This is a genomic window from Pseudomonas sp. HLG18 (assembly GCF_051903985.1).
Taxonomy (GTDB): domain Bacteria; phylum Pseudomonadota; class Gammaproteobacteria; order Pseudomonadales; family Pseudomonadaceae; genus Aquipseudomonas; species Aquipseudomonas fluorescens_BT.
The window spans coordinates 4,380,313-4,437,983 of record NZ_CP195831.1; the positions used below are offsets into that span (position 1 = coordinate 4,380,313).

Below are 57,671 nucleotides of genomic sequence, written 5' to 3' on the forward strand. Positions count from 1 at the left end.
CAACTCATCCAGCGAACAATCGAAAAACGCCTCCACCGGTTTACCGAGCAAACCACCACGAATGTGTCCCAGCAGATTCAATGCACTCTGATTGACCGCACTGATCCGCCCTTCCCCGTCAAACGCCAGCAGCCCTTCGCTGAACAGCCCGACGGATTCGGCCTGGAGATGGAAACGCAGCAACCATTGATTATCGAAACAGCGCAGGAAATAGCAGCTCTCGATCATCTTCGCCGACAGATTGACCAGCGCCATGGTGTGGAACTGGCTCTGGCGCGAAACGTCCGGCCGCGCCGAGGACACGTCGAGCACCGCCAGCAACTCGCCGTGGGGGTCGAACACCGGGCTCGCCGAGCAAGTCAGGCCGGTGTGGCGCCCGCGAAAGTGTTCGTCCTGATGGATGGTCAAAGCCTGACGTTCAACCAGGCAAGTGCCGATACCGTTGGTGCCTTCGCAGGCCTCGCTCCAGTCGGAACCCAGCCAGAGGCCGGCGCGTTCGAAGATCTTGCGTTCGGCGGGAGCCGTGACGCAGTTGAGGATCACCCCGCGCGCATCGGTCAGCAGCACCGCGTGTCCGGCGCCGGAGAGTTGTTGATGCAGGCTGCTCATTTCGTTGCCGGCGATCTGCAACACCTGCTGCAGCCGTTCGCGGCTTTCGAGGACGCGTCCGTGCTCGAGCACGGTCGGCGCCATGGTCAGGGCCGGGTCGAGGTGATAGTCCTCAAGACAACGCAGCCACGAGCGGGCAATCGACGGGTCGGCACCGGGGCCATGCAGGTGCGGCTTGCCCTGGGTGACGGTAAGAACCTGTTGGGCATGGCGACTCAAATGGTTGTCGTGCATTTCTTATTATTCTCCCCGAGGCTCATCGGCCCATGCGTGAAGTGGTGCCCAGCATCCTCCAGCCCACCGGTCTTTGCAATGCTGGCAAGACCGCCCGGTCACGGGTTGTGCCAGAAGCGGTACAAACTGTCACTCAAGCTGTACCGATACCGTCACAGACGCTTGCCACTTGTCCGACACAAACCTCGCAAGGCCTTGATTTGCCTGACCTGCACGGCAGTGGCCCGCCCTTTGCTCTACGCTTATGGCAAGCGCTCATGCGCGTTTCTCTAATAAGTACAAAGCCAAGGAGAACATCATGCGTTACGCCCACCCCGGTACTGAAGGCGCCAAAGTCTCGTTCAAGAGCAAGTACGGTAACTACATCGGCGGCGAGTTCGTCGCGCCTGTCAAAGGTCAGTACTTCACCAATACCTCGCCAGTGAATGGCCAGCCGATTGCCGAATTCCCGCGCTCCACGGCCGAAGACATCGAAAAGGCGCTGGACGCCGCCCACGCCGCTGCCGATGCCTGGGGCTCGACCTCCGCCCAGGCCCGCTCGCTGATCCTGCTGAAAATCGCCGACCGCATCGAACAGAACCTCGAAACCCTGGCGATCACCGAAACCTGGGACAACGGCAAAGCCATCCGCGAAACCCTCAACGCCGACATCCCGCTGGCCGCCGACCACTTCCGCTATTTCGCCGGGAGCCTGCGCGCTCAGGAAGGCAGCGCTGCCGAGATCGATGGCAACACCGTCGCTTATCACATCCATGAACCGCTGGGCGTGGTCGGCCAGATCATCCCGTGGAACTTCCCGATCCTGATGGCCGCGTGGAAACTCGCCCCGGCCCTGGCCGCCGGCAACTGCGTGGTGCTCAAACCTGCCGAGCAGACCCCGCTGGGTATCAGTGTGCTGCTGGAGCTGATCGGCGACCTGCTGCCGCCGGGCGTGCTCAACGTGGTGCAAGGGTTCGGCAAGGAAGCCGGCGAAGCCCTGGCCACCAGCAAGCGCATCGCCAAGATCGCGTTCACCGGCTCGACGCCGGTCGGCTCGCACATCATGAAGTGCGCCGCCGAAAACATCATTCCGTCCACCGTGGAACTGGGCGGCAAGTCGCCTAACATCTTCTTCGAAGACATCATGCAGGCCGAGCCAAGCTTCATTGAAAAAGCCGCCGAAGGCCTGGTGCTGGCGTTCTTCAACCAGGGCGAAGTCTGCACCTGCCCGTCCCGCGCACTGGTTCAGGAGTCGATCTATCCGCAGTTCATGGAAGCGGTGATGAAGAAGGTCAGCCAGATCAAACGTGGCGACCCGCTCGACACCGACACCATGGTCGGCGCCCAGGCGTCCGAACAGCAATTCGACAAGATCCTTTCGTACCTGGAAATCGCCAAGAGCGAAGGTGCCGAGCTGCTGACCGGCGGCAAGGTGGAAAAACTCGAGGGCAGCCTGGCGACCGGGTATTACATCCAGCCGACCCTGCTCAAGGGCACCAACAAGATGCGTGTGTTCCAGGAAGAAATCTTCGGCCCGGTGGTGAGCATCACCACCTTCAAGGACGAAGCCGAAGCCCTGGCCATCGCCAACGACACCGAGTTCGGCCTCGGCGCCGGCCTCTGGACCCGCGACATCAACCGCGCCTATCGCATGGGCCGCGCCATCAAGGCCGGTCGTGTGTGGACCAACTGCTACCACCTGTACCCGGCGCATGCCGCGTTCGGCGGGTACAAGAAGTCCGGCGTCGGCCGTGAAACCCACAAGATGATGCTCGACCACTACCAGCAGACCAAAAACCTGCTGGTGAGCTACGACATCAATCCGCTGGGCTTCTTCTAAAAAACCGGGCGACACCGAACTATCGGTGTCGCCCTTTTAATTGCTATCGCTGGCAAGCCAGCTCCCACAGGGATCTGCGCAAATCCGAACACCACAGAAATCTGTGGGAGCTGGCTTGCCAGCGATGGCGTCCTTAATGACACAACACGAAGCCTGGCCGCTCTGGCACGGGCCTTGCGTACCCGTCATTCAGGATTTGCCTGAACACCGCCGCTGCGTGAACAGCATCCATCCACTCAAACCCTGCACCCGAAAGTCCAACAGATCGAACAATAAAAAAGACAGAGAGGACTTATGACTTCCACCACACAGCTCAAACCCACACTCGGCACCCTGCATCTGTGGGGCATCGCCGTCGGCCTGGTGATTTCCGGCGAATACTTCGGCTGGAGTTACGGCTGGGGCACGGCGGGAACCCTGGGTTTCCTGGTCACGGCCCTGATGGTTGCGACCATGTACACCTGCTTCATCTTCAGTTTCACCGAACTGACCACCGCGATTCCCCACGCGGGCGGGCCGTTTGCCTACAGCCGCCGGGCCTTTGGCGAGAAAGGCGGGTTGATCGCCGGGATCGCCACGCTGATCGAATTCGTGTTCGCCCCGCCGGCCATCGCCATGGCCATCGGCGCCTATCTCAATGTGCAATACCCGGAGCTTGATCCGAAAGTCGCGGCGGTCGGCGCGTATTTCGTGTTCATGACCCTGAATATCCTCGGCGTCAGCATCGCCGCGACGTTTGAGTTGGTGGTCACCGTGCTGGCCGTTGCTGAATTGCTGGTGTTCATGGGCGTCGTTGCACCGGGCTTCAGCTTCAGCAATTTCGTGCTCAATGGCTGGTCGGGCTCCAGCGAGTTCAGCCTCGGCTCGATTCCCGGGATCTTCGCCGCCATTCCCTTCGCGATCTGGTTTTTCCTCGCCATCGAAGGCGCAGCCATGGCGGCCGAGGAAGCCAAGGACCCGAAACGCACGATTCCCAAGGCTTATGTCAGCGGCATCCTGACCCTGGTGTTCCTGGCCATCGGCGTGATGGTGATGGCCGGCGGTGTCGGCGACTGGCGACAACTGGCGAACATCAACGATCCGCTGCCCCAGGCAATGAAAGCGGTAGTCGGCAACAACTCGACGTGGATGCACATGCTGGTGTGGATCGGTCTGTTCGGGCTGGTGGCGAGTTTCCACGGGATCATTCTGGGCTACTCACGGCAGTTCTTTGCCCTGGCCCGGGCCGGTTACCTGCCGAAAAGTCTGGCCAAACTCTCGCGTTTCCAGACCCCTCACCGGGCGATCCTGGCCGGTGGCGTGATCGGCATTGCTGCGATCTACAGCGACGGCCTGGTCAATCTGCAAGGCATGACCCTCACGGCAGCGATGATCACCATGTCGGTGTTCGGCGCCATCGTGATGTACATCATCAGCATGCTCAGCCTGTTCAAACTGCGCAAAACCGAGCCAAACCTTGAGCGTACCTTCCGCGCCCCGGGTTATCCGATCGTGCCGGGGATCGCGTTGTTTCTGGCGCTGGTGTGCCTGGTGGCGATGGCGTGGTTCAACACGCTGATCGGTTGTGTGTTCCTCGGGTTCATGGCCGCCGGTTACCTGTACTTCCATCTGACCGCCAAGCAACGCTCCGAAGCACCGGCAGACGCTATGCTCGAAGGTATCTAGTTGCACCGGCACCGGGCGTTTCGCCCGGTGCCCGCTATATAGAAGTGCATAAAGATCCAATGTGGGATCGAGTTATCCACAGAATCAAGAGGACACCGCCCCATGGCCGCATTTGCCCATACCGTCGGCGCCCAGACCTATCGCTTCGACAGCCTCAAGGACGTAATGGCCAAGGCCAGCCCGGCGCGCTCCGGGGATTTCCTCGCTGGCGTCGCTGCGCTCAACGATGGCGAGCGTGTCGCCGCGCAAATGGCGCTGGCCGACATCCCGCTTACGCATTTCCTGCAGGAAGCGCTGATTCCTTACGAGTCCGATGAAGTCACCCGGCTGATCATCGACAGCCACGACAAACAGGCTTTCGCCGTGGTCAGCCACCTTACCGTCGGTGGTTTTCGCGACTGGCTGCTCAGCGAAGCGGCCGACGAGTCCAGCCTGCGCGCCCTCGCCCCCGGCCTGACGCCGGAAATGGTCGCCGCCGTGTCGAAGATCATGCGCGTGCAGGATCTGGTGCTGGTAGCGCAGAAGATCCGCGTCGTCACGAAGTTTCGCGGCACCCTTGGCCTGCGCGGACGGTTATCCACAAGGCTGCAACCCAATCACCCGACCGACGAGCCGTCCGGCATCGCCGCGAGCATTCTTGACGGTCTGCTGTACGGCAACGGCGACGCCATGATCGGCATCAACCCGGCCACCGACAGCATCGCCTCGATCTGCGCGATGCTGGAAATGCTCGACGCAATCATCCAGCGCTACGACATTCCGACCCAGGCCTGTGTGCTGACCCACGTCACCACGTCTATAGAAGCCATAAACCGTGGAGTACCGTTGGATCTGGTGTTCCAGTCGATTGCCGGCACCGAAGCGGCCAACGCCAGTTTCGGCATCAATCTGAACATCTTGCAGGAAGGTTATGAAGCGGGCCTGAGCCTCAATCGCGGCACACTCGGGCAGAACCTGATGTATTTCGAGACCGGCCAGGGCAGCGCACTGTCGGCCAACGCCCACCACGGCGTCGATCAACAGACCTGCGAGACCCGGGCCTATGCCGTGGCGCGGCATTTCAAGCCGTTTCTGGTGAACACCGTCGTAGGCTTCATCGGCCCGGAATACCTCTACAACGGCAAACAGATCATCCGCGCCGGCCTCGAAGACCACTTCTGCGGCAAGTTGCTCGGCGTGCCGATGGGTTGCGACATCTGCTACACCAACCACGCCGAAGCCGACCAGGATGACATGGACACCCTGCTGACCCTGTTGGGCGTGGCGGGGATCAACTTCATCATGGGCATCCCCGGCTCCGACGACATCATGCTCAACTACCAGACCACCTCGTTCCACGACGCCCTCTACGCCCGCCAGACCCTGGGCCTGAAACCGGCGCCGGAGTTCGAACAGTGGCTGGCGAACATGGGTATCTTCACCCAGGCGGACGGCAAGGTCCGCTTCGGCAACAACCTGCCGCCGGCGTTTCGCCAGGCGTTGGCGCAACTGGGATGAGTCAGATGGAAAAACCGCCCGTCGATCCACAAAACCCGTGGCTGGAGCTGCGTCGCCTGACCCCGGCGCGCATTGCCCTTGGCCGCACCGGCACCAGCCTGCCGACCCATGCGCAACTGGATTTCCAGTACGCCCACGCCCAGGCGCGGGACGCGGTGCATTTGCCGTTCGATCATGCCGGGCTCCGCGCCCAACTGACCGGGCGCCAGCGCGACAGCCTGCTGCTGCACAGCGCGGCGGTGGATCGCAACAGTTACCTGCAACGCCCGGATCTGGGGCGCAAGTTGAGCGATCAATCGGCGCAAGCCCTGCGCGAATACGCGCTGGCGCATCCGGGCGGGGTGGATCTGGTGATCGTGGTGGCTGATGGTCTCTCGGCGCTGGCGGTGCATCGGCATACCCTGCCGTTTCTCACCCGTCTGGAAGAACAAATGAGCGCCGACGAATGGTCGACAGCGCCGGTAGTGCTGGTGGAACAGGGCCGAGTGGCGATTGGCGATGAAATCGGCCAGTTGCTGGGCGCGAAAATGGTCGTGATGCTGATTGGAGAGCGTCCGGGCCTCAGCTCACCGGACAGCCTGGGTTTATATTTCACCTACAATCCAAAGGTCGGCCTCACGGATGCTTACCGCAACTGCATCTCCAATGTGCGGCTGGAAGGGCTCAGTTACGGCATGGCGGCGCATCGCTTGCTGTACCTGATGCGCGAAGCCTGTCGGCGACAGCTGTCAGGCGTTAATCTGAAGGACGAGGCGCAGGTTCAGACGCTGGAATCGGAAGCCGGTGCAGACATGAAGAGTAATTTCCTGCTCGATCCGCCCCCCGCCTGAACCGTTTCCGCATTGCGTTTCTGCGCCGGTTTCAGGCAGGATCGATGCACGGCCGCCCGGGTTTCCCATCGCCGTCAGAGCAGTTGAAGACAGCCACTTGAAGACGAGACCTATCATGCGGATTATTCAAGCGACCCTCGAACACCTGGACCTGCTGGCCCCGCTGTTCGTCAAATATCGCGAGTTCTACGGTTCCCTGCCCTATCCGGACTCGTCCCGGGCATTCCTCGAAAAACGCCTGCGGCGCAAGGAATCGGTGATTTACCTGGCCTTGGCCGATGACGACGACAAGAAGCTGATGGGTTTCTGCCAGCTCTACCCGAGCTTTTCCTCACTGTCGCTCAAGCGGGTGTGGATCCTCAATGACATCTACGTCGCCGAAGATGCCCGCCGTCAACTGGTCGCCGACAACCTGATCCGCACCGCCAAGCGCATGGCCAAGGAAACCCAGGCTGTGCGCATGCGCGTTTCCACCAGCAGCGACAACGAAGTGGCGCAAAAAACCTACGAATCCATCGGATTCAAGGAAGACACCGAGTTCAAGAACTACGTGCTGCCGATCAGCGACGAACTCTGATTTTTTCTAACAGTGTGGATGCAGGCCTTTGTGAAGAAGGTGCAACACCCTCGCCACAAAGGCCTGCACCTCACTCCGCCCTCGAAACGCCCCGCTACAAAACCAACGCGCTTTTCACCTGTCAGATCGTATAATCCTGTGCTTTCCGGCTTGTAAGAAAAACTACAACCGCTTGTAGGCTTACACCGAATCATCCGCACAGGCCTGCCGAGTCGGGCCATCACCACAGGTGCCCACATGGATTTCAACCCGATCGATATCATCCTGCATCTCGACGTCTACCTCGACATGCTGGTGAACAACTATGGGACCTGGATCTACGCCATCCTGTTTCTGGTCATTTTTTGCGAAACCGGCCTGGTGGTCACACCGTTCCTGCCGGGTGATTCGTTGCTGTTCATCGCCGGGGCGGTCGCTGCAGGCGGCGGCATGGACCCGGTACTGCTGGCCGGTCTGTTGATGCTGGCGGCAATCCTCGGAGACAGCACCAACTACGTGATCGGACGAACCGCCGGCGAGAAGCTGTTCAGCAATCCGAATTCGAAGATCTTCCGTCGCGACTATCTGCAACAGACCCACGACTTCTATGACAAGCACGGCGGCAAAACCGTGACCCTGGCGCGCTTCCTGCCGATCATCCGCACCTTTGCCCCGTTCGTCGCCGGTGTCGCAAAGATGCCTTACCCGCGCTTCTTCGGCTTCAGCGTGTTCGGTACCGTCCTGTGGGTCGGCGGTCTCGTAACGCTGGGTTACTTCTTCGGCAACGTGCCGTTCATCAAGAAGAACCTGTCGCTGCTGGTGGTCGGCATCATCCTGCTGTCGCTGGTGCCGATGATCATTGGCATGCTGCGCAGCCGACTCGGCGGCGCCAAAGCCCAATCGCACTAATTCGATGTGGTCACTGAGCGCCTGGCGACGCCGGCGCACTCTGGCGAAGCATCCGATTGCCGATGACATGTGGCAGCGGGTGCGTCACCACTTGAGTTTCCTTGACGGCATCAGCGCCGCGGAAGATCAGTGGCTGCGCGAAGCCTGCGTACTGTTTCTCGAAGACAAGCACCTGACTGCCCTGCCCGGCGTCGAGCTGCATCAGGAGCAACGCCTGCTGCTCGCCGCTCAGGCGCAATTGCCGCTGCTGCACCTTGGCGATTTGAACTGGTATCAGGGCTTCCACGAAATCATTCTGTACCCCGACGACTTCCTCAGCCCCCAGCGTCATCGCGATGCCAGTGGCGTCGAGCATGAGTGGGACGGCGAACACAGCGGTGAAGCCTGGCAACAAGGGCCGATCATCCTTGCCTGGCCCGGAGTGATGGCCAGTGGTGGCTGGGAAGGTTACAACCTGGTGATCCACGAACTGGCGCACAAACTCGACATGCTCAACGGTGACGCCAACGGCCTGCCACCGCTGCACGCCGACATGCGTGTAAAAGACTGGGCCCAAGTGATGCAGGCGGCGTACGACGACCTCAATCGCCAGCTCGACCGCCATCCCGACGCCGAAACCGCCATCGACCCGTATGCCGCCGAGAACCCGGCCGAGTTCTTCGCCGTCACCAGCGAGTACTTTTTCAGCGCCCCGGATCTGCTGCAGGAGGCTTATCCACAGGTGTATGCGCAGCTGCAGCTTTTCTACCGACAGGATCCCCTGGCACGACTGAAGCAACTTCAGGCCACGGACCCGGTCTATCAGGCACACGAGTAAGGCCTGGACGACCTTCGGTGCATGGCATCGCGGGTGGAATATGCCTATAATCGCCGCCACTTTTTGGTCAATCCGGCCAAGTGTTTTGGTCTACTAACGGGGGCAACGCCCAATGAGCTACAGCAAGATTCCGGCTGGCAAAGACCTGCCGAACGACATCTACGTCGCGATCGAGATCCCGGCCAACCACGCGCCGATCAAATACGAAATCGACAAAGACAGCGATTGCCTGTTCGTTGACCGTTTCATGGCCACCCCGATGTTCTACCCGGCCAACTACGGTTACATCCCGAACACCCTGGCTGACGACGGTGATCCCCTGGACGTGCTGGTCGTAACCCCTTACCCGGTTGCTCCAGGTTCGGTGATCCGCGCGCGTCCGGTCGGCATCCTGAACATGACCGACGACGGCGGCGGCGATGCCAAAGTCATCGCAGTTCCACACGACAAGCTGTCGCAGCTGTACGTGGACGTGAAGGAATACACCGACCTGCCAGCCCTGCTGATCCAGCAGATCGAGCACTTCTTCGCGAACTACAAAGATCTCGAAAAAGGCAAATGGGTGAAAATCGAAGGCTGGGACGGCGCTGACGCTGCCCGTGCCGCGATCACCAAGTCGGTTGCCGCCTACAAAGGCTAAGCCTCGCGACCTGCGACACGCTTGAAGAAAACCCCGGTTGATCCGGGGTTTTTTGTGCCTGGGCGGCAAGGGCCTAAACAGCTTGTTTATGGCGGCCTACAGAAAAGTTTTAGCGTGTGTAATTTCCCACAAGAACGCCTTACATCTCGTCGCAAAATTTGCCTCGATTTTGAACGCAAGGTTTATTCAAACCGCTCTGGGCCGGCCTTAGACTCGTGTTTATGAGAAAGAACACTAGTGGTCCAAGATTCAAGGCACTCCTGGAAGCTGCGAACATCACCACCACGGGATTCGCAAAGTTCTGGGGCACGGAAGCCCAAAACGTTCATAACTGGTACACCCGGGGCGTACCCGCGTACCGCATGGAAGAGGTCTCACGCCTGCTGTCCGTCAACAGCCAATGGCTGAAGACCGGCGAAGGCCCGAAAGAAGCCCCGCGGTTGCACGCAGATCCGGGTCAGACGTTCGATACCCAAGCCATCAGTGGCGTCTACACGGTGCTCGAATCCAACGACATCGCACTGCCGCTCTACAAGGAAGCGCCCACGACTGCCGGCTCCGGCAAGACCCACGTCATCAAGGACCCGGAGCAAACCGTCCGCCTGCCCCGCAGCCACCTCGAAACCCTGAACATCCACCCCACCGACGCCATCTGCACCCACATGATCGGCAACAGCATGGCGGAGAAAATCGAAGACGGCTCCACCCTCGCCATCGACCGCAGCCTCACCCAGGTGGTGGACGGCGAAATCTACGCCATCGAACACGACGGCATGCTGCGCATAAAATACCTGCACCGCATGCCCGGCAACGCATTGCGTCTGCGCAGCCACAACAGCGCCGAATACCCGGACGAGATCTTCCGCGCGGCGCAGATCGAGGAGCAGAGGATTCATGTGCTGGGGTGGGTATTCTGGTGGTCGACACTGAACAAGCGGCGGCCGGTGGTGCCGTTTCTCTGACCCTCCATCACTCTGTGCCCCTGCACAGAACCGGGTGGGAGCGGGCTTGGTCCGGGCGGCGATCCGACGAAGAGGCCCGGATACACGGTACAAATTCCTGCGTCCTGCCGCACAAATCGCTCTATTACGCACTTGAGACTGGGCATCCCCAACAAAACTCAGTATCCTGCGCCCCACATTCGCGCATCGACCCGCCAAGCGGCCCAGATGACGCCTGACGCGGCAGACCACTGTCTGACCAAGTCCCACAGCCGGACGCAAGATCCGGATGTACGTTTTGAAGGCTGGCGCGGTTTACCAAAAATAAACCAAGCCAGTCCCCGAGAAGCCGGCCACAAGCCGGCTTTTTAATGCCTGTTGGAAAAGTGATTTTCGAGAGGCGTTCAGCCAATTGCTGATCAACACCAAATTGTGCGACAGGTACTTGCACAATTGTTCAGTGAAAAAGCTCTTGGCAACTTCGATGCTCAATACACTACAAGGACGTTCAAGATTGTTCCCATCTGCCCTGAATTCACGCCTGAAATCCGTCGGACTGGTTTCGACCATATGCCTCAGCCTGACAGCTTGCGTGGGAGTAGGAATCTCCCTCCCGGAAAAAGTCACACTGAAAACCGACGCCTACAGAGCACAAAGTTACCGCTCATTCACCCCGCAGATCACCCGAACAGCAAGATCAACTCTCACCCGCGAATGGTGCGGGATCACTGTCTGGGCGCTGGTGATCCCGGTGCCGTTGAAACTGCCGGTGTGCAATTCGTACTACGAGCAATCCTTTGGCAGCGACGAATTCGGCAGGGAAGTCGTCCTCCTCAACACGCAACAAACCGTGCCCTCCCCGCTCTACGCCTGCGGCCCACTCATGGTGCTGGGACCAATCGTTCACGGTTACGAAGGCAATGCCCTGTGCGGTGTTTTTCCTAAATGAACAGATGATTCATGGATAACTAAACGACTTCACCAACGTCAACTCCCCCACCGCCCGCATCGGCACCAGAAACGTCTCCATCTTCTCGCTCGGCGTCCCTTCCTCGGTAATCACCGTCACCTGTGCGGTAGTCAACGGCTGCACCGCCTCTTCCCCACCCTCGTCATCCCCGCGATAGCCACCGCCGAAGTAGTTCACATAGACCAGATACTGCCCCTTGATCGGCGCCGGCATGGCGAAGATCTCCGGGCCGTAGCCGGTGGTCACGTCGACGTCCAAAGCCGCACCATTGGGGGCGACTCGGTCGCCGTACCAGATGTGCGCGCCGTCAGGCGTGATCAGGTGCAGGTCAAGGTCGGTGCCGTCGCTGTCCCAGGACAGCAGCACGCGCAGTTTGGCCGGGGTGGCGCCGCCGCTGGCGTTGAGGAATTGGGTGCGATGGCGTTGCTGGCCGTCCGGGCTGCGGACTTCGACGCTGTTGCTGCCGTTGGGAAACGAGAACGGGCGGTCGAAGCGGCCGCTGTCGTCGATTTTCAGCGGCATGCTGACGCCGTTGACGATCAGGCGGCCGGGCTCTTTGTTTTTCGGGGTGGCTTTGATTTCGCCACTGATGCGGGCGGTGTTGGCCTGACCGAGCGGGGTGTTCACCGAGGAGGCCGGGTAGTTGACGGTCTGGCGGAAACTTTCACCCTCGCCTTCGGCCGCGCCGGTGCGCCAGCCGCCGACCGGGGTGTCGAGTTTGACGCCGTCAGCGGCAATCACCGGCGAAGCAGCGGCAAATACGCAGAGCAACAGCAAGACCTGTGGATAACGGAGTGTCATGGTCTATTCCAGCAAAAGGTGACGGGCGAGCCCTTCGATATAGGTTTCATCCTGGCCGTTGGGGTGTGCTTCAAAGGCCAGGTGCAGGTATTCGTGAGTCAGGTCGAGGCGATCCTGCAAGGACAGCACGCCGCGCACATAGATGCGCTGGCGTTCGCGGTCGACGAAGGGGCGGCCGAAGGCGAGTTTGCACACGGCGAACGTGCTGACTTCGTTGTAGCCGGTTTCGCTTTCCAGCCTCGGACGCCAGCCACGCCGCTGTTTTTGCAGCCAGTCCTGCGTGGCAGGCAGCGCTTCGCAGGACGCCACCGGGTTGTCCCAGCGACTGAGGCTGGCGCGTGGATAGGCGTGCAGCAGAATCGCGTCGTAACGCTGGCCGGCATGGGCTTGTTCGACGGCTTGTTGCCAGGCGAGTTTGTCGGGCCCGGGTTGATCGGAGTGATAGGTGACGGTGCTGCCGGCCAGCACCAGATCCGCCGTCCAGGCGGCGATGCTGCGCGATTCGGCGGAAGCAGGACGCGGGGCAACACGCTGGCGGGTGCTGCTGTCATCAATGCTCAAACATTCGCCATTGCGCGTGGCGTTTTGCAGCAGATACGTGCGGATCGCCACGGCCAATGCTTTAGCCGCTTCGGCAGGTTCCGGTTTGGCTTCACGCTCCAGCACTCGGGCGACGTACTCTTCACGATCGAGCCGAGCCACAAGTTTGTCGTTGAGCAGAAACAACTCGCCGTCGCTGTGGATATCCAGCGCATTGCCGTTGGCGAATTCGACGCGGTAATCGCCCTGCAACGGGCCCGAAGTCACCGCCCGATCACCGGCCAGAACCCGGGTAACGGGATAACGCGAAAACAGACCCACCTCGACACATCGCCCGGCGTCCGCCGGCCAGGAAGCAGGCAACACCGTCGCCAACGCCGAACCGTAATGCCGCAACACCATCTGACTGGTACCCCGACCACCCGCCCAGATCGGCGAGCCGTCCGCCGTCCAGCCAGCGAATCCGCCCTGGCGTGATTGAGGGTCCTGATCGCCGAGCCAGCTCCAGGTTTTCACCCGCAGGCGGCCGCCGAGTTCACCGACGACATTGCCGTCCGCCGCGTTCAGCACTACGTCGAGCAGCACACGACGCATCTGATCCTGGGCCGGCAGCCACGCCAAAACCTTCAGCAAGTCAGCCACGGAAACCCGAGTAGCCGGTTGCACCGATGGCAAATCCAGCAACCACGACGGCGCCTGTCGCGCCTGCCAATAGGTTCTCCAATCGCCAGCGGTTATGCCCAACCGCACCGGCTCAAAATACAATCCGCACGATTTCACCAGCGCCTGATCACGCTCGATCTTGCCGCCCGCTGCGCAGCAATAAACCTCTTCCTTCGACTGCCCGCGACATTTATAAGCCGGCTCGCGAGCGCCGGTATCCACCAGCCACGCGTAAACGAACACCTTCCACAGACTGCCCAGCGGCGTATCCAGAGACGAAGGCAGCGGCTCGCGAGCGGTCAGTTGCGTGGTGTTCAGCGATAGCAGTTCGCCCTTGTAGGCCACGCGCAGCGGTTCGTCCTGCGCCGTCGCCAGCGCAGGAATCACACACATCAGCAGCCATACCAGCGGCCGGGTCATGTCAGTTGACCGTGACCTGACCGAGGGCCGCTTTCGCTTCCTGAGCCTGATGCTGCGGCGCGTAGACCTGAGTGAAGCGCACTGGCGGCAGGTTGAACTGACCCTTCTGCGAGAAGCGCACCAGATGGCGCAGACGCAATTCACCGCTCAGCGCATCCACCGGCACCGCGTAGGCCAGTTGGCCCGGTTCGAACCGCGCCTTCTCCAGCGCGGTCGGCTCGGTGCCGTCCTTGCCCTGCAACTTGATGCCCCACGTAGTTCGCTCGACATCCGCGCCCGGCGGCAGCGGCACTTCGAGCATGCCGTAGCGCAGCGGTTTCGGTGCCTTGCTGGTGAGGATCACTTCGTCCAGGTACAGGCTGTCGCTGGACAGTGGTTTAGTACCGACCGGCTCCAGTTTGAAGGTAAAGGCTTCGTCACCCGGTACCAGACGCGACAGGCGCCGAGTGATGGTCACGGCCATCGGATCGACCGCCGGCTGCTGGGTCTGGAAGCTCAGCGCCGCTCGCAGCGGACGCTCCTGAGTGCCCGACACCGTCAACACGCTCGGTACTGGCGCAGCCCCCTGCCACGACCAGTACATCTCGCCGGTCGCGCCGTAGTTTTTCTTCCAGCCTTCGCCGGGTGCCAGCGCGATGGTCGGCGACGCCTGGGCGATACTGCGTTGCAGCCAGGTCAGCGCCAACGCACGTTCAAGGGTCGATTGCTGCGGCAACAGGCGTTGCAACAACGCCGTCGCACGCGCCTGATCGAACGGTTGCAGCGACAGGTTCAGCGCTTCGGCAAACGGCTGCGAGCTGACGGCCAAGCGCTGTTGCGCAGCACCCAGCTGACGATTGAACGCGTCCGGCAAAGCAACTTTCGACTGTGTGGCCAGCGATGCGGTCAAGACCCGCGCCGCCGCCAGACCGAGCGCCGAATCCGGGTCGCTCATCACCAGACTGTCTTCGCCGTCGTCCATCAGGGTTTCGGCATTGCCTTCACCAGCCTTCGCCAGATCGTCCATCAAGCCGCTGAGCAGCGTGTTGACCGGCAAGTGCATCTGTTTGGCGAACGACAGAATCAGCGCCCGTTGCAGCAAAGGTGTATTCGGCGCCTGCTTGGCGTAGACCTCCAGCACCCGCTGCCAATGCTCCGGCGGCAGAGTCAGATCCAGCACCTGGCTGGCGTTCCAGTCGGCGTAGTAGGCGTAAGCGGTGAGGAACGCATCCGGCTCGCCGTCGAAGCCCCACCAGGTGAAGCTCGCCGACGGCCCGGCCATTTGCACCAGCCGCAGACGGCTGTTCTGCATGATCAGACGCAAGCGGTCGCGGATCTGCAGGCTCGACGCCAGCGACGGATAAGCGATGCTCAGCGGCAGCAAGCGGCTGGCGGTCTGCTCGACGCCGCCGTACGGATAGCTCAGCAGATCGTCGAGGGCCGAACGGAACAGCGCTTGCGGGCTGTCATCCAGACGCAGGCGAATGTCGGTGGCGTCCGCCGGCAGGCTCAGCGGTGTATCGCCGCTGGCCACGTCGAGGCTCTGGGTCTGCGTCACTTGCCAGCCTTCACCGGTGGCGGTCAGGCGCACCGCGAGGGCGTCGGCGGTCTTGCCGTCCTGCACCAGCTCGGCGGTCCATTCGCCGGTGGCCAACGCGAAGGCCGGCAGCGGCAGGTAGTTGATGCCGTTGTTGAGGGTCACCGGCAGACGCTGTTCGGCGCCGGCGTAGTGCGTCACCAGCTCGGCCTTGACCGGTTTCTCGGCCTGGCTGAAGGCGAACACGCCAAGTTGCGGCTGGTCACCCTTGCGGAATTTGCTCGGCCCGCTCCACTTCAGGTACAGCGGTTTTTCCGAGCGCACGAACTGCTTCTTCTGCCCGACCTGACCGTCATCGGCAATCGCCCGCGCGGTGATGCGCCAGCGGGTCAGCGAGTCCGGCATCTTGAAGGTGAAACGGGTCTTGCCGTTGGCGTCGGTCAGCAATTCCGGCTGCCATGCAGCGGTGTCGACGTCTTCGCGACGCGGCCGCTCCAGCACTTTCACCCCACGCTCGCTGCGGTTGGCCTTGCCCGGTGCGCCGGGGCTGCCCGGCAATGCCACGTCGTAGCTGATGAACGACAGGCTGGCGCTGGTGCGCACATTGTTACGGCGTGGGTGGTAGAAGAACTGATCGATGGTCGGCGCGACTTCCGGTTGCAGCGCATAGACCATTTCATCCACGACGCTGACCGTCAGGTGCGCCGGCACAGCCTTGCCGGCGAACTGCGTGGTCAGGTCGACCGTCACGGTATCGCCCGGCTGATACGTCTCTTTGTCGGTCTTGATCGCCACATCGATCTGCGGCGCGACGACCTTGATCCCGGCGTTCTGGAAGCTGTACTGACCGCCCCTGGTGTAGAGCACCGAGAACGTCAGGTTCGGCGCGAAGTTGTCCTTCACCGGGATGCGTGCGCGGTATTGGGTGTCGCTGAGTTTCTCAAGCTTCAGCCAGTCGCCGCCCTTGGCCAGCAGCGCAGTGGCTTCGACCTTGTCGCGCTCCAGCGACAGCAGCGCATCGCTGACTGGCTCCGGGAATGTGATCAGCGCCAGTGCTTCGTCGCCGGCCTTGTACTCGGGTTTGTCGAGGACAATTTCCACGGTGCCCGGCACTGCCTTGACGCCGTCGCCGGTGACCGAATGACCGGTCGCACCGAGCACTCGACCGTGCTGATCCTTCAACGACAGGTTGTAGGTCCCCGGACGATCGAACGCCACGCTGAAGCCTTTGTCTTTCGCCGCCAGTTTGCCCTCGCCGGTGGTCTGGTCTTCCAGACGCACCCAGCTGTAGCTGCTCGGCACCACGGCCTGCGCCTGTTGGCTGCCACCCTCGTTGGCGTAGCTGAACGCGACCTTGTCACCGACCGCGCTGAAACGCTGCGGCGCGGTCAGACGGAAGCTGGCAGCGCCGCGGTCGATGAGGATTTCCTTGGTGGTCTTGACCCGATACGCCGCGCCATCGCTGGCAAACACGGTGAGCATGTAGCGACTCGGTTTGTCGGCGGCCGGCAGGTCGAGGCTCGCGTTGCCCTTGCTGTCGGTGGTCAGTTCGGTGCTGGTCAGCTCCACCGGGAATTGCCCGAGGTATTGCAGCTCGTTGTCGACCATCGACAGTTGCTGGGCACGCAGGCTCAGGGTCAGCTTGGCGTTGGCCACCGGCTTGCCGTCCGGGTACAGCAGCACCAGGCTGCCTTTCACCGGCTCGCCGGTGCGGTAATCCTGCTTGGCCAGGTTCAGCGAGATTTCAAAGTGCGGCTTGATGTACTCCGCCACCCGGAAGGCGCTGCTGTAGGCCTGATCCTTGTAATTGAAACGCAGCTCGTAACCGCCGGCCACCGCGTTGTCCGGCAACTGGAAACGGCCCTGGGTGCCGGCCTTGGAATCGAGTTTCAGATCAAGACGCTGCAACTCGGTGCCGGTGGCATCGAGCACGCTGACATTGACGTCCGCCGCGCCCGGCAACACCGAATCCCGCGCGTTCTTGAATTCGCGGCCAACGATTTTCAGCGACACCCAATCACCCGGGCGATACAGCGGCCGATCGGTGAAGGCGTAGAGTTTGGTGTCGTAGATTTCGCTGTCGTAATAGAAGTTTTCCGAGACGAACACCCCGCCCTCTTCGTCCTCGCCTATGACGAACGAACGCTCCGGGCTGACGTGTTTCAGGCGCAGCAGACCGTCGGTATCGGTGGCGCCGCTGCTCATTACGCCGAGGCCGTCGGTCCACAGCACATTGACCTTCGGCACCGAGCTGCCTTCGTGTTTGCGCGCGGCCCACACCAGCAATTCATCACCGGCAATCTTGCTTACCGCGACGGTGTTGGAAACGAAAACCATGGTGGTCGCACGGTATTTGCCGATCAGCGCTTCAACCAGGTACAGACCCGGTTTCAGATTGCCCAGCGGGATGTAGACGTTGCCCGGCGCAACGCTGACGAACTCGCTGGAAGAGCCGGCCAAATTCACACCTGCAGGTGGCTGGATCGGTTTGGCCTGCCACAGCGGATAACGGAACTGGCTGACCACCGGCAGGCCCGGAATCAGGGCGAACTGCGGTTGCGCGTCGTACGGCGTCGGCGCGGCGATGGCATTGCCCATCTTCAGCTCCGGCACTTCCTCGGTGACTTGCTGACGCGACTCGTAGGAGAACGCACGCTGCATCACCCGACGGGATTTGCGGTACCAGTTGTCCCACAGATACGCGAGGGTGTTCGACAGGCCTTCGCCCTTGAACTGGCCGTCGCTGACGACACGGTGCAGGTTCTTCTGGCGCTTGAGGAAGTCCAGCGGCTTGTCGATCTTGTACACGCGGATGTCGGCGCCGCCGTACGGTTCCATGCGGAAACGACGGTAATCACGGCCCGGCGCTTCAAGGCGAACCACCGCCTGTTCGTCGCTGGCGAAACTGCTGTCGGCCAGCAGGAAAAAGCTCTCACCGGACACCGGTGTGTAGCCGCTTGGCTCCACGGTGTCTTCGGCATTCACGGCCGAAAGCGGCAGGACTGACAGCAACAGAAAAGGCAGTAAACGCAGCATGCGGGCACCGGTCATTGGGAGAGAAAGTTCAGTCGATAGACGCCGATGAAGTTGGGGTTGGCTGCGTCGGGTATCCATCGGGTGTCCTTCCATGTCATGAGTTGCTGCAGGCTTGCCGAACGCATGCCGTTGTCGGTTGGGGTGGTCGTGCCGGTGTGATAGGCGATGTAGCGGCCCATCCAGATCATCAGGTGCTGGTCGTCGCCCTGATCGAAAAACATCAGATCGCCGGGCCGTGCCTGGGACACGTCGCGGCCGATCAGATGGCTGTTGAACTGAATCAGTTTGATCGCGTTGACGTAGGGCCCGACCTTGCCGCCGCCCTGCTGCCATTGCTGGGCGAGCTTGCGCTGGTCGGCGCTCAGGTCCAGCTCCGGCGGCAGATAGCGATTGGACACGCCATTGCTGCGCAGCCATTTGTCGTCATGGACTTTCAGCGCTTCGTTGGCGGCGAAACGCACCAGGCCGGCGCAATCCTGCTGATACCAGCGCGGGCTCGGGCCTTTGCTCAATTGTTCCTGGGCGATGCGCACGAACCAGGCGCGAAACACCTGAGACTGCTGCGGATCGAGGGCCGGAGCCTCAACGGCTCGGGCGCCGGCGCTGAGCAACAGCGCCAGCAAGCCGAGGCTGCGAATCAGTCCGGTCACAGCGCTTTCCACTCCAGCGGCAGCCATTGCCAGTGTCCGTCAGGCTCGCTGCCTTCCGGCAAAGTCAGGGCGTATTTGCCCATGCCGCCGAGGGTGCGCAGTTTCGGGATCAGGTAGGTCTGCGCGGCGTTGTAGAACACCGGTTCCATGTCCTGCGGTAGGCTGTCGAGGGTTTCCTGCTGGATCAGTTGCGCCATCGAATCCGGGCCGAAGTAGATCGGCATCAGCACGTCTTTGGGCAACACATCGGCCATCGGCGGGAAGCGCTTGTCGAGGGTGCCGAGGGCCTTGTCGACCAGTTTGTCGTCGAGGGAAAACAGCAGCGTCGAACCATGGCGTGCCAGGCTGACTTTCATGAAGGCACGGCCGGTGATCGCGTCCGGATTCTCGGCATCCTTTGCCGCATACGGACCGAAATTGGAACTGACCTGACGCTGCCAGAGATGGCTCTGGCCTTCCTGTTTCTCGACCACCGGGAACGCGTGCTCTTCGACGTTGCCTTCATAGGCGCCGACCATCGAATCGAACAGCGTGCCGATATCCGCGTCGAGTTTGCCGTTGTCTTCGTCGTTCAGAGTGGCCACCAGCAAGGGCGTGTACAGCCGCGAATCGGCGTACCAGCACAGGCCCGCCGCGCCGGCCACGTGTTCGGTGAGTTTCTGCGCCACCGCTTCTTCGGCGCCGAGTTTCACCAGCAACGGTTTCTGCGGCTCGGCAGCGACCGGCAGAGTCACGCAGGCACTGGCGCCCAGCGGCATGGCTTGCCAGACCGGTTTGAAATCGAAGTCCGGCTGGTTCTCCAGCTCATCCATGGCCAGGAAGCTGTGCCAGCCCTTGTCGTCCATGTCGAAACGCAGACCGGCGAAATTCGGGATGAAACGCTGGTAACCCATGGCCAGGACGCTGGAATTGACTGACAGACGCTGCTTGGTTTCAGGTGTCTTGGCCGTGAGCCCGAATGCCTCGGGGAACAGTTTTTCGCCGTTGAGCAAAGCCGCCAGCGCTTGCGGCGAAACGTGGCCGGATTCCTCGGAAGCGCCACTTTCCGGGTCGTAGAACTTGCTCGGGTTGGACAACACCACCAGTTTGTCGCCACGGGAAGCAAACAACAGGGATTTGCTGGCGTTGTAGGTCAGCTGATACAGCGGCACTTCGTCGCCACCGACTTTCAGGGTGCTGAGCACGCTCAGTTGCGAATCATCCAGGGCGACTTTCGCCAGCGGCTCCAGCACCTTGGCCAGACCGCCGCGATCCATCACCAGCAGGAAATCCTTCAGCCGACCATCGGCGCCGCGCCACAACGCTACGTCTGCCGGTTGATCGAAGAGTTGCTCGATCAGGCTGTCCTGCAGCTTCAAGTCATGCTCGTAGATGATCCGCCGCAGACTGCCGATCAACCCGAGGCGGTCGGCGTGGGTTTCGTAATAGAAGACGAAATCCTCGGTGAGCGTGGCCTTGAGGAACGGCACCGTCAGCAGGTCCTTGGGCAACTGGCTCAGGGAGCGGGTCTCCAGCAGCGCATCCGGGCGGCTCAGACCGAGTTTGTCGCTGGCCAGTGCCGCCGCCGGTAGCTTGGGCTTGTGCATCAGCCAGCCGAGCCCGCCCGCCACGCCGGCCACCAGGCACAGCCCGGCCACCAGCAACGGCCAGCGCCGGGAAGGTTTGGCGGTGGGTGCGGCGGTCGCCGGGGTCTCAGTGTTTTCGCTCATCTTCTCGCTCATGTTCCCAAAGCTCGGCAGTTCATCCGTGGTGCGGGATGCTTAATAGTTGAAAGTCTTGACCAGCAGCAGATCACCGATGGCCCGCAGGGGCACGATGAACGTTTCGCGTTTTTCGTCGACAGTGTTTTCGTTGAGCACCAGCGTGATCTGCGAGGTGATGACCTCGTTCTGGTTGCTGGTCTCCTCGAAGTTATAGCCGCCGTTACCGAAGTTGCCCCAATAGTTGACGTAAACCAGATAGGTGCCATGCAGCGGCGCGGTCATGGTGAACATTTCCGGGCCGGGACCATCGACACCGTCCGGATCGAGCCCGCCGCCGTTGCTCATCGCCGGTCGCGCCCAGAAGGCGTGCTGGCCGTCAGGCGTAATGACATGCAGGTCGAGTTCGGCTTTAGGGTCATCCCAGCCGAGCACCACGCGGATCCGCGCCGGCGTGCGCAGGTTATTGGCTTCGTAGAATTGAACGCGCTTGAGCGACTGGCCGTCGGCACTGATCACCTCGACGCTGTTGGAACCGGCGCCGAACGCGTACGGCCGGGCGAAACGGCCCTGGTCGTCGGTGTACAGATTCAGTGGATTGCCATTCACCGCCAGGCTGTGGGGCGGGCGCAGATGCCCGATTGCCTTGAGCTGGCCCTCGATCATCGTGCGATTGCGCTGGATGCCGCGATCAATCGGCGGTGTGGGATAGGCGACCTGCGGGTTTTCCGTGCGATCGAGCAGCCCGTGATAGCGCCAGCCGCCCACCGGCTCCGACAGCTCCGCGCTCGGCGCCGCCAGCAGCGCGGGCGCGCAGGCCAAGCCGATCAGCAGCAAAAGAAGTGAACGCATGTGATGCCTCCTGCCATGCCTGACGAAACCTTGCACCCGATCCTCGGCGCTTCACAGTGGGCGATACTGCGTTTCGTCTGAAAGACCCGTGACTGTCGGGTCGTAGAAGGCGCGAAGGTTAGCGATTCGGCAGTTTTTTAACAATCGGATACATCTGGATTTGCGGTGGGAATCACGGCGCCCAGTGGACGATGAGCCGAATAGGCGTCATATTCGGCTCACGAAATGAGCCGAATAGCGTTTCTATTCGGCTCACGCACTCAGGAATGGCATTGCATGGCAACTCATTGGATCTGGCAACAGCCCGATTGGCCCGACTTCAACTGGCAGGCAGAGCGTCTCACTGCACTGTTGCGCGAATGCGTTCAGGCGCAGGGACAATTGATGGGCATGGCGGGATCAGTGGGCAATTCACTGAGCGCTCAGACTGAGCTGGACGCGTTGCTGCAAAACATCGTGACCTCCTCGGCCATCGAGGGGGAACAGTTGAATGTTGAATCCGTGCGCTCCTCATTGGCACGACGTCTGGGGCTGGAATCGCCTGATGGCGACCACGTCAGCAAGCGCAGCGAGGGGCTGGCACAGCTGATGCTCGATGCCACTCAGCGCTTTGCCGAACCGCTGACGCTGGAACGATTGCTGGAATGGCATTCATGGCTGTTTCCAGAACAGGAGAGTGGTTTCCTTTCGCGAGCAATCAATGTCGGCACATTACGCGGCGATGAGCCAATGCAGGTGGTTTCCGGACGAATCGAGCGTCCGACCGTGCATTTCGAAGCGCCACCGCGACAGGGCCTCGAGCGGCAACTCGACAGTTTTCTTAAATGGTTCGACGCCAGTCAGCATCAGGCGGGCCTCGATCCTTTACTGCGAGCCGGTATCGCACACTTCTGGTTCGTCACCCTGCACCCATTCGACGACGGCAATGGGCGCCTGACTCGCACCCTCACCGATCTGGCACTGGCTCAGGGCGAAGCGCAGGCCATTCGTTTTTATGCGATGTCCGCCAGCATCCTCGATGATCGAGCGGGCTATTACCGGATTCTCGAATCCAGCCAGAAAGCCATGCTGGACATTACCGACTGGCTCGCATGGTTCCTGCAAACCCTGCTGCGCAGTCTGCAACAGGCCATCGCGCGGATTGAAAGTGTGTTGGGAAAATCACGCTTCTGGCAGGCGCACCGGGAATCCGGGCTGTCGGCGGAGCAGATCAAAGTGCTCAATCGCTTGCTCGACGGTGGTGAGCGCGGTTTCGAGCACGGTATCAGTGCAGCGCAATACCAGAGTGTGGCCAAGGTCTCCAAAGCCACGGCCACCCGACATCTGGCGGAGCTGCTGGAAAAGGGTTGCCTGCAACGTCTTCCGGGCGGCGGACGCAGCACTCGGTATCAGATTCAATATCCGGGCGAATCGACCGACTGACACCCTTGTCCGTCGGCCCGCTCATTTGCCCATACCCCCCCTATCTGCTAGTGTCGCGCCGGTTTAACGTCAACCGGAATTAGCCGCCATGGCCCGCAAAAAAGCTGCACTGGATTTCGAACAGTCCCTCGCCGACCTGCAAACACTGGTCGAGCGTCTGGAGAACGGTGAATTGTCGCTGGAAGACTCGCTGACCGCTTTCGAGCAGGGCATCGGCCTGACCCGTGACTGCCAGGCGGCGCTGGCCCAGGCCGAGCAAAAGGTCCAGGTGTTGCTGGAGCGCGATGGCGAACTCGCCGAGGAACCCTTCGACGCGGATCAGCCAGAATGATTGCAGCGTATTCGGCCACCAGCCAGGCGCGGGTCAACGCGGCACTGGAAACCCTGTTCAATGCCCCGCTGCCGGAACTGGCGCGCCTCTATGAAGCCATGCGCTATAGCGTGATGAACGGCGGCAAACGCGTGCGCCCGCTGCTGGCCTACGCCGCATGCGAAGCCCTCGGCGGCAAGGCCGGGCAGGCCAACGGTGCAGCCTGCGCAGTTGAGCTGATCCACGCTTACTCGCTGGTACACGACGATTTGCCGGCGATGGACGACGACGATTTGCGTCGCGGCCAGCCGACTACTCACAAGAAATTCGACGAAGCCTGCGCGATTCTGGCCGGCGACGGCTTGCAGAGCCTGGCCTTTAGCGCCCTGCTCGACCCGCGCCTGAGCGACCTGAGTGCGGACATCCGCCTGCAACAGGTCACGGCGCTGGCGCACGCGGCGGGCCCGGCCGGCATGGTCGGCGGTCAGGCCATCGACCTCGGTTCGGTCGGCCTCAAGCTCGATCAGAAAGCCCTCGAACAGATGCACCGGCACAAGACCGGCGCGCTGATCGAGGTCAGCGTCAAGCTCGGCGCCCTGGCCAGCGGCCGCGCCGAGAGGGATGAACTCAAGGCTCTGCAAAGTTATGCACAGGCCATTGGCCTGGCATTCCAGGTGCAGGACGACATCCTCGACGTCGAAAGCGATACCGAAACCCTCGGCAAACGCCAGGGCGCCGACATCGCCCGCGACAAGCCGACCTACCCGGCCCTGCTCGGCCTCGACGCCGCCAAGGCCTATGCCCTGGAACTGCGCGATCAGGCCCTGCACGCGCTGCGACCGTTTGACGCGGCCGCCGAGCCATTGCGCGATCTGGCCCGGTATATCGTCGACCGGCGCAACTAAAGGCTAATCAGCCAAAAAAGACCAACGCGTGGGCAGGGGACGATGCATCAGGTAAACTGCCGCATCTTTTATACCTATAACGATTCGCCTGATGCCCACGACGTTTCATGAGATTCCCCGCAAGCGCCCGACCACGCCCCTGCTCGACCGCGCTAACACGCCGGACGGCCTGCGCCGGTTAGGCGAAGCCGAGCTGGAAACCCTGGCTGATGAGTTGCGCCTGGAATTGCTCTACACGGTCGGCCAGACCGGCGGGCATTTCGGTGCCGGCCTGGGCGTCATCGAGCTGACCATCGCGTTGCACTACGTCTTCGACACCCCGGACGACCGGCTGGTGTGGGACGTCGGTCATCAGGCCTATCCGCACAAGATCCTCACCGGTCGTCGCGAGCGCATGGAAACCCTGCGCCAGAAGGACGGCATCGCCGCTTTCCCGCGCCGCTCCGAGAGCGAGTACGACACCTTTGGCGTCGGCCACTCCAGCACCTCGATCAGTGCCGCGCTGGGCATGGCCATCGCCGCCCGCCTGCAGAACAGTGATCGCAAGGCGATTGCCGTGATCGGTGACGGCGCGCTGACCGCCGGCATGGCCTTCGAGGCGCTGAACCATGCGCCGGAAGTGGACGCCAACATGCTGGTGATCCTCAACGACAACGACATGTCGATCTCGCGCAACGTCGGCGGTCTGTCGAACTATCTGGCGAAGATCCTTTCCAGCCGCACCTACGCGAGCATGCGCGAAGGCAGCAAAAAAGTGCTGTCGCGCCTGCCTGGCGCCTGGGAAATTGCCCGTCGTACCGAAGAATATGCCAAAGGCATGCTGGTTCCCGGCACCCTGTTCGAAGAGCTGGGCTGGAACTACATCGGCCCGATCGACGGCCACGACCTGCCGACCCTGATCGCCACCCTGCGCAACATGCGCGATCTGAAAGGTCCGCAGTTCCTGCACATCGTCACCAAGAAAGGCAAAGGCTTCGCCCCGGCGGAAGTCGACCCGATCGGTTACCACGCCATCACCAAGCTGGAGCCGCTGGACGCCCCGGCCGCCGCGCCGAAGAAGGCCGGTGGGCCGAAGTACTCCGGCGTATTCGGTGAATGGCTGTGCGACATGGCCGCTGCCGACCCGCGCCTGGTGGGCATCACCCCGGCGATGAAGGAAGGTTCGGATCTGGTGGCGTTCAGCGAACGCTTCCCGCTGCGCTATTTCGACGTGGCGATTGCCGAGCAGCACGCCGTGACCCTTGCGGCCGGCATGGCCTGCGAAGGCGCCAAACCGGTGGTGGCGATCTACTCGACGTTCCTGCAGCGCGGTTACGACCAGTTGGTGCATGACGTCGCGGTGCAGAACCTCGACGTGCTGTTCGCCATCGACCGCGCCGGTCTGGTGGGCGAAGACGGCCCGACCCACGCCGGGAGCTTCGACCTGTCTTACCTGCGCTGCATCCCGGGCATGGTCATCATGACCCCGAGCGATGAAAACGAACTGCGCAAGATGCTCACCACCGGTCACCTGTACAACGGCCCGGCGGCGGTGCGTTACCCGCGCGGCACCGGCCCGAACGCAACCATCGAGAAAAACCTCGAACCGATCGAGATCGGCAAGGGTGTGATTCGTCGTCAGGGCGGCAAGGTCGCCCTGCTGGTGTTCGGCGTGCAGCTGGCCGAAGCGCTGATTGTCGCTGAAACGCTGGACGCCACCGTGGTCGACATGCGTTTCGTCAAACCGATGGACGAAGCGTTGGTGCGTGAAGTGGCCGCCAGCCACGACCTGCTGGTGACCATCGAGGAGAACGCGATCATGGGCGGCGCCGGCGGCGCGGTCAGCGAATTCCTCGCCCGTGAAAACATCCTCAAATCAGTGCTGCACCTGGGCTTGCCGGACGTTTACGTCGAGCACGCCAAGCCGGCGCAGATGCTGGCCGAGTGCGGGCTGGATGCGGCCGGGATCGAAGCGGCGGTGCGTGAGCGCCTGGACCTGCTTAACCGCTGACTCGCTGGATAAACGCAAAACCCCATGTGGGAGCGGGCTTGCTCGCGAAGGCGTCGGACCAGTCGACAATGAGTTGACTGACACACCGCCTTCGCGAGCAAGCCCGCTCCCACATTTGATTTGTGTACACCTGAAAGACCTACGGAATGCCGATGAACCTCTCGCGCCTCGCCCTGCCCTTCTTGCTGCTGCCCTCCACCAACGCCCTCGCCGACACCTTCGAACGTGACCAGGCCCTGAAGCTGCCGGACATGCTGATCAGCGCCAACCGCCAGGTCGAAGCACGCAACGACAGCAGCGCCGCCAACACCGTGTTCACCCGCGAAGACATCGAACGCCTGCAACCGCGCAGCGTCACCGACCTGCTGCAACGGGTACCGGGCGTGCAAGTGGCGCAAACCGGCGGACGCGGCAGTCTGCCGGGAATCTACATTCGCGGCACACAGTCGGCGCAAAGTCTGGTGCTGGTGGACGGCCAGCGCATCGGCAACTCCACCTCCGGCGACAGCAACCTGCAACACCTGAACATCGAGCAGATCGAGCGGGTCGAGGTTTTGCGCGGTTCGCGTTCGGTGATCTACGGCAGTGATGCCATTGGCGGGGTGATTCAGATCTTCACCCGGCGCGGCGGCGAACAAGGTTTGCAGCCTCGAATGCACGTGGGTTTCGGCAGCAACCAGACCTGGGAGCGAAGTGTCGGCCTGTCCGGTGGCGATGAGAAAACCCGCTTCAACCTCGGCGCGAGTCTCGATGAAACCGCCGGGATCGACCGCACCCACGAGTCTTACCCCAGCGACAGCGATCATGATGCCTACCGCAACAAATCCATCAGCCTGAGCCTCAGCCATGCGCTGACCGATGACATCGAAGTCGGCGCCAACCTGCTGGATAACCGTGGCAAAAGCGAGTTCGACAACCCGTTCGGCCGCTTCGACCCGGTGACCTTCGACCCCCTCCAGCAGCAGCCTTACAGCGATTTCACCGTCAGCAGTTTCAGCAGCTACATTGATGCGCGGATCAACGAGCGCTGGAAGTCGCGCCTGGAACTCGGCCACAGCGAAAACCGCGAGAAGTCCTTCGACAAGCTCAGCGACGAACGCTCGGTGTTCAACACCTACCGCGACTCGGTGACCTGGCAGAACGACCTGACGCTGGATGCGCGCAACAGCCTGATCCTTGGCGGCGACTGGTACGAAGACCGGATCAACAGCAGCACCGCGTTCGATGAAGACAGCCGCTGGAATCGCGCCGCGTTCATCCAGCATCGCTTCCAGGCCGACAGTTTCTCCACCGAACTGGGCCTGCGTCGCGACGACAACCAGCAGTTCGGCGGCCAGAACAGCTGGAGCGGCACGCTGACGTTGCCGGTCAATCCGGACAACGATCTGCTGCTCAGCTACAGCGAAGGCTTCCGTGCGCCGACCTTCAACGATCTGTACTACCCGGACTTCAGCAACCCCGACCTGAAACCGGAAACTTCGAAAAGCTACGAGCTGCAATGGCGCAGCCAGTTGAGCGACAGTAGCCGTCTCGAAGCCTCGCTGTATCGGACCGATCTGGAAGACGCGATCATCTTCGGCAGCAACTCACGCCCGGAAAACGTCGCTTCGGCGCGGATCAACGGCTTCGAAGCCGCCCTGAAACAGGAGCTGCTGGGCTGGCAAAGCAATCTCGGCGTGGCAATCATCGATCCCCGCGACCGCGACACCGGCCACACCCTGGCGCGGCGTGCCCGGCGCACCTTGAGCTGGGATCTGGATCGGCAATTCGATCGCCTCGGCCTCGGCGCCAGTTGGCAGGCCGTCAGCAGCAGCTATGACGACCTGAACAATCAACAACCATTGGGTGGTTATGCGCTGCTCGGACTGCGCAGCAGCTGGGCGCTGAACCGTGAGATCAAGCTGGACTTCAAAGTGGATAACCTGCTGGACAAGGGTTACAGCCGTGCGCTGTACAGCCATGACGGCAGTCAGTATGGCTATCGCGAGGAAGGTCGGGCATTCATGTTCGGCGTGACCTGGACGCCGCAACTCTGATCCAGAATTTGCGCTGCATTGACTGGCCTCTTCGCGAGCAAGCCCGCTCCCACAGGGGGAACGCATTCCAAATGTGGGAGCGGGCTTGCTCGCGAAGAATTCACCTCGGTCTCAGCGGTCTGGCGCGATCAACTGGCAGAGCTTGGCGGTCGCCTCGATCATCTGCCCGCTCGGGCGTTCCAGACCTTTGTCGGTGACCAGCAGCAACTGCCTGTGCTTGACCGCTGCCACCTGCGGCCAGGTATTCCACGCCTCCAGTTGCGACTGATCGCTGGCCAGAATCACTTCGGGATCACGCTGTAAAACCGCTTCGATGCTCACCTGCGGCGCCGGCAGGCTCAGGTCGCCGAACACATTGCGTGCGCCGCACACTTCAAGCGCATCGCTGATGATCTGCCCGCCGCCGACGGTGTACAACGGCTTGTCCCAGACCTGATAGAACACCCGCAGCGGCGCTTCACGGCGGTAGCGCTGGCGCAGCTCGTCGAGGTTTTGCCGCAATTCTCTGGCCCGCTCAGTCCCACGCTCAGGACGACCAAGCTGTGTCGCGATGGCCTCAATCTGCGCGGTCAGCTGTTCGAGACTGTGGGGTTCGGCAACGAAGGTCGGGATGTTCAAACGCTTGAGCTGATCGCGCTGGGCCGGGCCGACACTGCCGGGCCATAACAGCAACAAGTCAGGCTTGAGGCTGAGCAGCCGCTCCATGTCGAGCTGGCCATAACGGCCCACAGAAGGGAGATCCTTGATCGCAGGTGGCCGGTCACCGGCATCCAGCACGCCCACCAGCAAGTCGGCCGAATTCAGCTCCACGACAATTTCAGACAGGGATGGCGCGAGGCTGACCACTCGCAGGGCGGCCAGGGTTTCGCTGCTGACGGCCAGCAGCAGAACCGCCAGCCAGAGACGGCGCATCAACCGAGTTGACGCGGGATACGGTAGAGGTAGAACAGCACCGCCGTGGACAGCGCCAGCAGCATCAGCGGCACCGCTTCGAGGCCGACGAACACTGCCAGTGCGCCGATCCATGCCGGTAATCCCGCCGCCAGAAACGCCGTGCGCCGACGAGCCGCGAGAGCGATCCAGGCAGCGGGTTCATCCGGCGTATCGAGTGCTTTTTGTGTGGCGATCAGCGCATGTTTGTAGCGGCCGAAAAACTTCAGACTGACAAACATCGAGGCCACACCGGCAATGAACAACGGCATCGCCAACACCGGCATGATCGCTTCGCTCTCGCCGAACACGGCGTTAAGCACGAACAGCGGCACCAATGCCAGCGCCAGGTATTTCCACCAGGCGACCGACAGGCGGCGGCGCACCTGACCGCGGGTCACGCCCGGTCTACCTCGCCCTGATGTTCGTTGCCCATCATGTGGTCGAGCTTGCTGGCCTTGGTCGCCAGATAGAGTTTGTTGTGCGGGTTATGACCGGTGTGCAGCGGCACGCGCTCGGTGACGACGATGCCCATGTCGGTCAAGGCTTTGACCTTGCGCGGGTTGTTGGTCATCAGGCGCAGGGACTTCACGCCCAGATGCTCCAGCATCGGCAGGCACATGGCGTAGTCACGCTGGTCGGCGGCAAAGCCCAGACGCTCGTTGGCTTCAACGGTATCGGCACCGCCGTCCTGCAATTCGTAGGCGCGGATCTTGTTCAAAAGACCGATGCCACGACCTTCCTGACGCAGGTACAGCAACACGCCACGGCCTTCACGGGCGATCGCCTTGAGGGCGGCCTCCAGTTGCGAGCCGCAGTCGCAACGCTGGCTGAACAAGGCATCGCCGGTCAGGCATTCGGAGTGCAAACGGCCGAGTACCGGGGCACCGTCGGCAATCTCACCCAGGCTCAGCACGACGTGCTCGCGGCCAGTGGCTTCATCGAGAAAACCGTGCATGGTGAATTGCGCAAAAGGCGTTGGCAGCTTGGAAGCGGCGACAAAAACGACAGGCACCGGTGTGCTCCTGATCTAAAAAGTCCGAGATTCGCTGGGCGGCATTGTAACAGCAGGTTCCTGCAGACGCTTAGGCTGAATTATCGGCCATAACGATCAAAAAGTTTGATGGCAGACCTGCCTTCATTGCCCTCGTTCGAACGGATACGGCTGTTTCCAGCGTTCGAAGATGGGCTTCAATTCGCCGCTTTTCACCAGTTGATCCATGCGCTGGTCGTAGATCGACATCAGTGCACGGGCCTGAGGGGTGTCGGCGAAACCAAGGTAAAGGGGCAACTCCGCCAGATGCGAGTAACGGTATTGCGAAGGATCGGCAGCATTTCTCACCACCGCTTCGATTTCCGTCAGCGCGTCGATGTAGTAATCCGCCCGCCCCTGCTTGAGCATCGACAGGATTCCCGTACGACGTTCGATCTGGTTGTAGCGCTTGACGTTCGGCAGGTAGGTCTCATAACGATAACCTCGCACCCAGGCCAGCCGGTACTTGTCGAGGGTGGCCTCGGTCGGTGCCGGATTACTGGCCAGGCCCAGTGCGTAGATGTGATCGGAATCGAAGTTCCAGCGCGGATACAGCACTTGTTCGGCTTCCCCGCGATAGGAACCGACCAGCGCGTCGACTTCCTTCAACTGCACCAGCCCCACCGAGCGGGTGTACGGCACGGTGCGGATGTCCAGCGTCACGCCGGCAGGTTCGAACACCTTGCGCAGAACGTCCCAGCCCAGGCCGTGGCCGTCGGCTGCGGTGTAGTCTTCCCAGTCTTCGCTGGCCAGATGAATGACCGTCGGCGGCGCCTCCTGTGCCAGGGCCGTCGCACCGAGCAGAGTGAAAACCAGAATCGCCAACCAGCGTCGAGCCATCCCTGTGTCCCTCATCCACACCTAGAAATCAGGCGAAAACCCACACCAGTCCCTGCATCGCCAGCCAGGCGAACACGCCCGCCAGCACGTCGTCGAGCATGATGCCGACACCGCCATGTACATGCCGGTCGATCCAGCGGATCGGCCACGGCTTGAGGATGTCGAAAAAGCGGAACATCAAAAACCCGGCGAGCAACCAGTACCAGCCTTCCGGTACCAGCCACAGGGTGATCCACATTCCGACCATCTCGTCCCAGACGATGCCTTCATGGTCATGCACCCGCAGATCGTCGGCCACCTTGCCGCACAGCCAGAAGCCGAACAGCATGGTGATCCCGAGCATCAGCCAGTAACCCCAGTCGGGCAACATCTGCCACAACGGAATAAAGGGTAGCGCAACTAACGAGCCCCACGTGCCCGGTGCTTTCGGCAAGGTGCCCGAACCGAAGCCGAACGCAATGAAATGCCAGGGATTGCGCCAGACCGACGGCGGAACGAATTCGCCGGGAACCTGTTTCGGGTGATCTGTCACGGTGACTCCTGAAAATGTTGATAACCCCGGATTTGCGGGGTGATGTCGTGCCCTTCGCGGTCCAGCAGCACCACGCCCTGCCCCTCTGCCACGCGCCCGATCACATGGACCGGCCAGCCGTCGGCCAGCAACGTCGGTAACTCGACGGACGGCAGGGTGAAGGCCAGCACGTAATCATCACCACCGCTCAACGCCGCACGCTCGGCGCCGCGCTGACCGAGAAACGCCACCAGCGCCTCCGACAACGGGACACGCTCGCGCTCGACTTCGAGGCGAACCTTCGAAGCCAGTGCGATATGGCCGCAATCGGCGAGCAGGCCATCGGAAATGTCCAGCGCCGAAGTGGCCTTACCCCGCAAGGCCTGACCGAGAGCAAGTTGCGGCTGCGGCGACCAGTAATGTTCGAGCAGCGGCTGGGCGATGTGCGGCTCGGCGTCACGCTGCCCCAGCACCAGCGGCAAGGCCCCGGCGGCATTGCCCAGCTCACCGCCGACACACAGCAGATCGCCGGGCTGCGCGCCGCTGCGGGTCAGGGCCTGGCCGGCCGGGACGCGGCCGAACACGGTGACGGTCAGGCTCAACGGCCCGCGAGTCGTGTCACCACCGATCAGCGCCACGCCGCAGCTCTGCGCCATGCGGTTCAAACCGCGGGCATAGGCTTGCAGCCAATCGGCAGTCACCGTCGGCAAGGTCAGGGCAAGGGTAAAGGCGACGGGCGTGGCGCCCATGGCAGCGAGGTCGCTGACCGCCACGGCCAGCGAGCGCTGACCGAGCAGAAACGGATCACAGGGATCGGCGAAATGCACGCCGGCCACCAGCGTATCGGTGGAAACTGCCAGCTGTTCCCCGGAAGGAACAGCAAGCAAGGCGCAGTCATCGCCGATCCCCAGTGCAACGCCCTCGCCGCCCTGCGCACAAGGCGCGGCGGCGAAGAAATTGCGGATCAGCTCAAACTCGCCCATGGCTGAGAAAAAGTATTCAAGCGCGGATCAGCGCTTGAACGCCTTCACTTCAGCTTCACGCAGGCGCGGGGCCAACTTGTCGAGCACGCCGTTGACGAACTTGTGGCCGTCGGTGGAACCGAAGACCTTGGCCAGTTCGATACCTTCGTTGATCACAACGCGGTACGGCACGTCGACGCGCTTGAGCAGTTCCCAGGTGGACAGGCGCAGAACCGCCAGTTCAACCGGGTCCAGCTCTTCGATCGCCAGGTCCAGGCAAGGCGTGAGCGCGGTGTCGATTTCGGTACGGTTGGCCGGAACCCCATGGAGGATTTCACGGAAGTAAGCACCGTCGACATCGGTGAAATCGTTATCGACCCGGAACTGCGCTTCGATCTCGTTCAGCGAAGCCTTGGCCATGTGCCATTGATACAGGGCCTGAGTCGCGAGCTGACGGGCTTCGCGGCGCTTGGCGCTTTTCGATGGCTTGCCGGCATCCGCAGGTTTCGGATCGCGCGGGTTGAAACGATCGCTATCGTCGCTAATCACTTGGCCTCCAACTGCGCCAGCAGGCTGACCATTTCCAGAGCGGACAGGGCAGCTTCAGCACCTTTGTTGCCGGCCTTGGTGCCGGAACGTTCGATGGCTTGCTCGATGGAATCAACGGTCAGGACGCCGAAAGCGACCGGTACGCCGAACTCCATGGACACCTGGGCCAGGCCCTTGGTGCACTCGCCAGCCACGTATTCGAAGTGCGGAGTGCCGCCACGAATGACCGCGCCCAGGGCGATGATTGCTGCGAACTCGCCTTTCTGGGCGACTTTCTGCGCAACCAGCGGGATTTCGAAGGCGCCAGGTGCGCGGATGATGGTGATGTCGCTTTCGCTCACGCCGTGGCGAACCAGGGCATCAACTGCACCGCTGACCAGGCTTTCAACCACGAAGCTGTTGAAACGGCCCACTACCAAAGCGTAGCGGCCTTTAGGGGCGATGAAGGTACCTTCGATGGTCTTCAGGGTCATTCGTCAGATCTCTTAAAGAGCCGGGACGCGTCTGTTTCGCGTCCCTCAGTGATTTATTTGCCGCGAATTCGGAGCCGGAAACAACCGGTCATTATTCGGAGGGCACGTATTCTACAACTTCCAGATCGAAACCGGATATCGCATTGAACTTCATCGGCGCCGACATCAGGCGCATTTTGCGCACGCCGAGGTCGCGCAGGATCTGCGAACCGGCACCGACGATGCTGTAGGTGGTCGGTTTTTTCGGCGCGGCCTGATCGCCGGTTTCGCGGATGTGCGCCAGCAGCACGTCGCCATCCAGTGGGTGACCGAGCAACAGCACTACACCGCTGCCGGCCTCGGCGACCGCAGCCATGGCGGCGCGCAGGCTCCAGCGGCCCGGTTGTTTGACCATCAACAGGTCGCGCAACGGGTCCATGTTGTGCACGCGAACCAGGGTCGGCTCTTCGGCGCAAACGGTGCCCAGGGTCAGTGCCATGTGCACGTCGCCTTCCACGGAATCACGATAGGTCACCAGGTTGAATTGGCCCAGTTCGCTGTCCAGTGGCTGCTCGGCAATCCGCTGAACGGTACGTTCGTGAATCATCCGGTAGTGAATCAGGTCGGCGATGGTGCCGATCTTGATGTTGTGTTCAGCGGCGAAGGCTTCCAGTTCGGCGCGACGGGACATGGTGCCGTCGTCGTTCATCACTTCGCAAATCACGCCGCTCGGCTCGAAACCGGCCATGCGCGCCAGGTCGCAGGCGGCTTCGGTGTGGCCGGCGCGGGCCAGGGTGCCGCCGGCCTGGGCCATCAACGGGAAGATGTGGCCCGGGCTGACGATGTCTTCGGCCTTGGCGTCTTTCGCGGCCGCCGCTTGCACGGTGCGTGCGCGGTCGGCGGCGGAGATGCCGGTGGTCACGCCTTCGGCCGCTTCGATCGAGACGGTGAACTTGGTGCCGAAACCGGAACCGTTGCGCGGTGCCATCAGCGGCAGCTTCAGGGTTTCGCAGCGCTCACGGCTCATCGGCATGCAAATCAGGCCACGGGCGTGCTTGGCCATGAAGTTGATGTGCTCGGCCTTGCAGCATTCGGCGGCCATGATCAGGTCGCCTTCGTTCTCGCGGTCTTCGTCATCCATGAGGATGACCATCTTGCCTTGGCGGATGTCTTCTACCAGTTCTTCGATGCTATTGAGCGCCACAAGGCACCCCCTTCAGTCAGGATTTGAGGTAGCCGTTGGCGGCCAGAAAGCTTTCGGTGATGCCACCGGACGTCGACTCAGCAGCCTTGTCGCCCAACAGCAGGCGCTCGAGATAACGCGCCAGCAAGTCGACTTCCAGGTTCACCCGGCGACCTGGCTTGTAGGACGCCATGATGGTTTCGCTCAGGGTGTGCGGAATGATCGTCAGCAGGAATTCGGCGCCATCGACCGCGTTCACGGTCAGGCTGGTGCCGTCGACGGTGATCGAGCCTTTGTGGGCGATGTACTTGGCCAGCTCTTTTGGCGCGCGGATGCGAAATTCCACGGCGCGGGCATTGTCGCTGCGCGAAACCACTTCGCCGACACCGTCGACGTGACCGCTGACCAGATGGCCGCCGAGACGGGTGGTCGGGGTCAGGGCTTTTTCCAGGTTGACCGGGCTGCCGCTTTTCAGATCATTCATGGCGGTGCAGTCGAGGGTTTCGCGACTGACGTCGGCGGCAAAGCCGTCGCCCGGCAGTTCCACGGCGGTCAGGCACACGCCGTTGACCGCGATGCTGTCGCCGAGTTTGACGTCGCTCAGGTCGAGCTTGCCGGTTTCGACATGCACCCGCACATCACCGCCCTTTGGGGTCAGTGCGCGGATACTGCCGATGGATTCGATGATGCCGGTAAACATGGGGTTCTCCTTGAGAACGAAGCCAGCGCTAACGCGATGGCCGGGAATTATACGCTCGCCGATGAGACAGGGATTGCAGTGACTCGCCAGTCATCGCCAACCGCGCGAATTTCAGTGATTTTCAGCTCCGGCGCATCCTTCATACAGGCCAGCGACCAGTCCAGCAGCGGACGCGCCGTGGAGCCGAGGAACTTGCCGGCGATGAAGATCACGAACTCGTCCACCAGACCAAGCTGGGCAAACGCGCCGGCCAGTCGCGGACCGGCCTCGACCAGCACTTCGTTGACGCCACGGTTGGCCAGTTCGATCAGCAACTGGTGCAGATCGACCTGACCGTCATCGCCCGGCACGATCAGGCATTCCGGGCCGTGGGCGTACTGTTCTTCGATGGCCACGCAGGTGGCGACCAGCGCCGGGCCGGCCTTGAAGAACGGCGCATCCAGCGGCACTCGCAGACGCCCGTCGATCAGCACCCGCAGCGGCGGACGGCTCAGGGCCAGCGCGGTCTGTTCGGCATCCAGCCCCAGCTCTTCGCCGCGAACGGTCAGGCGTGCACCATCGGCCAGCACCGTGTCGGCGCCGGTCAGCACCACGCTGGCCTGGGCGCGCAACCGCTGCACCGCCGAACGCGCGGCAGGGCCGGTGATCCATTGGCTCTCGCCGCTTTCCATCGCCGTGCGGCCGTCGAGGCTCATGGCCAGCTTGACCCGCACGAACGGCAAGCCGTGTTCCATGCGTTTCAGAAAACCTTGATTGAGCTTGCGCGCCTCAGTTTCCAGCACACCGCTTTCAGTGGCGATGCCGGCATCGGCCAGACGCTGCAAACCGCGCCCGGCGACCTGCGGATTGGGATCGCGCATCGCCGCGACCACCCGGCCAACACCGGCATTCACCAGCGCATCGGCGCAGGGCGGTGTACGGCCGTGGTGGCTGCAAGGTTCGAGGGTCACGTAAGCCGTGGCGCCCCGGGCCAATTCACCGGCGGCGCGCAGGGCGTGGACTTCGGCATGGGGTTCGCCGGCACGTTCATGCCAGCCTTCACCGACAATCTGCCCGTCACGCACAATCACGCAGCCAACCCGTGGATTGGGATGAGTCGTGTAGTGCCCCTTGCGCGCCAGCTCCAGGGCCCGGGCCATGAAGTGGGCGTCGAGGATGGCCTGCTCGGCGGCGGTGGTCATTCTTTCACCGGTTCGCGGGCGAGGCGATCGATCTCTTCGCGAAATTCGTTGAGGTCCTGGAAGCGGCGGTACACGGAGGCGAAACGGATGTAGGCCACTTCATCGAGCTTTTGCAGCTCGGCCATCACCAGTTCGCCGACCACGAGGGATTTGACCTCACGCTCGCCGGTGGCGCGCAGCTTGTGTTTGATATGGACCAGCGAAGATTCGAGACGCTCGACGCTCACCGGACGTTTCTCCAGGGCACGCTGCATGCCGGCGCGGAGCTTTTCTTCGTCGAACGGTTGGCGGCTGCCGTCGGTTTTGATCAGGCGCGGCAACACCAGTTCGGCCGTCTCGAACGTCGTGAAACGTTCGCCGCAGGCCAGGCATTCACGCCGGCGGCGCACCTGTTCGCCCTCGGCGACCAGACGCGAGTCGATGACCTTGGTGTCGTTGGCACCGCAGAAGGGACAGTGCATGGTGGCTGGCAACAAAAAAAGGGAGGGCCATGGTAGCGCATCCCGGTGGCAAGACAAGCCATAGGCTTTGCGGTATACAGACTGCCATGATCGTTTGATCCATGGATTTCATTTTGACGGAGCCACCAATGTCGTTACGACCGCTCGTTTTGCTCAGTGTTTTCAGCCTGCTGGTGGCCTGCGGCAGCGACGCACCCAAGCCGCAGCCGCCAACGCCGGGCCCGGCGCCGCAACAGGCGCAGAAAAAGGCCAAAGAAGCTGCCGACCTCGGCCCGCTGCCTGCGTATCAACGTGAACTGAGCGGCACCCTGCAAGGCGTGCCGACGGGCGCCGAAGTCGAACTGGCGCTGCTGGTGATCGACGAGAAAGGTCGCCCGCAACAATTGCTCGCCAGCTCCAGCCTGATCGGCAACAACCAGGTTCTGCCGTTTCGCCTGCGCTTCAACCCTGATGCGTTCCCGGCCGGGGCGCGGGTCGAACTGCGTGGCCGCGCCACACAGTCCGGCCAGTTGATCCTGCATCTGCCATCGCAGACCATCAGCCAGCCGACCACCCAGGCCCTGGGCCAAATGCAATTTGTCAAAGCGCCATGAATGCACCGCTGGACCTGCAACAGGCGTTGGGCGAGTTGCTCGGCGACGCCCGACTGGTGACCTGCCCGCTGCCGGACACTGATTTGAAGCTGTGGCTGATCGACGGCGACAACATGGCCCGGGAGTTCAGCCCGGAGGAAACCCGGCGAATCCTGCACGAGCCGCCGTACTGGAGTTTCTGCTGGGCCAGCGGCCTGGCGGTGGCGAGGTATCTGGCGGAGTTTCCTGAGTGGGTTCGAGGCAAACGCGTGCTGGATTTCGGCGCCGGTTCCGGGATTGCCGGCATCGCGGCGGTGAAGGCCGGGGCGCTGGAGGTGGTGGCCTGCGACCTCGACCCACTGGCGATTGCCGCCTGCCGGGCCAACGCTGAACTCAATGACGTGCAGATGAGCTATTCCACGGACTTCTTCGCCGAGGCCGATCGCTTCGATCTGATCCTGGTGGCCGACGTACTCTATGACCGGGAAAACCTGCCGCTGCTCGATGCGTTTCTCAGTCGTGGCCGCGAAGCGCTGGTGGCGGATTCGCGGGTTCGGGATTTCCGTCATCCGTTGTACCGGCGCATCGAAATGCTCGAAGCCATGACCCTGCCGGATCTGGCCGAGCCCGAAGAGTTTCGCCATGTCAGCCTCTACCACGCGGCCCGCGCCTGACCGTATAGTTGCCCCATTCACGCTTTTACGAGAGACCCCATGAGTCAGCAAACGCCGTACATCTTCGACGCCACGACGGCCGACTTCGACCAGTCGGTGATCGAGGCTTCCTTTCAAAAACCGGTGCTGGTGGATTTCTGGGCCGAATGGTGTGCGCCGTGCAAGGCGTTGATGCCGATGCTGCAAGGGATCGCCGAGAGCTATCAGGGCGAGCTGCTGCTGGCCAAGGTCAATTGCGATATCGAGCAGGACATCGTTGCCCGCTTCGGCATCCGCAGCCTGCCGACCGTGGTGCTGTTCAAGGACGGTCAACCGGTGGACGGTTTTGCCGGGGCCCAGCCGGAATCCGCCGTGCGCGCCCTGCTCGAACCTCACGTAAAAATGCCACCACCGGCAGCGGCTGATCCGTTCGAGCAAGCCCAGGCGCTGTTCGATGACGGCCGTTACGCCGATGCCGAAGCCGCGCTGGTGGTGATGCTCAACGAAGACAACACCAACGCCAAGGCGCTGATTCTCTACGCCCGATGCCTGACCGAACGCGGCGAGCTGGGCGAAGCGCAAACCGTGCTCGACGCGGTCAAGAGCGACGAACACAAGGCTGCACTGGCGGGCGCCAAGGCGCAGATCAAGTTCCTCGGCCTGGCCCGTGACCTGCCGGATGCCGCCGACCTGAAAAGCCGTCTGGCGCAGAACCCGCAGGACGATGAGGCGGTGTATCAACTGGCGATCCAGCAACTGGCCCGTCAGCAATACGAAGCAGCACTCGACGCGTTGCTCAAGCTGTTCATCCGCAACCGCAGCTACGGCGAAGGCCTGCCGCACAAGACCTTGCTGCAAGTGTTCGAACTGCTGGGCAACGATCACCCGCTGGTGACTGCCTACCGGCGCAAGGTGTTTGCCGCGCTGTACTAAGCGCTTACTCGATCCAGCTGTAGAGCGGCGTATCCCCGCCGCTCAGCACTTTCACATCGGCCGAATGACGCAGGCGCACCAGCAGGCGCTTGCCCGCCGCCGCGCTGCCGGTCAGCCCTTCGAGCTGATCCAGCAACTCCGGCCCGCTGAGTTTTCCGGCCTTGCGCAACAGATCCCTGGCGACCTGCCACAACGCGTCATCCTGATTGACCGGTTTCGCCACAGGCGCCGCTGCGGCTGTCTGCGGCTGGTTGGCCTGCACGCCGAACTGCGAACCGAGCCGCGCCCAATCGCTTTCATCCAGTTCCAGGGTCAAATCCACCGGCAATTCGCCGACGGTTCCGCGTATCCGCAACATAAGCTTTTCTCCCGCACATTTCTGACCTGCATGCTCCCATGGGACTTGTGTAACGCCAAGCAGGCGGGCAAACTCTGCGCACTTTCGTTATAAGATTACATAACAAACTCTTCACTTTACTTCCCGGAGTTCGCCATGCGTCGTCTGCTGCTCGCTTTGCCGTTTGCCCTGTTGCCGCTGGCCATCGCCCAGGCTGCCGATGAACATGACCACGATCATGAACACGGCAGCCTCGGTGCCCACGAACATGGCGTCGGTCGCCTGAACGCCGCGCTCGATGGCCAGACACTCGAACTGGAGCTGGAAAGCCCGGCGATGAACCTGGTCGGCTTCGAACACGTCGCCACCAGTGATGCCGACAAGGCCAAGGTCGCCGCCGCCCGCGCACAGCTGGAAAAACCATTGGCGCTGTTCAGCCTGCCGGCCGCCGCCGGTTGCAAAGTCGTCAGTCAGAAACTGGAAAGCCCACTGTTCGGCGACAAGCCGGATGCCGACGATCACGACGATGATGACCACGACGAAGACGCCAAAGGCGGCGACGCCCATCACCACGATCACAGCGAAATCCACGCCCACTATCAGTTCACCTGCGCAGCGCCGGGTGCGTTGAATACGCTGGATCTGGCCAATATTTTCAATACCTTCCCGGCCACCCAGAAAATTCAGGTACAACTGATCGGACCGAGCGGCCAGCAAGGCACCGAAGTGACGGCCAAGGCCGCCGCCCTGAAATTCTGATCACGAACGGCGCCATGACCCAAGCACTCATCGAACTGTCCGACCTGGGCTTCAACTGGCCCGGTCACCCGCCGCTGCTGGACATCCCGGCGTTTCGACTGGAACCGGGTGAAACCCTGTTCCTCAAGGGCCCCAGCGGCAGCGGCAAGACCACGCTGCTCGGGCTGCTCGGCGGGGTGCAGAAACCCGGTCGCGGCAGCATTCGCCTGCTCGGCCAGGAACTGACCGAACTGGGTGCCGGCGCCCGTGATCGCTTTCGCGTCGATCACACCGGCTACATTTTCCAGCAGTTCAACCTGCTGCCGTTTCTCTCGGTGCGCGAGAACGTCGAGCTGCCCTGCCACTTTTCAAAGCTGCGAGCTGAACGTGCCAAGCAACGTCACGGCAGCGTCGATCAGGCAGCGGCTACGCTGCTCGCCCACCTGGGTTTGAAGGACGAAGGCATTCTCGGCCGTCGCGCCGATTCGCTGTCGATCGGTCAGCAGCAACGGGTCGCCGCTGCGCGTGCATTGATCGGTCAACCGGAACTGGTGATCGCCGACGAACCGACTTCGGCACTGGATTACGACGCCCGGGAAAACTTCATTCGCCTGTTGTTCGCCGAGTGCCGTGAGGCCGGTTCGAGCCTGTTGTTCGTCAGCCACGACCAGAGTCTGGCGCCGCTGTTCGACCGTCATCTGTCCCTGGCCGAACTCAATCGCGCCGCCACGCCTGCCGAGGTCTGAGATGTATCTGTTCCGTCTGGCCATGGCCAGCCTCGCCAACCGCCGTTTCACCGCCCTGCTCACCGCGTTCGCCATCGCCCTCTCCGTCTGCCTGCTGCTGGCGGTTGAGCGGGTGCGCACCGAAGCCAAGGCCAGTTTCGCCAGCACCATCAGCGGCACCGACCTGATCGTCGGCGCCCGTTCCGGTTCGGTGAACCTGTTGCTGTATTCGGTGTTTCGCATCGGCAACGCCACCAACAACATCCGTTGGGACAGCTTCGAGCACTTCGCCAGCAACCCGAAAGTGAAGTGGGCGATTCCGATGTCCCTCGGTGATTCCCATCGCGGCTACCGGGTGATGGGCACCACCGAAGCCTATTTCGAGCATTACCAGTACGGTCGCCAGCAGCACCTGGAACTGGCGGACGGCCGCGCCTTCGCCACCGATCCGTTCGAAGTGGTGCTCGGTGCCGAAGTGGCCGAAGCGTTGCATTACAAGCTCGGCGACAAACTGGTGCTCGCCCACGGCGTGGCGGCGATCAGTCTGGTCAAGCACGACGACAAACCGTTCACCGTGGTCGGCATTCTCAAGCGCACCGGCACGCCGGTAGACCGCACCTTGCACATCAGCCTCGGCGGCATGGAGGCGATCCACATCGACTGGCACAACGGTGTGCCGGCCCGTGGCAACGGACGGATCAGCGCCGATCAGGCACGCAACATGGACCTGACGCCGCAAGCGATCACCGCGTTCATGCTCGGCCTCAACAGCAAGATTTCGACCTTTGCCCTGCAACGGGAGATCAACGAATTCCGTGGCGAGCCGATGCTGGCAATCCTGCCGGGCGTGGCCTTGCAGGAGCTGTGGAGCCTGATGAGCACCGCCGAAAAAGCGTTGTTCGTGGTGTCGTTGTTCGTGGTGCTCACCGGATTGATCGGCATGCTCACAGCGATTCTCACCAGCCTCAACGAGCGTCGCCGCGAAATGGCGATTCTGCGTTCGGTCGGTGCGCGGCCGTGGCACATCGCAAGCCTGCTGGTGCTGGAAGCCTTCGCCCTGGCGCTGACCGGAGTCATCGCCGGGCTGGCGTTGCTGTACCTCGGCATTGCCGCCGCTCAGGGTTATGTGCAGGCCAATTACGGGTTGTATCTGCCGCTGGCGTGGCCAAGCGAGTATGAATGGACGCTGCTCGGTGGCATTCTGGCGGCCGCGCTGCTGATGGGCAGCGTGCCGGCCTGGCGCGCGTATCGCCAATCCCTGGCCGATGGCCTGTCGATCCGTTTATGAGGATGTTCACCATGCCCCGCGCTGTACTCGCGCTGCTGTTGCTCGTCGCTCTGCCCGCCTGGGCAGCAGCGCCGAAAGACCTGACCTGGTCGGAGATGATCCCGCCGGACGCGGCGCCCGAAGTGCCGAACATGACGCCGCTGCATGACCTCTCGAAGATGAGCGATGCGCTGTCCGCCGAGTCGGCACCAGCGGCCAAGCAAGACCTGCCCAACGCCCCGGTGGTGCAAAGCCTCGACGGCCAGAACATCCGTCTGCCGGGCTACATCGTGCCGCTGGAAGTCAGCGAGGAAGGCCGCACCACGGACTTCCTGCTGGTGCCGTACTTCGGCGCCTGCATCCACGTGCCGCCACCGCCGTCGAACCAGATCGTGCACGTGAAAAGCGAAGTCGGCGTGAAACTCGACGAGCTGTATCAGCCGTACTGGGTCGAGGGGCCGTTGCAGGTCAAGCCGTCCACCAGCGAACTGGCCGATGCCGGGTATCAGATGGAGGCGGACAAGATTTACGTCTACGAACTGCCGGAGTAAATCCGGTAATCAGTTATAGCCCGCCCAATCGGCTTCGCGAGCAAAGGTTCCACAAAAAAAACACCTATCACTGTTTCATTGAGCTGAGTCAAAAGACCGTATCAGACGGATTCGTACCATAGGACATCAAACATTTTTAACGTCCTTTGGGAGCTTCCATGAACAAGTCCTTGCTCAGCGCTTCGCTGTTTGCCCTCGCGCTCGCAGCCCCGCTCGCCCACGCCCACGAAGCCGGCGACATCATCGTTCGTGCCGGTGCGATCACCGTCAACCCGAAGGCCGACAGCTCCAGCGTCAAGGTCGATCAGGGTCCGCTGAGCGGCACCAACCTGGGCGGCAAGGCAACCATGAGCAGCGACACCCAACTGGGTCTGAACTTCGCCTACATGCTGACCAACAACATCGGCATCGAGCTGTTGGCCGCCTCGCCGTTCGAGCATGACGTGAAGCTCAAGGGCACAGCCCTGCCGGCTGCCAACGGCAAACTCGGCACCCTCAAACACCTGCCGCCAACCCTGAGCGTCGTCTACTACCCGCTGGACGCGAAGTCGCCGTTCCAGCCGTACATCGGCGGTGGCATCAACTACACCTGGATCTACGACGAGCACGTCGGCAGCGAAGCCCAGTCCAACGGCTTCAGCAACTTCAAGGCGAAAAACTCCTGGGGCCTGGCCTGGCAGGTCGGCGCCGACTACATGCTGACCGACAACATCATGCTCAACGCCCAGGTGCGCTACATCGACATCGACACCCGCGCCACCGTCGAGAACAACGCCGTGGCCCCGGGCACTCGCGCAAAAGTGAACGTCGACGTCGATCCATTTGTGTACATGGTCGGTCTGGGCTACAAGTTCTAAGCGAGCAATCAAAGAACGTTCACGTGGTGGTGAATGAGGCTTGGTGGCGGGCAGACTCAGAACTGACGGCGATGTTACGCCATCGACCGGGGAGCAAGCTCCCTCGCTACAGGAAACCGGTTTGAAACCCGATTTCCGGCCGTGAAAAAGGCGCCTGTCAAAGGCGCCTTTTTCATGTCTGCGAGAAGCTCAGCGGCCGAGCAGACGTGCCAGGCCAACGCTCATCGGCGTTGGCGTCGGGCACTTGAAGCGCTCGAGCAAGCGACCGTTGTTCGCCCGCGAATGACGGATGTCACCGGAACGCGCCGGGCCATAACTGACCGACGGCAGCTCACCGACCACCGCTTCCAGCGCGGCCAGCATCTGCTTGAGGTTGGTCGCCTGATTCCAGCCGACGTTCACCGCACCGACATCCACTTGCGGCTTTTCCAGAGCCTGCACCAGCACATCGACCAGGTCTTCGACGTACATGAAGTCCCGGGTCTGCTCGCCATCGCCGAACACGGTGATCGGCAAACCTTTCTGCGCGCGTTCGCTGAAGATGCTGATCACGCCGGAGTATGGCGAGGACGGATCCTGACGCGGGCCGAAAATATTGAAGAAGCGGAAGATCGCCGGTTCCAGACCATGCTGGCGACGGTAGAAATCGAAGTAATGTTCGCCCGCCAGCTTGTCCGAGGCGTACGGTGTCAGCGGCGCCTTCGGCGTGTCCTCGTCGATCGACTCGCCCTCGCCATTGTTGCCGTAGACCGCTGCGCTGGAAGCGAACAGCACGCGCTTCACGCCGGCCTCGCGCATGGCTTCGCAAACGTTGAGCGTACCGATGAAGTTGCTCTGGTGAGTTTTCACCGGATCATCCACCGACGCCTGCACCGAGGCCACGGCGGCCAGGTGCGCGACTGCGCTGCAACCTTGCATCGCACGGGCGACCAAAGCGGCATCGGCGACATCACCGACGATCAGTTCGACCTTGGGATTGTCCAGCGGCAGGTTGCTGCGTTTGCCGGTCGACAGGTCATCGAGGATCCGTACCGAATGGCCGTTGGCGAGCAACGCGTCAGTCAGGTGCGAACCGATGAAGCCGGCGCCGCCAGTGATTAAAACAGGGCCTTCAGCCATGACGATAAAACCTATCCAGTAAGCCCGGGAGTGCGGCACGCCAGGCGCGCGGCTTGATCCCGAAAGTGTGCAGAATCTTCTTGCAGGCCAGCACCGCGTGTTGCGGTTCTTCGGCGGCATCCTCACGCGCGGCGTGAGCCTGGGCGGTCGGTTCTTCGATCGCCAGCGGATGCAGGCTGCGAGCCTCGGAGAGAATCGCCTGCCCCAGCGCCAGCGGCGTGGTCGCCTCATGGCCGGCGTAGTGGTAAGTGCCCCACAGCGGAGCGGCGCAATCGAGTTGTTTGAGTACCGAGATGATCACCCGGGCCGCATCGTCGACCGGGGTCGGGTTGCCGCGACGGTCGTCGGCCAGCAGCAATTCGTCCGGCTTTTCAGCACGAGCGAGGAAGCGGCCGAGGATGCCTTCCGGGCTGTCGTCCAACAACCAGCCGAAACGCAGCAGCACGTGTTGCGGACAAGTGGCCCGCACGCTCTGCTCGATCCGCCACAGCGCCTGACCACGCAGGCCCAGCGGCACCGGCTCGTCCTTTTCGCTGTAGGCAGTGGCGCGGGAACCGTCGAATACCCGGTAGCTGGAGGGCTGGACCAGCACGATATTGTGGTGCTGGCACAGTTCGGCCAGACGCTCGATGGCGCGTTCTTGACCCGACAGACGGCTTTCACTGACGGTCTCAGCCTGGAACCAGTCGAAATAGTAGGCAAGGTTGATCAACGCATCGGGACGAGTGTCGTCGAGCAGTTGAGTCAGGCTCGCGGCATCCCAGCCGTCTTCGGGAGGGCGGGGGGCGAGGAAACCGATGTCTTCCTCCGCACCGAGGCGAATCAGCGCCTGCCCAAGGGCATTTCCGCCGCCCAGTAACATAAGGCGCATTCGCATAGAGTCAGCAGGCCCAGTCTGATTGGAACGATGGCTTTGGCGACGATGTTTGGTACAGCGTCGTCGATAATTGCCGGAATCGTTGCATTTTGCGGGTTTAGTGCGCAACCGTCACCCGTAAAGTGTAGATCTCCAGCGGTACTTGCAACTTCGCCCGCCCACCCGCATAACTGCAGACATGAATCTGCCCATCCCCAAGGACGCGGCGCTGGCAGGATTTCACCCCGCCGTCAGCGCCTGGTTCAGCCGCACATTTGCGACGGTCACCGCCGCCCAGGCCCGCGCATGGCCGTTGATCCGCCAGCGCCGTTCGACGCTGATCGCCGCACCCACCGGCTCCGGCAAGACCCTCACCGCGTTTCTCGCGGTACTCGACGATCTGGTTCACCGTGGCCTGGAAACCCCGGACGGTCTGCCGGACGAGACGCTGGTGGTCTACGTTTCGCCGCTCAAGGCGTTGTCCAACGACATCCGCATCAACCTGCAGAATCCGCTGGCGGGAATCACCGAACAGTTACGCCAAATGGATCTGCCGGCGCTGGAAATCACCACCGCCGTGCGTACCGGCGACACCCCGCAAAAAGACCGCGCCGCCATGCGCAAGAGCGCGCCACACATTCTGGTGACGACTCCGGAATCGCTCTACGTGCTGCTCGGTTCCGAGTCCGGCCGCAAGATGCTTGGCACCACGCGTACTGTCATCGTCGATGAAATACACGCCATCGCCGCCGGCAAGCGTGGCAGCCACCTGGCCTTGAGTCTCGAACGCTTGCAGGCGTTGTGCACCGAACCGCTGACCCGCATCGGCCTGTCGGCCACGCAAAAACCGATCGATGCGGTCGCACGGTTTCTGGTCGGCCATGAGCGCCCCTGCGAAATCATCGACATCGGCCACGCGCGCCCACGGGATCTGGGCATCGAAGTACCGCCGGTGCCGTTGTCCGCCGTAATGGCCAATGACGTCTGGGAACTGGTCTACGACCGTCTCGCCACGCTGGCCCGTGAACACCGCACCACGCTGATTTTCGTCAACACCCGACGCCTGGCCGAACGCCTGAGCCGACATCTGAGCGAACGCCTCGGCAAACACGCGGTGGCGGCGCACCACGGCAGTCTGGCCAAAGAGTTTCGGCTCGATGCGGAACAGCGGCTCAAGCGTGGCGAGCTGCAAGTGCTGATCGCCACCGCGTCGCTGGAATTGGGGATCGATATCGGCGAAGTCGACCTCGTGTGCCAGATCGCCTCGCCGCGCTCGATTGCCGGTTTTCTGCAACGGGTCGGCCGCTCGGGACACCAGGTCGGCGGCACGCCCAAGGGGCGCCTGTTCGCCACCACCCGCGACGACCTGATCGAATGCGCCGCGCTGCTCGACTGCGTGCGCCGGGGTGAACTCGATACGCTGCACATCCCCCAAGCGCCGCTGGACGTGATGGCGCAACAGATCATCGCCGAGGTCAGTTGCCAGGAATGGGGCGAGGACGATTTGCTCGCACTGTTCCGCCGGGCCGAGCCCTACGCCCGCCTCGACGAAAAACATTATCAGGCGCTGCTGGGCATGCTCGCCGAGGGTTACAACGGCCGTCAGGGCATCCGCAGCGCCTACCTGCACCGCGACGCGGTGAGCCGAACCCTGCGTGGGCGGCGCGGTGCGCGGCTGACAGCGGTCACCAGTGGCGGCACCATCCCGGACAACGCCGACTACAGCGTATTGCTGGAACCCCAAAGCCTGAATATCGGCAGCGTCAACGAAGACTTCGCCGTGGAAAGCATTGCCGGTGATGTGTTCCAGCTCGGCAATACTTCCTACCGAATCCTGCGGGTGGAAACCGGCAAGGTGCGGGTCGAGGATGCCCAGGGCCAGCCGCCGACCATTCCGTTCTGGCTCGGCGAGGCCCCGGGGCGCAGCGATGAACTGTCGGCGGCCGTGGCTCGGCTGCACGCGCAACTCGATCAATTGCTCAGTGCCAGCCCCGGCAATCTGCAACCTGCCCTCGACTGGCTGACCGACACCCTCGGCCTGAACCTGGCCAGCGCCGAACAGCTCGTGGATTATCTGGCCCGCGCCCGCCTCGCCCTCGGCGCCCTGCCGTCCCGGGACACGCTGCTGATGGAGCGTTTTTTCGACGAGTCCGGCGGCACCCAACTGATCATCCATTCGCCGTTCGGCAGTCGTATCAACCGTGCCTGGGGCCTGGCCCTGCGCAAGCGTTTCTGTCGCACCTTCAACTTCGAATTGCAGGCCGCCGCCAGTGAAGACGCCATCGTCCTGTCGCTGTCCACCAGCCACAGTTTCGAGCTCGATGACGTCTGGCGTTATCTGCACAGCAACAGCGCCGAGCACATCCTGATTCAGGCGGTGCTGGATGCACCGCTGTTCGGTGTGCGCTGGCGCTGGAATGCCGGGGTGGCGCTGGCCCTGCCGCGCTACACGGGCGGGCGCAAAGTCGCGCCGCAGTTGCAGCGAATGAAAAGCGAAGACCTCATCGCCAGCGTGTTTCCCGATCAGATCGCCTGCCTGGAAAATCTCGCCGGCGAACGGGAAATTCCCGAGCATCCGCTGGTGGAACAGACCCTCGACGATTGCCTGCACGAGGCGATGGACTGCGAAGGCTGGCTGCAATTGCTGCGGCGCATGGAATGCGGCGAAGTGCGGCTGATCGCTCGCGACCTGCCGGCGCCCTCGCCGCTGGCGGCGGAAATCCTCAGCGCCCGCCCCTACACCTTTCTTGACGATGCACCACTGGAAGAGCGGCGGACCCAGGCCGTGCTGAATCGCCGCTGGAGCGATCCGCAATCCACCGATGACCTCGGCGCGCTGGACGCCGACGCGATCGACGCCGTACGTGAAGAAGCCTGGCCGACACCGAACAGCGCCGATGAAATGCACGAAGCGTTGATGAGCCTGGCCTGCATCAGCGACCGCGAAGTCGAGGCCAACCTGCATTGGCGCGACTGGCTGAATGCGTTGGCCGAGACCGGGCGAGCCTGCCAACTGCAAATCGATCCCGAGCATTCGCTGTGGCTGGCGCGGGAACGCCTGACCTGTCTGCAAGCGCTTTATCCACAGGCGTCTTCGGCACTGGCAGCGCTACCCGGTTTCGATGAGATCTGGGCCGCCGAGGATGCCTTGGTGGAAGTCATCCGCGCACGACTGAGTGCATTCGGCCCGCTGCCACTGGAGGCCATCGCACAACCGCTGTCATTGCCGTCCCCACACGTCCATCAAGCCCTCGCCCAACTGGAACGTGAAGGCTATGTGCTGCGCGGTCGGTTCACCCCGGGGCTGACGATTGAAGAATGGTGCGAACGGCATCTGCTGGCGCGAATTCACCGCTACACGGTCAAGCGCCTGCGCCGGGAAATCGAGCCGGTGGCGTTGCAGGATTTCATGCGGTTTCTGTTCGACTGGCAGCACGTGTCCCCGTCCACCCGTGGTCAGGGCAGCGCCGTGTTGCCGGCGATTATCGGTCAGTTCGAAGGCTACCCGGCAGCGGCATCGGCGTGGGACAGTGACATTCTTCCGGCCAGGCTCAAGGATTATTCACCGAGCTGGCTGGATGATCTGTGCCGCAGTGGAAAACAGGTGTGGATGCGACTCAGCGCCCGGCAGAAAACCAGCGGAACGGCGCTTCGCAGCACACCGGTCGTATTGCTGCCGCGCAGTCAGGTCGGGTTGTGGAGTGCGCTGGCCGAGCAGACACCCGCCAGCGAACTGTCACCCAAGACGCAAAAAGTCTTCGAGGCCCTCAGCCAGCATGGGGCGCTGTTTTTCGATGAGCTGATTCATGAAGCGCACCTGCTGCGCACCGAACTGGAAATCGCCTTGCAGGAATTGGTCGGCGCCGGTCTGGTGAATGCCGACAGCTTTGCCGGATTGCGAGCGCTGATCACCCCGGCGAGCAAGCGCCAGCAACGCAGCAGTCGACGCGGGCGCGGGGCGTTTGTCGGCGGCATGGACGATGCCGGTCGCTGGGCGCTTTTACGTCGCGGGCCGGTGGTGGAAAACCGTCAACCGCCGTCGCCCGAAGCCCTCGAACACATCGCCATGACCTTGTTGCGCCGCTATGGCGTGGTGTTCTGGCGTCTGTTGGAACGCGAAGCCGATTGGCTGCCCAGCTGGCGCGAACTGCTGCGCACGTTCCATCGGCTGGAGGCGCGCGGCGAGATTCGTGGCGGGCGATTTGTCAGCGGTCTGGCCGGCGAGCAATTCGCCCTGCCTGAGGCGATACCGCTCCTGCGCGAAGTCCGCCGTCGCCCTCCTAACGGCAGCCTGATCGCCGTGTGCGGGGTCGATCCGCTGAACCTCGTCGGCACCCTGCTACCAGGCACGAAAGTGCCGGCGCTGGCGAGCAATCGGCTGGTGTATCGCGACGGCCTGCCGGTCGCTGCCGAGGTCGCGGGCAAGCCGCAATTCTGGGTAGAACTGGATCAGGTTTCCATGGAGCAGGTGCGCAGCAAACTGATCCGGCATTGATGTAAACCGGTCTGGCCTCTTCGTCGGATCGCCGCCCGGACCAAGCCCGCTCCCACAATGGTTTGTGGTGCGGCTGCTATTTCGGCATCACACCGAGTCCTGTGGGAGCGGGCTTGCCCGCGAAGAGGCCGGCACATGCACCACAAGAACTCCTACTGAGTCGGCGATTGCGCTGGCAACACCACCGACGAATGCGCCGCTGGCGCCTCGTCTTCCTGTCGCCTGGGCAACAAGACCTGCTGTGGATAAGTCTGCGCGAAATGCACCCACGGGCTGTTATCCACAAGCTTTTTCAAACGCTGGTTGAACGCGCGACTCACCGCATATTGCCCGCCCGACACCGTGCGGAATTGGGCGGTCAGCACCACGCCGTTCAGGTCCATCCTGTCCACGCCGAACACGTCCAGCGGACCTTGCAGGTTGTACTTGAGGAACGGGTCTTCGCGAATCGAATCCCCGGCCTGACGAATCAGCTCGATGGCCTTGTCGACATCGGTGTCGTAGGTGAACTGCACCGAGAAAAACGCGAACGCAAACTGCCGCGATTGGTTGGTCACGGCCTTGATCTGGCCGAACGGCACCGAGTGCACGAAGCCCTTGCCGTCACGCAGGCGCAGGGTGCGAATGGTCAGGCCTTCGACCGTGCCGGCATGCCCGGAATCGAGCACCACCCAATCACCGATCGACAGGGTGTCCTCAATGATGATGAACAGCCCGGTGATCACGTCCTGCACCAGCTGTTGCGAGCCGAAACCGATGGCCAGACCGACCACCCCGGCACCGGCCAGCAGCGGCGCGACGTTGATCCCCAGATTGGCCATGGTGGTGATCGCACAAATCACCACCAGGATGATTTTGATCGCGTTGCGCAGCAGCGGCAGGATGGTTTTCACCCGAGTGCTGGGCTGGCGCGCCGAGCGTTTGCTGACCGGTGGTTTGAGTGCTTCCTGAATCGCCGTGTCGAGCACTACCCACAACAGCCACGTCACGAGAAAGATCAGGCCGATGCTGCTCAAGGCGTTGCTGATCGCCCGGCCGACCGTGCTGCTTTGTGCGAAGTCGATCAGTGACACGCCCCAGATCCGCCCGAGGATATCGATGAACGCAATCGCGATGACGATCCGCAGCAAGGCGTGCAACAGGCTGAGAAAGCGTTCCTTGTAGGCACTGCTACGCTGGATCGCCTCGGCCCGGCGCGACTTGAACAGGTGTTGCATCACGGTGCTGAGAAATACCGTGCCGATCAGCAACACGGTGGTGAGCAACGCGCAGCGCAGGGCTTTCTGGTTGTCCTCGCCGATACCGATCAGATTGACCGCCGAGACCAGCACCATCAGCACGATCGGCCAGTACCAGAGCCCGGAAAAAATCCGCAGCGATTCCTGCAGCGACGGTTGTTTCAGGCGTTGGGCCAGCGGGCGATTACGGATCAGGTGCGCCACCGGCCGGCGCAAACGAATCACCAGCAGACCGAAGATGATCGACGCCAGCAGACCGGTGAACACCGCGATGCTGCTGGTGATGTTGCCGCCCAGTTGCCGGGCGATCTGCGGGCTGGTCAACGCATCACTCAACGCGGCGAGAAAGCCGATCAGGAACAGCGGTTTCGGGCAGTAGTCGCGAATGATCTGCGCAGCTCGTCGCTTGTGGCCGGTGTTGAACATCACCACCACGCACAACAGCATCGACGTGGAAAATATCCCGCTGCTGGTGGCGTAGGCAAAACACAGCGCCAGCGCCCGACCGACCGAGGCCGACAGAAAATGGCTGACGTACAGGGTCAGCGGCAGACAGATGAGCGCGGGCAGCGTGTAGGGCAAAAGGTAACCGAGCAGATCCTGGCTGCGCTGGCGGGTACGCAGCCAGCGGCCCTCGCGCATCCGCTTGGCCAGAACGCTGCCAAGCACCGTCAACACAGCAAAGGTGCCGAGCCACACGCCGGACAGCATCATGAAATCTCCGGCCACGCTCCACCCCGAGCGATCCGATGGCTGATTGACCAGCCTGTCGACCTCATCCGCCGCCCGGTCGGCGCGCAGGCGCCAGGCGTCGACCAGATGCTCGTTGAGATCGAGTTTGTCCTGCACGTCGTCGATGCTGGAACTGATGGCACCGAGCAGACCGCCCTGCACGATCGGCTCCGGTTTGGCCGGCTCTTCAATGGCCGCCGGAACGCCCGGCAGGCTGGCAGCTTGCACGGCATGGCCGCCGAACAACAGCAATGCCCCCAATAGAATCGCGATCCTGAACCTGGTCAAAACGCCGAGCTCCCTTGGTTGAACCTGTAAGGAACTGATCGGTTTTGGCTTGGCAAAGTTCAAGAACGCCTTGAGAGCCGCATTTCGATCTTTGCTCTCAGGTCAAATATCAAATGCCCATCCCTGTATTTTTCCACCCTCAGCAAACCCCGACACTGCGCTCCATTCAAACCTCAACCGGAGTGCCGTCATGCCCATTGCCCTGCTCGCGCTGACCCTCAGCGCATTCGCCATCGGGACGACCGAGTTCGTCATCGTTGGCCTGCTTCCCACCATCGGCGCCGATCTTGGCGTCAGTCTGCCTTCCGCCGGTCTGCTGGTCAGTCTGTATGCCCTCGGCGTAGCCATCGGTGCGCCGGTGCTGACCGCCCTCACCGGCAAAGTCCCGCGCAAACTGTTGCTGCTGTCGCTGATGGTGCTGTTCACCCTCGGCAACCTGCTGGCCTGGCTGGCGCCGAGTTATGAATCGCTGGTGCTGGCGCGGATCGTCACGGGTCTGGCCCACGGCGTGTTCTTCTCCATCGGCTCGACCATCGCCACCAGCCTGGTGCCCAAGGAAAAAGCCGCCAGTGCGATTGCGATCATGTTCACCGGCCTGACCGTGGCGCTGGTCACCGGGGTGCCGCTGGGCACGTTCATCGGTCAGCATTTCGGCTGGCGTGAAACCTTCCTCGCCGTGTCGGCACTCGGCGTGATCGCGTTCATCGGCAGCTTGCTGTATGTGCCGAAAAACATCGCCCACAGCAAACCAGCCTCGCTGTTGCAGCAATTGCAGGTGCTCAAGCAACCGCGCCTGTTGCTGGTGTACGCCATGACGGCCATCGGTTACGGCGGTTCGTTCATCGCCTTCACGTTCCTGGCACCGATCCTTCAGGACCTCTCCGGCTTCAGCGCCGGCACGGTCAGCCTGGTGTTGCTGGTGTATGGCGTGTCGGTGGCCGTCGGCAATATCTGGGGCGGCAAACTGGCAGACAAACGCGGGCCGATCAGTGCCCTGAAAATCATCTTCACCCTGCTCGCCGCCGTGCTGTTCGTACTCACCTTCACCGCCGCCAACCCGTGGCTGGCACTGGCGACCGTACTGGTCTGGGGCGCCGTCGCCTTCGGCAACGTGCCGGGCTTGCAGGTGTATGTGGTGCGCCAGGCGGAACATCACACGCCACAAGCGGTGGATGTGGCGTCGGGGCTGAACATTGCCGCGTTCAACCTGGGGATTGCCGGTGGCGCCTGGGGTGGCGGGTTGATTGTCGAGCACATCGGCCTGATCCACACCGCGTGGATCGGCGGCCTGGTGGTGCTGGTGGCATTGGCCCTGACAGCCTTGAGCGGTCGCCTCGACCGACTGGGCCCGGTGTATGCCGAACCCGCGGGCGGTTCTACCCGGGTCGTCACTGGCCACTGATCCTGCGAATACCGACCGCCCGTACTCCCGTCGAAACTTTCCCGAACCGTCCGCAGTCATCCACAGACAGAGGCAACACGGGGATTTTCGACGGGAGGGCGGGATGGCGACGATTCACATCGGTATTTCAGGCTGGCGCTACGCCCCGTGGCGCGGGGATTTCTACCCCCGGGGACTGGCTCAGAAACGCGAACTGCAGTTCGCTTCGCGGGCGGTCAACAGCATCGAGATCAATGGCTCGTTCTATGCGCTGCAACGACCGGAACGCTATGCCCAGTGGTATGCCGAAACGCCGGATGACTTCGTGTTCAGCATCAAGGCGCCCCGCTTCATCACCCACATCCGGCGCCTGCGCGATATCGAAAAACCGCTGGCCAATTTCTTCGCCTCCGGGGTGCTGGAGCTGAAGGAAAAATTCGGTCCGGTCCTCTGGCAGTTCCCGCCCAACTTCACGTTCGACCCCGAACGTTTCGAAGCCTTTCTTGATCAGTTGCCCCACGACACCCAGGCTGCCGCCGAGCTCGCCCGCCAGCACGACTCACACCTGCACGGCCACGCGAGCCTGAAGGCCTACGGCAAAAAACCGCTGCGCCATGCCGTGGAAATCCGCAACGACAGTTTCATAGACCCCGACTTCGTGCGCTTGCTTAAACGCTACAACACCGCGCTGGTGATTGCCGACACCGCCGGGAAATGGCCGTACCGCGAAGACCTGACCAGCGATTTTGTCTACCTGCGCCTGCACGGTGCCGAAGAGCTCTACGCCAGCGGTTACACCCGTGCCGCGCTGCAACGCTGGGCCGAACGGATCGACGCCTGGCACCACGGCCGGCAACCGGGCGACGCCCATTTAATCGCGCCCCGCCTGAAGCCTCGGGCGCGCAAATCCCGCGAAGTTTTCTGCTACTTCGACAATGACATCAAGGTCCGCGCGCCTTTCGATGCCCGCAGGCTGTTGCAGCATTTCGAGCTGGATAAAAACCTCGAAACAGTGCCCGGCGAACCGGCCGCCGAAGGAGTACTCGCATGAGCATTCCCGAGCCGCTCGGCTTCACCGACGAGCAGTCCACGGTCATCACCACCGAGCGCCGTTTCACCGTGCTGACGGTGAACACCCACAAGGGCTTCACCGCCCTGAACCGGCGCTTCATCCTGCCGGAACTGCGTGAAGCGGTGCGCAGCGTGTCCGCCGACGTGGTGTTTCTTCAGGAAGTCCACGGCACCCACGAGCACCATCCCAAACGCTATGACAACTGGCCGACGATGCCGCAGTACGAGTTTCTCGCCGACAGCCTCTGGCCGCAGTTCGCCTACGGGCGCAACGCGGTGTACCCGGAGGGCGATCACGGCAACGCGCTGCTGTCGAAATTCCAGATCGTGCGCCATGACAACCTCGACGTTTCGATCAGCGGCCACGAAAACCGCGGCCTGTTGCACTGCGTGCTGCGCCTGCCGGGAGACGACCGTGAAGTGCATGCGATCTGCGTCCATCTGGGCCTTCGCGAAAGCCATCGCAACGACCAGTTGCGCCTGCTGCGCGAGCGCCTGGCCGAACTGCCCGATGATGCGCCGGTGATCGTCGCCGGCGATTTCAACGACTGGCGCCAGCGTGCTGACGGATTGCTTGAACCCTGTGGCCTGCGCGAAGTGTTTGTGGCGCATCAAGGCAAACCGGCGCGCAGTTTTCCGGCCCGCCTGCCGCTGCTGCGCCTGGATCGGATCTACGTACGCAACCTCAAGGCCAGTCAGCCCAAAGTGCTGGCGAACCGTCCCTGGTCACACCTTTCCGACCACGTCCCGCTGTCGGTGGAGATTGAACTATGAGCAGCGCACCGCTGGAGAAATCCGCCGTGGAGCCCGTCAGCATGACCCCGCCCGTGCGCGAGCCCGGCACCGTCGATGTCGAGTACCGCTGGCAGGGCAACAACCGCGTCGTGTTGCTGGAAAACGGCGAGGAGTATTTCCCCCGAGTGTTCGAAGCGATGCGCGCAGCGAAAAGCGAAATCCTGCTGGAGACTTTCATCGTCTTCGAGGACAAGGTCGGCAAGGAATTGCAGGAGATTCTTATCGATGCCGCCCGGCGTGGGGTGCGCACCACCGTCAGCTTCGACGGCTTCGGTTGCGGCGAATTGAGCACCGGTTACCTCACCGCCCTGAGCGACGCCGGCGTGCACCTGCAGATCTTCGATCCGGCCCCCAAGCGCCTGGGTATCCGCACCAACTGGTTCCGCCGCCTGCATCGCAAGATCGTGGTGGTCGACGGCTTGATCGCGTTCATCGGCGGGATCAATTTTTCCGGCGATCACCTGGCCGATTTCGGCCCCGAAGCGAAGCAGGATTACTCGGTGGAGATTCAAGGCCCGGCGGTGACCGACATCCATCATTTCGCCCTGCTGCAAAGCGGCCGACCGGGACGCGCAAGGTTCTGGTGGCAACGGCGACGGCAGCGGCGTGCCGAGATGGCGTTCGATGATCACGATGGTCAGGTGCGTCTGGTGTTTCGCGACAACGACCACCACCCCACCGATATCGAAGACGTCTATTTGCAGGTGCTGCGCCGCGCCCAACGGCGGGTGGTGATCGCCAACGCGTACTTCTTTCCCGGCTATCGCCTGCTGCGCGAGATCCGCAACGCCGCCCGGCGCGGGGTCGAGGTGCGGCTGATTCTGCAGGGGCAGCCGGACATGCTGGTGGCCAAACTCGCCGCGCGCATGACCTACGACTACCTGCTCAAGGCCGGGGTGCAGATTCATGAATATTGCGAGCGCCCGCTGCACGGCAAAGTGGCGCTGGTGGACGAGGAATGGAGCACCGTCGGCTCGAGCAATCTTGATCCGCTGAGCCTTTCGCTGAACCTGGAAGCCAACGTGCTGATCCGCGACCGCGCCTTCAATCGTTACCTGTTCGAACGCCTCGAAGACCTCAGCCACAACCACTGCAAGGCGATGGACGCCGCGAAGTCGCCACGCGGGCGGATCTGGCACATGACCGTGGGTTTTCTGGTGTTTCACTTCCTGCGCCATTTTCCGGCCATGGCCGGCTGGCTGCCGGCGCACAAGCCACGGCTCAAACCCTTTACCCCTGCCGCCGGGAGCGATCCTTCATGAGCCATTCCGAAGCCCACGCGGTGGTGCATCCGGCAACCGCGGGCAAGTCCCGCTGGAGTCGCTGGAAACGTCCGCTGACCCTGCTGTTCTTTCTCGCGCTGATCGTTCTGCTGACGATGTTCGCCAGCCGCATCGAATGGGCCGAGGTGTTGCAAACCCTCGCCGATTTCAAGGTGCGCACGCTGATCATCGCCTCCAGCCTGACGCTGCTGAGTTTTCTGGTGTACGCCAGTTTCGATCTGATCGGCCGCACTTACATCCGCCAGGACCTGACCTGGAAACAGATCCTGCCGGTGGGCGTCATCAGCTATGCGTTCAACCTCAATTTGAGCGCCTGGGTCGGCGGGATCGCCATGCGTTATCGGCTGTACTCGCGGCTCGGCGTGAGCAAAAGCAACATCGCCAAGATCCTCGGTCTGAGCCTGGCGACCAACTGGTTCGGCTACATGACCATCGCCGGCGTGGTGTTCGCCAGCGGGCTGGTACGCATGCCACCGGGCTGGAAAGTCAGCAGCGATGCGTTGCAGGGCATTGGTGTGTTGCTGCTGTTGGTGAGTGCCGGGTACCTGGTCGCCTGCCAGTTTTCCCGGCGGCGCGAGTGGTCGATTCGTGGGGTGGAAATCAACCTGCCGTCGCTGCGCATGGCGGTCCTGCAGTTACTGCTCGGGGCG

52 protein-coding genes (2 of these 52 only partly in view) are annotated in these 57,671 nt (G+C 62.3%); 29 read left to right on the forward strand and 23 right to left on the reverse strand.

The features are described 5' to 3' along the window. On the reverse strand, positions 1-843 hold the beginning of the coding sequence (locus tag ACSPX5_RS20145; protein WP_439820145.1) for a sigma-54-dependent Fis family transcriptional regulator. Its footprint begins 1,074 nt before the window's first position; 843 of the gene's 1,917 nt are visible here — the first part of the coding sequence; it begins with the start codon at positions 841-843; the stop codon falls past the left edge of the window. A 298-nt stretch (positions 844-1,141) separates the two neighbouring features. Here ACSPX5_RS20145 and exaC point away from each other — a divergent pair, with 298 nt between their 5' ends. The 10 genes from exaC (at position 1,142) to ACSPX5_RS20195 (ending at position 11,466) form a co-directional block, all read left to right on the forward strand. Next, positions 1,142-2,662, forward strand: a complete 1,521-nt coding sequence (gene exaC / locus ACSPX5_RS20150; protein WP_439820146.1) for an acetaldehyde dehydrogenase ExaC — start codon at positions 1,142-1,144, stop codon at positions 2,660-2,662. A 294-nt stretch (positions 2,663-2,956) separates the two neighbouring features. After that, positions 2,957-4,327, forward strand: coding sequence for an ethanolamine permease (gene eat, locus ACSPX5_RS20155; RefSeq protein WP_207864619.1), 1,371 nt, complete (start codon positions 2,957-2,959; stop codon positions 4,325-4,327). 102 nt (positions 4,328-4,429) lie between these two features. Further along, positions 4,430-5,824, forward strand: a complete 1,395-nt coding sequence (locus ACSPX5_RS20160) for an ethanolamine ammonia-lyase subunit EutB (RefSeq protein ID WP_169432083.1) — start codon at positions 4,430-4,432, stop codon at positions 5,822-5,824. After that, on the forward strand, positions 5,821-6,654 hold the full coding sequence (eutC, locus tag ACSPX5_RS20165; RefSeq protein ID WP_439820147.1) for an ethanolamine ammonia-lyase subunit EutC: 834 nt from the start codon (positions 5,821-5,823) through the stop codon (positions 6,652-6,654). The genes ACSPX5_RS20160 and eutC overlap by 4 nt, the downstream gene beginning before the upstream one ends. Before the next feature lie 115 nt (positions 6,655-6,769). Beyond that, the gene (locus tag ACSPX5_RS20170; RefSeq protein ID WP_207864615.1) at positions 6,770-7,231 is read left to right on the forward strand and encodes a GNAT family N-acetyltransferase; all 462 of its coding nucleotides are present in this window, start codon (positions 6,770-6,772) and stop codon (positions 7,229-7,231) included. Positions 7,232-7,468: 237 nt separating this feature from the next. After that, positions 7,469-8,119, forward strand: a complete 651-nt coding sequence (locus ACSPX5_RS20175) for a DedA family protein (RefSeq protein WP_169432086.1) — start codon at positions 7,469-7,471, stop codon at positions 8,117-8,119. 4 nt (positions 8,120-8,123) lie between these two features. Beyond that, positions 8,124-8,936 carry a zinc-dependent peptidase gene (locus ACSPX5_RS20180; RefSeq protein ID WP_207864613.1) on the forward strand — a complete coding sequence of 271 codons (813 nt, stop codon included), beginning with the start codon at positions 8,124-8,126 and terminating at the stop codon, positions 8,934-8,936. A gap of 112 nt (positions 8,937-9,048) precedes the next feature. After that, entirely contained in the window at positions 9,049-9,576 is a 528-nt protein-coding gene (ppa, locus tag ACSPX5_RS20185) for an inorganic diphosphatase (protein ID WP_007933577.1), read from the forward strand. A 221-nt stretch (positions 9,577-9,797) separates the two neighbouring features. Continuing rightward, complete coding sequence (locus ACSPX5_RS20190; protein ID WP_323161162.1) at positions 9,798-10,538, forward strand: S24 family peptidase; 741 nt, start codon at positions 9,798-9,800, stop codon at positions 10,536-10,538. A gap of 391 nt (positions 10,539-10,929) precedes the next feature. Then, complete coding sequence (locus tag ACSPX5_RS20195; protein ID WP_439820148.1) at positions 10,930-11,466, forward strand: hypothetical protein; 537 nt, start codon at positions 10,930-10,932, stop codon at positions 11,464-11,466. 9 nt (positions 11,467-11,475) lie between these two features. On the opposite strand, the gene ACSPX5_RS20200 is transcribed toward ACSPX5_RS20195, so the two are convergent. The 6 genes from ACSPX5_RS20200 to ACSPX5_RS20225 are packed head-to-tail and all read right to left on the reverse strand — an operon-like array spanning position 11,476 to position 21,665. Continuing rightward, positions 11,476-12,288: a YfaP family protein gene (locus ACSPX5_RS20200; protein ID WP_439820149.1), complete on the reverse strand. Its 813-nt coding sequence runs from the start codon at positions 12,286-12,288 to the stop codon at positions 11,476-11,478. Between the two features lie 3 nt (positions 12,289-12,291). Further along, positions 12,292-13,911, reverse strand: coding sequence for a DUF2300 domain-containing protein (locus ACSPX5_RS20205; protein ID WP_439820150.1), 1,620 nt, complete (start codon positions 13,909-13,911; stop codon positions 12,292-12,294). Position 13,912: 1 nt separating this feature from the next. Beyond that, positions 13,913-18,478 (reverse strand): alpha-2-macroglobulin family protein, encoded by a 4,566-nt coding sequence (locus ACSPX5_RS20210; RefSeq protein ID WP_439820151.1) that lies wholly within the window; start codon positions 18,476-18,478, stop codon positions 13,913-13,915. After that, complete coding sequence (locus ACSPX5_RS20215) at positions 18,475-19,140, reverse strand: DUF1175 domain-containing protein (protein WP_064382202.1); 666 nt, start codon at positions 19,138-19,140, stop codon at positions 18,475-18,477. Before ACSPX5_RS20215 ends, ACSPX5_RS20210 begins: the two co-directional genes overlap by 4 nt. Beyond that, positions 19,110-20,822 (reverse strand): DUF2138 domain-containing protein, encoded by a 1,713-nt coding sequence (locus ACSPX5_RS20220; RefSeq protein WP_439820152.1) that lies wholly within the window; start codon positions 20,820-20,822, stop codon positions 19,110-19,112. Before ACSPX5_RS20220 ends, ACSPX5_RS20215 begins: the two co-directional genes overlap by 31 nt. 51 nt (positions 20,823-20,873) lie before the next feature. After that, entirely contained in the window at positions 20,874-21,665 is a 792-nt protein-coding gene (locus ACSPX5_RS20225; RefSeq protein ID WP_102716662.1) for a YfaP family protein, read from the reverse strand. Between the two features lie 276 nt (positions 21,666-21,941). On the opposite strand from ACSPX5_RS20225, the gene ACSPX5_RS20230 reads away from it, so the two are divergent. From ACSPX5_RS20230 to ACSPX5_RS20250, 5 genes are all read left to right on the forward strand, one after another. After that, entirely contained in the window at positions 21,942-23,087 is a 1,146-nt protein-coding gene (locus tag ACSPX5_RS20230) for a Fic family protein (RefSeq protein WP_439820153.1), read from the forward strand. 88 nt (positions 23,088-23,175) lie between these two features. Beyond that, a complete protein-coding gene (locus ACSPX5_RS20235; RefSeq protein ID WP_007894317.1) occupies positions 23,176-23,418 on the forward strand; it encodes an exodeoxyribonuclease VII small subunit in 243 nt (80 codons plus the stop codon). Continuing rightward, positions 23,415-24,302 (forward strand): (2E,6E)-farnesyl diphosphate synthase, encoded by an 888-nt coding sequence (gene ispA / locus ACSPX5_RS20240; protein WP_439820154.1) that lies wholly within the window; start codon positions 23,415-23,417, stop codon positions 24,300-24,302. Before ACSPX5_RS20235 ends, ispA begins: the two co-directional genes overlap by 4 nt. A gap of 91 nt (positions 24,303-24,393) precedes the next feature. After that, entirely contained in the window at positions 24,394-26,292 is a 1,899-nt protein-coding gene (dxs, locus tag ACSPX5_RS20245) for a 1-deoxy-D-xylulose-5-phosphate synthase (protein WP_169432096.1), read from the forward strand. A gap of 152 nt (positions 26,293-26,444) precedes the next feature. Further along, a complete protein-coding gene (locus ACSPX5_RS20250) occupies positions 26,445-28,328 on the forward strand; it encodes a TonB-dependent receptor domain-containing protein (RefSeq protein ID WP_439820155.1) in 1,884 nt (627 codons plus the stop codon). A gap of 111 nt (positions 28,329-28,439) precedes the next feature. Here ACSPX5_RS20250 and ACSPX5_RS20255 read toward each other — a convergent pair whose 3' ends face one another. The 12 genes from ACSPX5_RS20255 to nrdR all read right to left on the reverse strand — a co-directional run bounded on the left by ACSPX5_RS20255 (position 28,440) and on the right by nrdR (position 37,130). Further along, positions 28,440-29,240, reverse strand: a complete 801-nt coding sequence (locus ACSPX5_RS20255) for a cobalamin-binding protein (RefSeq protein WP_439820156.1) — start codon at positions 29,238-29,240, stop codon at positions 28,440-28,442. Next, entirely contained in the window at positions 29,240-29,659 is a 420-nt protein-coding gene (locus tag ACSPX5_RS20260) for an MFS transporter (RefSeq protein ID WP_114885795.1), read from the reverse strand. The genes ACSPX5_RS20255 and ACSPX5_RS20260 overlap by 1 nt, the downstream gene beginning before the upstream one ends. Next, positions 29,656-30,273 carry a GTP cyclohydrolase II gene (gene ribA, locus ACSPX5_RS20265; protein ID WP_207864593.1) on the reverse strand — a complete coding sequence of 206 codons (618 nt, stop codon included), beginning with the start codon at positions 30,271-30,273 and terminating at the stop codon, positions 29,656-29,658. The genes ACSPX5_RS20260 and ribA overlap by 4 nt, the downstream gene beginning before the upstream one ends. Positions 30,274-30,396: 123 nt before the next feature. Next, a complete protein-coding gene (locus ACSPX5_RS20270) occupies positions 30,397-31,131 on the reverse strand; it encodes a substrate-binding periplasmic protein (RefSeq protein WP_169432099.1) in 735 nt (244 codons plus the stop codon). Between the two features lie 28 nt (positions 31,132-31,159). Beyond that, positions 31,160-31,663, reverse strand: a complete 504-nt coding sequence (locus ACSPX5_RS20275) for a phosphatidylglycerophosphatase A family protein (protein WP_169432100.1) — start codon at positions 31,661-31,663, stop codon at positions 31,160-31,162. Beyond that, entirely contained in the window at positions 31,660-32,625 is a 966-nt protein-coding gene (gene thiL, locus ACSPX5_RS20280) for a thiamine-phosphate kinase (RefSeq protein ID WP_439820157.1), read from the reverse strand. The genes ACSPX5_RS20275 and thiL overlap by 4 nt, the downstream gene beginning before the upstream one ends. A gap of 27 nt (positions 32,626-32,652) precedes the next feature. Beyond that, the gene (nusB, locus tag ACSPX5_RS20285; protein ID WP_169432102.1) at positions 32,653-33,153 is read right to left on the reverse strand and encodes a transcription antitermination factor NusB; all 501 of its coding nucleotides are present in this window, start codon (positions 33,151-33,153) and stop codon (positions 32,653-32,655) included. Continuing rightward, a complete protein-coding gene (ribH, locus tag ACSPX5_RS20290) occupies positions 33,150-33,626 on the reverse strand; it encodes a 6,7-dimethyl-8-ribityllumazine synthase (RefSeq protein ID WP_003228649.1) in 477 nt (158 codons plus the stop codon). Before ribH ends, nusB begins: the two co-directional genes overlap by 4 nt. Before the next feature lie 91 nt (positions 33,627-33,717). After that, positions 33,718-34,809 carry a bifunctional 3,4-dihydroxy-2-butanone-4-phosphate synthase/GTP cyclohydrolase II gene (ribBA, locus tag ACSPX5_RS20295; protein ID WP_169432103.1) on the reverse strand — a complete coding sequence of 364 codons (1,092 nt, stop codon included), beginning with the start codon at positions 34,807-34,809 and terminating at the stop codon, positions 33,718-33,720. Between the two features lie 16 nt (positions 34,810-34,825). After that, complete coding sequence (locus ACSPX5_RS20300; protein WP_439820158.1) at positions 34,826-35,488, reverse strand: riboflavin synthase; 663 nt, start codon at positions 35,486-35,488, stop codon at positions 34,826-34,828. A 47-nt stretch (positions 35,489-35,535) separates the two neighbouring features. Further along, on the reverse strand, positions 35,536-36,669 hold the full coding sequence (ribD, locus tag ACSPX5_RS20305; RefSeq protein ID WP_439820159.1) for a bifunctional diaminohydroxyphosphoribosylaminopyrimidine deaminase/5-amino-6-(5-phosphoribosylamino)uracil reductase RibD: 1,134 nt from the start codon (positions 36,667-36,669) through the stop codon (positions 35,536-35,538). Then, positions 36,666-37,130, reverse strand: a complete 465-nt coding sequence (gene nrdR, locus ACSPX5_RS20310; protein ID WP_003228656.1) for a transcriptional regulator NrdR — start codon at positions 37,128-37,130, stop codon at positions 36,666-36,668. Before nrdR ends, ribD begins: the two co-directional genes overlap by 4 nt. Positions 37,131-37,258: 128 nt before the next feature. On the opposite strand from nrdR, the gene ACSPX5_RS20315 reads away from it, so the two are divergent. The 3 genes from ACSPX5_RS20315 to trxA are packed head-to-tail and all read left to right on the forward strand — an operon-like array spanning position 37,259 to position 39,288. Next, entirely contained in the window at positions 37,259-37,723 is a 465-nt protein-coding gene (locus ACSPX5_RS20315) for a YbaY family lipoprotein (RefSeq protein WP_169432105.1), read from the forward strand. Further along, complete coding sequence (locus ACSPX5_RS20320; protein WP_169432106.1) at positions 37,720-38,376, forward strand: class I SAM-dependent methyltransferase; 657 nt, start codon at positions 37,720-37,722, stop codon at positions 38,374-38,376. The genes ACSPX5_RS20315 and ACSPX5_RS20320 overlap by 4 nt, the downstream gene beginning before the upstream one ends. 39 nt (positions 38,377-38,415) lie before the next feature. Then, positions 38,416-39,288: a thioredoxin gene (gene trxA, locus ACSPX5_RS20325; RefSeq protein WP_065259542.1), complete on the forward strand. Its 873-nt coding sequence runs from the start codon at positions 38,416-38,418 to the stop codon at positions 39,286-39,288. A 4-nt stretch (positions 39,289-39,292) separates the two neighbouring features. Here trxA and ACSPX5_RS20330 read toward each other — a convergent pair whose 3' ends face one another. Further along, positions 39,293-39,646 (reverse strand): hypothetical protein, encoded by a 354-nt coding sequence (locus ACSPX5_RS20330; protein WP_439820160.1) that lies wholly within the window; start codon positions 39,644-39,646, stop codon positions 39,293-39,295. A gap of 135 nt (positions 39,647-39,781) precedes the next feature. Between ACSPX5_RS20330 and ACSPX5_RS20335 the strand changes: the two genes are divergently transcribed. From ACSPX5_RS20335 to ACSPX5_RS20355, 5 genes are all read left to right on the forward strand, one after another. Then, positions 39,782-40,384: a DUF2796 domain-containing protein gene (locus tag ACSPX5_RS20335; protein ID WP_169432108.1), complete on the forward strand. Its 603-nt coding sequence runs from the start codon at positions 39,782-39,784 to the stop codon at positions 40,382-40,384. A gap of 14 nt (positions 40,385-40,398) precedes the next feature. Beyond that, positions 40,399-41,109, forward strand: a complete 711-nt coding sequence (locus ACSPX5_RS20340; protein WP_439820161.1) for an ABC transporter ATP-binding protein — start codon at positions 40,399-40,401, stop codon at positions 41,107-41,109. Position 41,110: 1 nt separating this feature from the next. Next, positions 41,111-42,376 carry an ABC transporter permease gene (locus tag ACSPX5_RS20345; protein ID WP_074691637.1) on the forward strand — a complete coding sequence of 422 codons (1,266 nt, stop codon included), beginning with the start codon at positions 41,111-41,113 and terminating at the stop codon, positions 42,374-42,376. A gap of 11 nt (positions 42,377-42,387) precedes the next feature. Next, a complete protein-coding gene (locus ACSPX5_RS20350; RefSeq protein ID WP_169432110.1) occupies positions 42,388-42,906 on the forward strand; it encodes a DUF3299 domain-containing protein in 519 nt (172 codons plus the stop codon). 158 nt (positions 42,907-43,064) lie between these two features. Further along, on the forward strand, positions 43,065-43,763 hold the full coding sequence (locus ACSPX5_RS20355) for an OmpW/AlkL family protein (RefSeq protein ID WP_169432111.1): 699 nt from the start codon (positions 43,065-43,067) through the stop codon (positions 43,761-43,763). A gap of 189 nt (positions 43,764-43,952) precedes the next feature. Here the strand turns inward: ACSPX5_RS20355 and ACSPX5_RS20360 are convergent, their stop codons facing one another. Further along, complete coding sequence (locus ACSPX5_RS20360) at positions 43,953-44,882, reverse strand: NAD-dependent epimerase/dehydratase family protein (protein ID WP_439820162.1); 930 nt, start codon at positions 44,880-44,882, stop codon at positions 43,953-43,955. Beyond that, the gene (locus ACSPX5_RS20365; RefSeq protein ID WP_169432113.1) at positions 44,875-45,759 is read right to left on the reverse strand and encodes a sugar nucleotide-binding protein; all 885 of its coding nucleotides are present in this window, start codon (positions 45,757-45,759) and stop codon (positions 44,875-44,877) included. Before ACSPX5_RS20365 ends, ACSPX5_RS20360 begins: the two co-directional genes overlap by 8 nt. A 178-nt stretch (positions 45,760-45,937) precedes the next feature. Between ACSPX5_RS20365 and ACSPX5_RS20370 the strand changes: the two genes are divergently transcribed. Continuing rightward, on the forward strand, positions 45,938-50,233 hold the full coding sequence (locus ACSPX5_RS20370; protein WP_439820163.1) for a DEAD/DEAH box helicase: 4,296 nt from the start codon (positions 45,938-45,940) through the stop codon (positions 50,231-50,233). Between the two features lie 152 nt (positions 50,234-50,385). Here the strand turns inward: ACSPX5_RS20370 and ACSPX5_RS20375 are convergent, their stop codons facing one another. After that, positions 50,386-52,491, reverse strand: coding sequence for a mechanosensitive ion channel family protein (locus tag ACSPX5_RS20375; protein WP_439820164.1), 2,106 nt, complete (start codon positions 52,489-52,491; stop codon positions 50,386-50,388). 190 nt (positions 52,492-52,681) lie between these two features. On the opposite strand from ACSPX5_RS20375, the gene ACSPX5_RS20380 reads away from it, so the two are divergent. The 5 genes from ACSPX5_RS20380 to ACSPX5_RS20400 all read left to right on the forward strand — a co-directional run. Then, positions 52,682-53,893 carry an MFS transporter gene (locus ACSPX5_RS20380; protein ID WP_439820165.1) on the forward strand — a complete coding sequence of 404 codons (1,212 nt, stop codon included), beginning with the start codon at positions 52,682-52,684 and terminating at the stop codon, positions 53,891-53,893. Positions 53,894-53,996: 103 nt separating this feature from the next. Beyond that, positions 53,997-54,923, forward strand: coding sequence for a DUF72 domain-containing protein (locus ACSPX5_RS20385; RefSeq protein ID WP_439820166.1), 927 nt, complete (start codon positions 53,997-53,999; stop codon positions 54,921-54,923). Further along, positions 54,920-55,717: an endonuclease/exonuclease/phosphatase family protein gene (locus ACSPX5_RS20390; RefSeq protein ID WP_169432118.1), complete on the forward strand. Its 798-nt coding sequence runs from the start codon at positions 54,920-54,922 to the stop codon at positions 55,715-55,717. Before ACSPX5_RS20385 ends, ACSPX5_RS20390 begins: the two co-directional genes overlap by 4 nt. Continuing rightward, positions 55,714-57,000, forward strand: coding sequence for a cardiolipin synthase ClsB (gene clsB / locus ACSPX5_RS20395; protein ID WP_439820167.1), 1,287 nt, complete (start codon positions 55,714-55,716; stop codon positions 56,998-57,000). The genes ACSPX5_RS20390 and clsB overlap by 4 nt, the downstream gene beginning before the upstream one ends. Next, positions 56,997-57,671: the 5' portion of a lysylphosphatidylglycerol synthase domain-containing protein gene (locus ACSPX5_RS20400; RefSeq protein WP_439820168.1), read on the forward strand. Its footprint extends 312 nt past the window's final position; 675 of the gene's 987 nt are visible here — the first part of the coding sequence; the start codon lies at positions 56,997-56,999; its stop codon lies off the right edge, out of view. Before clsB ends, ACSPX5_RS20400 begins: the two co-directional genes overlap by 4 nt.

Coding starts and splice junctions, on each gene's coding strand:
- ACSPX5_RS20380 (WP_439820165.1), top strand. CDS start 52,682: ATGCCCATTGCCCTGCTCGCGCTGACCCTCAGCGCATTCGCCATCGGG.
- ACSPX5_RS20255 (WP_439820156.1), bottom strand. CDS start 29,240: ATGCGCCGTCTCTGGCTGGCGGTTCTGCTGCTGGCCGTCAGCAGCGAA.
- ACSPX5_RS20365 (WP_169432113.1), bottom strand. CDS start 45,759: ATGCGAATGCGCCTTATGTTACTGGGCGGCGGAAATGCCCTTGGGCAG.
- exaC (WP_439820146.1), top strand. CDS start 1,142: ATGCGTTACGCCCACCCCGGTACTGAAGGCGCCAAAGTCTCGTTCAAG.
- ACSPX5_RS20355 (WP_169432111.1), top strand. CDS start 43,065: ATGAACAAGTCCTTGCTCAGCGCTTCGCTGTTTGCCCTCGCGCTCGCA.
- ribH (WP_003228649.1), bottom strand. CDS start 33,626: ATGACCCTGAAGACCATCGAAGGTACCTTCATCGCCCCTAAAGGCCGC.
- ACSPX5_RS20205 (WP_439820150.1), bottom strand. CDS start 13,911: ATGACCCGGCCGCTGGTATGGCTGCTGATGTGTGTGATTCCTGCGCTG.
- ACSPX5_RS20335 (WP_169432108.1), top strand. CDS start 39,782: ATGCGTCGTCTGCTGCTCGCTTTGCCGTTTGCCCTGTTGCCGCTGGCC.
- ACSPX5_RS20390 (WP_169432118.1), top strand. CDS start 54,920: ATGAGCATTCCCGAGCCGCTCGGCTTCACCGACGAGCAGTCCACGGTC.
- ACSPX5_RS20370 (WP_439820163.1), top strand. CDS start 45,938: ATGAATCTGCCCATCCCCAAGGACGCGGCGCTGGCAGGATTTCACCCC.
- ACSPX5_RS20160 (WP_169432083.1), top strand. CDS start 4,430: ATGGCCGCATTTGCCCATACCGTCGGCGCCCAGACCTATCGCTTCGAC.
- ACSPX5_RS20315 (WP_169432105.1), top strand. CDS start 37,259: ATGTCGTTACGACCGCTCGTTTTGCTCAGTGTTTTCAGCCTGCTGGTG.
- ACSPX5_RS20270 (WP_169432099.1), bottom strand. CDS start 31,131: ATGGCTCGACGCTGGTTGGCGATTCTGGTTTTCACTCTGCTCGGTGCG.
- ACSPX5_RS20235 (WP_007894317.1), top strand. CDS start 23,176: ATGGCCCGCAAAAAAGCTGCACTGGATTTCGAACAGTCCCTCGCCGAC.
- ppa (WP_007933577.1), top strand. CDS start 9,049: ATGAGCTACAGCAAGATTCCGGCTGGCAAAGACCTGCCGAACGACATC.
- ACSPX5_RS20215 (WP_064382202.1), bottom strand. CDS start 19,140: ATGGCTGCCGCTGGAGTGGAAAGCGCTGTGACCGGACTGATTCGCAGC.
- ispA (WP_439820154.1), top strand. CDS start 23,415: ATGATTGCAGCGTATTCGGCCACCAGCCAGGCGCGGGTCAACGCGGCA.
- ACSPX5_RS20320 (WP_169432106.1), top strand. CDS start 37,720: ATGAATGCACCGCTGGACCTGCAACAGGCGTTGGGCGAGTTGCTCGGC.
- ACSPX5_RS20210 (WP_439820151.1), bottom strand. CDS start 18,478: ATGACCGGTGCCCGCATGCTGCGTTTACTGCCTTTTCTGTTGCTGTCA.
- ACSPX5_RS20230 (WP_439820153.1), top strand. CDS start 21,942: ATGGCAACTCATTGGATCTGGCAACAGCCCGATTGGCCCGACTTCAAC.
- ACSPX5_RS20300 (WP_439820158.1), bottom strand. CDS start 35,488: ATGTTTACCGGCATCATCGAATCCATCGGCAGTATCCGCGCACTGACC.
- ACSPX5_RS20385 (WP_439820166.1), top strand. CDS start 53,997: ATGGCGACGATTCACATCGGTATTTCAGGCTGGCGCTACGCCCCGTGG.
- ACSPX5_RS20340 (WP_439820161.1), top strand. CDS start 40,399: ATGACCCAAGCACTCATCGAACTGTCCGACCTGGGCTTCAACTGGCCC.
- eutC (WP_439820147.1), top strand. CDS start 5,821: ATGAGTCAGATGGAAAAACCGCCCGTCGATCCACAAAACCCGTGGCTG.
- ACSPX5_RS20345 (WP_074691637.1), top strand. CDS start 41,111: ATGTATCTGTTCCGTCTGGCCATGGCCAGCCTCGCCAACCGCCGTTTC.
- ACSPX5_RS20225 (WP_102716662.1), bottom strand. CDS start 21,665: ATGCGTTCACTTCTTTTGCTGCTGATCGGCTTGGCCTGCGCGCCCGCG.
- ACSPX5_RS20170 (WP_207864615.1), top strand. CDS start 6,770: ATGCGGATTATTCAAGCGACCCTCGAACACCTGGACCTGCTGGCCCCG.
- dxs (WP_169432096.1), top strand. CDS start 24,394: ATGCCCACGACGTTTCATGAGATTCCCCGCAAGCGCCCGACCACGCCC.
- ACSPX5_RS20190 (WP_323161162.1), top strand. CDS start 9,798: ATGAGAAAGAACACTAGTGGTCCAAGATTCAAGGCACTCCTGGAAGCT.
- eat (WP_207864619.1), top strand. CDS start 2,957: ATGACTTCCACCACACAGCTCAAACCCACACTCGGCACCCTGCATCTG.
- ribD (WP_439820159.1), bottom strand. CDS start 36,669: ATGACCACCGCCGCCGAGCAGGCCATCCTCGACGCCCACTTCATGGCC.
- thiL (WP_439820157.1), bottom strand. CDS start 32,625: ATGGGCGAGTTTGAGCTGATCCGCAATTTCTTCGCCGCCGCGCCTTGT.
- ACSPX5_RS20360 (WP_439820162.1), bottom strand. CDS start 44,882: ATGGCTGAAGGCCCTGTTTTAATCACTGGCGGCGCCGGCTTCATCGGT.
- nrdR (WP_003228656.1), bottom strand. CDS start 37,130: ATGCACTGTCCCTTCTGCGGTGCCAACGACACCAAGGTCATCGACTCG.
- clsB (WP_439820167.1), top strand. CDS start 55,714: ATGAGCAGCGCACCGCTGGAGAAATCCGCCGTGGAGCCCGTCAGCATG.
- ACSPX5_RS20175 (WP_169432086.1), top strand. CDS start 7,469: ATGGATTTCAACCCGATCGATATCATCCTGCATCTCGACGTCTACCTC.
- ACSPX5_RS20220 (WP_439820152.1), bottom strand. CDS start 20,822: ATGAGCGAAAACACTGAGACCCCGGCGACCGCCGCACCCACCGCCAAA.
- ACSPX5_RS20180 (WP_207864613.1), top strand. CDS start 8,124: ATGTGGTCACTGAGCGCCTGGCGACGCCGGCGCACTCTGGCGAAGCAT.
- ACSPX5_RS20330 (WP_439820160.1), bottom strand. CDS start 39,646: ATGTTGCGGATACGCGGAACCGTCGGCGAATTGCCGGTGGATTTGACC.
- ACSPX5_RS20350 (WP_169432110.1), top strand. CDS start 42,388: ATGCCCCGCGCTGTACTCGCGCTGCTGTTGCTCGTCGCTCTGCCCGCC.
- trxA (WP_065259542.1), top strand. CDS start 38,416: ATGAGTCAGCAAACGCCGTACATCTTCGACGCCACGACGGCCGACTTC.
- ACSPX5_RS20250 (WP_439820155.1), top strand. CDS start 26,445: ATGAACCTCTCGCGCCTCGCCCTGCCCTTCTTGCTGCTGCCCTCCACC.
- ACSPX5_RS20200 (WP_439820149.1), bottom strand. CDS start 12,288: ATGACACTCCGTTATCCACAGGTCTTGCTGTTGCTCTGCGTATTTGCC.